The 44,821-nt window shown below is 68.2% G+C and carries 44 protein-coding genes, 1 pseudogene and 1 riboswitch; of the genes and pseudogenes, 23 read left to right on the forward strand and 22 right to left on the reverse strand.

The window, feature by feature from the left end:
- Window positions 1-54: 54 nt before the first annotated feature.
- Window positions 55-111: pseudogene (locus ACFVWG_RS17795) on the forward strand (hypothetical protein); the annotation flags it as partial.
- A 156-nt stretch (window positions 112-267) separates the two neighbouring features.
- Here ACFVWG_RS17795 and ACFVWG_RS17800 read toward each other — a convergent pair.
- The 4 genes from ACFVWG_RS17800 to ACFVWG_RS17815 all read right to left on the reverse strand — a co-directional run bounded on the left by ACFVWG_RS17800 (window position 268) and on the right by ACFVWG_RS17815 (window position 3,604).
- Complete coding sequence (locus tag ACFVWG_RS17800) at window positions 268-513, reverse strand: hypothetical protein (RefSeq protein ID WP_391544792.1); 246 nt, start codon at window positions 511-513, stop codon at window positions 268-270.
- A gap of 683 nt (window positions 514-1,196) precedes the next feature.
- A complete protein-coding gene (locus tag ACFVWG_RS17805; protein ID WP_391544387.1) occupies window positions 1,197-1,745 on the reverse strand; it encodes a GNAT family N-acetyltransferase in 549 nt (182 codons plus the stop codon).
- Window positions 1,742-1,906: a hypothetical protein gene (locus ACFVWG_RS17810; protein ID WP_391544388.1), complete on the reverse strand. Its 165-nt coding sequence runs from the start codon at window positions 1,904-1,906 to the stop codon at window positions 1,742-1,744. The genes ACFVWG_RS17805 and ACFVWG_RS17810 overlap by 4 nt, the downstream gene beginning before the upstream one ends.
- 333 nt (window positions 1,907-2,239) lie before the next feature.
- Window positions 2,240-3,604 carry a PKD domain-containing protein gene (locus ACFVWG_RS17815; RefSeq protein WP_391544389.1) on the reverse strand — a complete coding sequence of 455 codons (1,365 nt, stop codon included), beginning with the start codon at window positions 3,602-3,604 and terminating at the stop codon, window positions 2,240-2,242.
- 142 nt (window positions 3,605-3,746) lie between these two features.
- On the opposite strand from ACFVWG_RS17815, the gene ACFVWG_RS17820 reads away from it, so the two are divergent.
- Complete coding sequence (locus ACFVWG_RS17820) at window positions 3,747-5,579, forward strand: S8 family serine peptidase (protein ID WP_391544390.1); 1,833 nt, start codon at window positions 3,747-3,749, stop codon at window positions 5,577-5,579.
- Here the strand turns inward: ACFVWG_RS17820 and ACFVWG_RS17825 are convergent.
- The 3 genes from ACFVWG_RS17825 to ACFVWG_RS17835 all read right to left on the reverse strand — a co-directional run bounded on the left by ACFVWG_RS17825 (window position 5,569) and on the right by ACFVWG_RS17835 (window position 10,498).
- Window positions 5,569-8,358 (reverse strand): ATP-binding protein, encoded by a 2,790-nt coding sequence (locus ACFVWG_RS17825; RefSeq protein WP_391544391.1) that lies wholly within the window; start codon window positions 8,356-8,358, stop codon window positions 5,569-5,571. The two genes, ACFVWG_RS17820 and ACFVWG_RS17825, sit on opposite strands and share 11 nt — an antisense overlap.
- An 89-nt stretch (window positions 8,359-8,447) precedes the next feature.
- Window positions 8,448-9,227, reverse strand: coding sequence for an SGNH/GDSL hydrolase family protein (locus ACFVWG_RS17830; protein ID WP_391544392.1), 780 nt, complete (start codon window positions 9,225-9,227; stop codon window positions 8,448-8,450).
- Complete coding sequence (locus ACFVWG_RS17835) at window positions 9,224-10,498, reverse strand: alpha/beta hydrolase-fold protein (protein WP_391544393.1); 1,275 nt, start codon at window positions 10,496-10,498, stop codon at window positions 9,224-9,226. Before ACFVWG_RS17835 ends, ACFVWG_RS17830 begins: the two co-directional genes overlap by 4 nt.
- Window positions 10,499-10,592: 94 nt before the next feature.
- Here ACFVWG_RS17835 and ACFVWG_RS17840 point away from each other — a divergent pair, with 94 nt between their 5' ends.
- Window positions 10,593-11,198: a VOC family protein gene (locus ACFVWG_RS17840; protein ID WP_391544394.1), complete on the forward strand. Its 606-nt coding sequence runs from the start codon at window positions 10,593-10,595 to the stop codon at window positions 11,196-11,198.
- Between the two features lie 51 nt (window positions 11,199-11,249).
- On the opposite strand, the gene ACFVWG_RS17845 is transcribed toward ACFVWG_RS17840, so the two are convergent.
- Entirely contained in the window at window positions 11,250-12,350 is a 1,101-nt protein-coding gene (locus ACFVWG_RS17845; protein WP_391544395.1) for a hypothetical protein, read from the reverse strand.
- Window positions 12,347-12,850 carry a SigE family RNA polymerase sigma factor gene (locus tag ACFVWG_RS17850; RefSeq protein ID WP_391544396.1) on the reverse strand — a complete coding sequence of 168 codons (504 nt, stop codon included), beginning with the start codon at window positions 12,848-12,850 and terminating at the stop codon, window positions 12,347-12,349. The genes ACFVWG_RS17845 and ACFVWG_RS17850 overlap by 4 nt, the downstream gene beginning before the upstream one ends.
- 244 nt (window positions 12,851-13,094) lie before the next feature.
- On the opposite strand from ACFVWG_RS17850, the gene ACFVWG_RS17855 reads away from it, so the two are divergent.
- The 5 genes from ACFVWG_RS17855 to ACFVWG_RS17875 are packed head-to-tail and all read left to right on the forward strand — an operon-like array spanning window position 13,095 to window position 18,868.
- On the forward strand, window positions 13,095-13,928 hold the full coding sequence (locus tag ACFVWG_RS17855; RefSeq protein ID WP_391544397.1) for an MIP/aquaporin family protein: 834 nt from the start codon (window positions 13,095-13,097) through the stop codon (window positions 13,926-13,928).
- A gap of 19 nt (window positions 13,929-13,947) precedes the next feature.
- A complete protein-coding gene (glpK, locus tag ACFVWG_RS17860; protein ID WP_391544398.1) occupies window positions 13,948-15,465 on the forward strand; it encodes a glycerol kinase GlpK in 1,518 nt (505 codons plus the stop codon).
- Window positions 15,466-15,511: 46 nt separating this feature from the next.
- Window positions 15,512-17,224, forward strand: a complete 1,713-nt coding sequence (locus ACFVWG_RS17865; RefSeq protein ID WP_391544399.1) for a glycerol-3-phosphate dehydrogenase/oxidase — start codon at window positions 15,512-15,514, stop codon at window positions 17,222-17,224.
- Window positions 17,224-18,024, forward strand: a complete 801-nt coding sequence (locus ACFVWG_RS17870) for a GNAT family N-acetyltransferase (RefSeq protein ID WP_391544781.1) — start codon at window positions 17,224-17,226, stop codon at window positions 18,022-18,024. The genes ACFVWG_RS17865 and ACFVWG_RS17870 overlap by 1 nt, the downstream gene beginning before the upstream one ends.
- 34 nt (window positions 18,025-18,058) lie before the next feature.
- Window positions 18,059-18,868: a GNAT family N-acetyltransferase gene (locus ACFVWG_RS17875; RefSeq protein ID WP_391544400.1), complete on the forward strand. Its 810-nt coding sequence runs from the start codon at window positions 18,059-18,061 to the stop codon at window positions 18,866-18,868.
- A 47-nt stretch (window positions 18,869-18,915) separates the two neighbouring features.
- Here the strand turns inward: ACFVWG_RS17875 and ACFVWG_RS17880 are convergent, their stop codons facing one another.
- Complete coding sequence (locus ACFVWG_RS17880; RefSeq protein WP_391544401.1) at window positions 18,916-19,287, reverse strand: hypothetical protein; 372 nt, start codon at window positions 19,285-19,287, stop codon at window positions 18,916-18,918.
- On the reverse strand, window positions 19,287-20,702 hold the full coding sequence (locus ACFVWG_RS17885) for an FAD-dependent oxidoreductase (protein WP_391544402.1): 1,416 nt from the start codon (window positions 20,700-20,702) through the stop codon (window positions 19,287-19,289). Before ACFVWG_RS17885 ends, ACFVWG_RS17880 begins: the two co-directional genes overlap by 1 nt.
- A gap of 89 nt (window positions 20,703-20,791) precedes the next feature.
- On the opposite strand from ACFVWG_RS17885, the gene ACFVWG_RS17890 reads away from it, so the two are divergent.
- From ACFVWG_RS17890 to ACFVWG_RS17900, 3 genes are all read left to right on the forward strand, one after another.
- Window positions 20,792-21,157: an ArsR/SmtB family transcription factor gene (locus ACFVWG_RS17890; protein WP_391544403.1), complete on the forward strand. Its 366-nt coding sequence runs from the start codon at window positions 20,792-20,794 to the stop codon at window positions 21,155-21,157.
- A 137-nt stretch (window positions 21,158-21,294) separates the two neighbouring features.
- Window positions 21,295-22,374: an ACR3 family arsenite efflux transporter gene (gene arsB, locus ACFVWG_RS17895; protein ID WP_391544404.1), complete on the forward strand. Its 1,080-nt coding sequence runs from the start codon at window positions 21,295-21,297 to the stop codon at window positions 22,372-22,374.
- An 11-nt stretch (window positions 22,375-22,385) separates the two neighbouring features.
- On the forward strand, window positions 22,386-22,805 hold the full coding sequence (locus ACFVWG_RS17900) for an arsenate reductase ArsC (RefSeq protein ID WP_391544405.1): 420 nt from the start codon (window positions 22,386-22,388) through the stop codon (window positions 22,803-22,805).
- Window positions 22,806-22,977: 172 nt separating this feature from the next.
- On the opposite strand, the gene ACFVWG_RS17905 is transcribed toward ACFVWG_RS17900, so the two are convergent.
- The 9 genes from ACFVWG_RS17905 to ACFVWG_RS17945 all read right to left on the reverse strand — a co-directional run bounded on the left by ACFVWG_RS17905 (window position 22,978) and on the right by ACFVWG_RS17945 (window position 32,427).
- Window positions 22,978-23,292: a hypothetical protein gene (locus tag ACFVWG_RS17905; RefSeq protein ID WP_391544406.1), complete on the reverse strand. Its 315-nt coding sequence runs from the start codon at window positions 23,290-23,292 to the stop codon at window positions 22,978-22,980.
- A 184-nt stretch (window positions 23,293-23,476) separates the two neighbouring features.
- On the reverse strand, window positions 23,477-25,150 hold the full coding sequence (locus ACFVWG_RS17910) for an alpha/beta hydrolase (RefSeq protein ID WP_391544407.1): 1,674 nt from the start codon (window positions 25,148-25,150) through the stop codon (window positions 23,477-23,479).
- A 12-nt stretch (window positions 25,151-25,162) separates the two neighbouring features.
- The gene (locus ACFVWG_RS17915) at window positions 25,163-25,489 is read right to left on the reverse strand and encodes a hypothetical protein (RefSeq protein WP_391544408.1); all 327 of its coding nucleotides are present in this window, start codon (window positions 25,487-25,489) and stop codon (window positions 25,163-25,165) included.
- Window positions 25,486-25,860 carry a YbaB/EbfC family nucleoid-associated protein gene (locus ACFVWG_RS17920; RefSeq protein WP_391544409.1) on the reverse strand — a complete coding sequence of 125 codons (375 nt, stop codon included), beginning with the start codon at window positions 25,858-25,860 and terminating at the stop codon, window positions 25,486-25,488. Before ACFVWG_RS17920 ends, ACFVWG_RS17915 begins: the two co-directional genes overlap by 4 nt.
- 76 nt (window positions 25,861-25,936) lie before the next feature.
- Window positions 25,937-27,445 (reverse strand): glycerol kinase GlpK, encoded by a 1,509-nt coding sequence (gene glpK / locus ACFVWG_RS17925; protein ID WP_391544410.1) that lies wholly within the window; start codon window positions 27,443-27,445, stop codon window positions 25,937-25,939.
- Complete coding sequence (locus ACFVWG_RS17930; protein ID WP_391544411.1) at window positions 27,446-28,204, reverse strand: IclR family transcriptional regulator; 759 nt, start codon at window positions 28,202-28,204, stop codon at window positions 27,446-27,448.
- A 35-nt stretch (window positions 28,205-28,239) separates the two neighbouring features.
- A complete protein-coding gene (locus tag ACFVWG_RS17935; RefSeq protein ID WP_391544412.1) occupies window positions 28,240-30,759 on the reverse strand; it encodes an ABC transporter permease in 2,520 nt (839 codons plus the stop codon).
- The gene (locus ACFVWG_RS17940) at window positions 30,759-31,508 is read right to left on the reverse strand and encodes an ABC transporter ATP-binding protein (protein ID WP_391544413.1); all 750 of its coding nucleotides are present in this window, start codon (window positions 31,506-31,508) and stop codon (window positions 30,759-30,761) included. The genes ACFVWG_RS17935 and ACFVWG_RS17940 overlap by 1 nt, the downstream gene beginning before the upstream one ends.
- Before the next feature lie 31 nt (window positions 31,509-31,539).
- Window positions 31,540-32,427: a RecB family exonuclease gene (locus ACFVWG_RS17945; RefSeq protein WP_391544414.1), complete on the reverse strand. Its 888-nt coding sequence runs from the start codon at window positions 32,425-32,427 to the stop codon at window positions 31,540-31,542.
- Between the two features lie 327 nt (window positions 32,428-32,754).
- Here ACFVWG_RS17945 and ACFVWG_RS17950 point away from each other — a divergent pair, with 327 nt between their 5' ends.
- The 3 genes from ACFVWG_RS17950 (at window position 32,755) to arc (ending at window position 36,785) form a co-directional block, all read left to right on the forward strand.
- A complete protein-coding gene (locus ACFVWG_RS17950; protein WP_391544415.1) occupies window positions 32,755-33,912 on the forward strand; it encodes a site-2 protease family protein in 1,158 nt (385 codons plus the stop codon).
- A 92-nt stretch (window positions 33,913-34,004) separates the two neighbouring features.
- Window positions 34,005-34,973, forward strand: a complete 969-nt coding sequence (locus ACFVWG_RS17955) for a tRNA (adenine-N1)-methyltransferase (protein ID WP_391544416.1) — start codon at window positions 34,005-34,007, stop codon at window positions 34,971-34,973.
- 69 nt (window positions 34,974-35,042) lie between these two features.
- Complete coding sequence (gene arc, locus ACFVWG_RS17960; protein WP_391544417.1) at window positions 35,043-36,785, forward strand: proteasome ATPase; 1,743 nt, start codon at window positions 35,043-35,045, stop codon at window positions 36,783-36,785.
- Window positions 36,786-36,794: 9 nt separating this feature from the next.
- Here arc and ACFVWG_RS17965 read toward each other — a convergent pair whose 3' ends face one another.
- The gene (locus ACFVWG_RS17965; RefSeq protein ID WP_391544418.1) at window positions 36,795-37,091 is read right to left on the reverse strand and encodes a hypothetical protein; all 297 of its coding nucleotides are present in this window, start codon (window positions 37,089-37,091) and stop codon (window positions 36,795-36,797) included.
- A 96-nt stretch (window positions 37,092-37,187) separates the two neighbouring features.
- On the opposite strand from ACFVWG_RS17965, the gene ACFVWG_RS17970 reads away from it, so the two are divergent.
- Window positions 37,188-37,520 (forward strand): hypothetical protein, encoded by a 333-nt coding sequence (locus ACFVWG_RS17970; RefSeq protein ID WP_391544419.1) that lies wholly within the window; start codon window positions 37,188-37,190, stop codon window positions 37,518-37,520.
- 34 nt (window positions 37,521-37,554) lie between these two features.
- On the opposite strand, the gene ACFVWG_RS17975 is transcribed toward ACFVWG_RS17970, so the two are convergent.
- The gene (locus ACFVWG_RS17975; protein WP_391544782.1) at window positions 37,555-38,040 is read right to left on the reverse strand and encodes an NUDIX hydrolase; all 486 of its coding nucleotides are present in this window, start codon (window positions 38,038-38,040) and stop codon (window positions 37,555-37,557) included.
- An 82-nt stretch (window positions 38,041-38,122) separates the two neighbouring features.
- Here ACFVWG_RS17975 and dop point away from each other — a divergent pair, with 82 nt between their 5' ends.
- The 8 genes from dop (at window position 38,123) to ACFVWG_RS18015 (ending at window position 44,731) form a co-directional block, all read left to right on the forward strand.
- Window positions 38,123-39,643: a depupylase/deamidase Dop gene (dop, locus tag ACFVWG_RS17980; protein WP_391544420.1), complete on the forward strand. Its 1,521-nt coding sequence runs from the start codon at window positions 38,123-38,125 to the stop codon at window positions 39,641-39,643.
- A gap of 69 nt (window positions 39,644-39,712) precedes the next feature.
- Entirely contained in the window at window positions 39,713-39,922 is a 210-nt protein-coding gene (locus ACFVWG_RS17985; RefSeq protein ID WP_132411737.1) for a ubiquitin-like protein Pup, read from the forward strand.
- Window positions 39,923-39,930: 8 nt separating this feature from the next.
- A complete protein-coding gene (gene prcB / locus ACFVWG_RS17990; protein WP_391544421.1) occupies window positions 39,931-40,773 on the forward strand; it encodes a proteasome subunit beta in 843 nt (280 codons plus the stop codon).
- 24 nt (window positions 40,774-40,797) lie between these two features.
- On the forward strand, window positions 40,798-41,658 hold the full coding sequence (gene prcA, locus ACFVWG_RS17995) for a proteasome subunit alpha (protein WP_391544422.1): 861 nt from the start codon (window positions 40,798-40,800) through the stop codon (window positions 41,656-41,658).
- Complete coding sequence (locus ACFVWG_RS18000; protein WP_391544423.1) at window positions 41,655-42,269, forward strand: NUDIX hydrolase; 615 nt, start codon at window positions 41,655-41,657, stop codon at window positions 42,267-42,269. Before prcA ends, ACFVWG_RS18000 begins: the two co-directional genes overlap by 4 nt.
- A gap of 10 nt (window positions 42,270-42,279) precedes the next feature.
- Window positions 42,280-42,370: riboswitch (ZMP/ZTP riboswitch) on the forward strand.
- A 23-nt stretch (window positions 42,371-42,393) separates the two neighbouring features.
- Window positions 42,394-43,260 carry a bifunctional 5,10-methylenetetrahydrofolate dehydrogenase/5,10-methenyltetrahydrofolate cyclohydrolase gene (locus tag ACFVWG_RS18005; RefSeq protein WP_391544424.1) on the forward strand — a complete coding sequence of 289 codons (867 nt, stop codon included), beginning with the start codon at window positions 42,394-42,396 and terminating at the stop codon, window positions 43,258-43,260.
- Window positions 43,261-43,301: 41 nt separating this feature from the next.
- Window positions 43,302-43,670 (forward strand): chorismate mutase, encoded by a 369-nt coding sequence (gene aroH / locus ACFVWG_RS18010; protein WP_391544425.1) that lies wholly within the window; start codon window positions 43,302-43,304, stop codon window positions 43,668-43,670.
- Window positions 43,667-44,731 (forward strand): prephenate dehydrogenase, encoded by a 1,065-nt coding sequence (locus tag ACFVWG_RS18015; RefSeq protein ID WP_391544426.1) that lies wholly within the window; start codon window positions 43,667-43,669, stop codon window positions 44,729-44,731. Before aroH ends, ACFVWG_RS18015 begins: the two co-directional genes overlap by 4 nt.
- Window positions 44,732-44,821: the final 90 nt, after the last annotated feature.

Here is a 44,821-nt window from a genome sequence, read left to right on the forward strand (position 1 = left end):
CATGCCTTGAATACCCGGGATCGTGGTTGTGTCGTGTGTGGCGCTCCACCGGTCATGTGCGATGCGCACCACCTCATCTCGTGGATCGACGGCGGTATCACGGCCGTCAGCAATCTCGTCTTGCTGTGCCGCCTTCACCATGTCGATCTGCACGCCGGCAAGTGGGTCGTCACCATCACCAACGGCCAGGTCCACGTCGCTAGACCAATGTGGGCCGAGCCGCCGTCGCGCCGACGTCGACTACCCGCAGGGCCCTCACCCGAGCCGTCACTGCCCGCCGCGCGTGCGGATGCTGCGGCCTGCGCGTCTGGTACCAATGAGCTCCGCACCGGCTACTCCAGTACCGAGCAGCCCAGTACCGAGCAGCCCAGGGCGGGTCAGCCCAGTACCGAGCAGCCCAGGGCGGGTGAGCCCAGTACCGAGCAGCCCAGGGCGGGTGAGCCCAGTACCGAGCAGCCCAGGGCGGGTGAGCCCAGTACCGAGCAGCCCAGGACGGGTCAGTCCGGCGTGCATCAGTCCAGCGTGAATCAGCCTGGCGTGGATGAGCGCGGCGTGGATGAGCGTGGAGTGAATGGATTGGGTGCGGCTGGGATCGGTGGGAGCCTGTGCGGCCGGGCTGGGAGCGGTGAGAGTGGTGAGAGTGGTGATGGCGAGGGTTCGGTGCTGGCGGCAACGGATGTTCGTGCGGCCACGCGTGCCATGTGGGGAGAAGATCTGTCGCCCGAACCGCCCGAACCGCCCGAACCGCCCGAACCGCCCGAACCGCCCGAACCGCCCGAACCGCCCAGGCGTCTCACGCGGTTGAGCGAGGGGGCTGACTTCGGTCCATGGGGTGAGGCGGACCAGGGACCTGCATCGCCGCCATGCGCGCCCCGTTGATCGGACGCCGGGGGAGCGCAGTGGGCTGCGTGCTGGAGACCGGCCTGCGGCTGAACGCCCTGGGTAGGAGGGGAGCAGGCGGGGGGTGACGTGCACTCCGACGTTCAGTTGGCTGGTGGAAGGCTCGCGGCTACCGCGATCACCCGCGCGCTCGGCTACGCGTCCCCGAGCTGATCGCCGACCGGCTCCCGCAAGCGAGCGGATTCCGGTCGCGGCCGCAGTCGCCGGCGCCATGATCCCGGTGGACGGCGGCGCCCTCCGGACCCTCTAGAGACCGGCGCCTCCGGACCTTCTAGAGACCGGCGCTTCCGGACCTTCTAGAGACCTAGGGCGGGGAGGTCGGACCAGGCGTAGACCGACTCGGGGAAGGCCTGGCCCTCGTCGAGGTTCAGGCGGCTGCCGATCAGCTCGGCGCCGAGGGATTCGTAGAAGGCCCGGGCTGGTGCGTTGGCGGTGAGCACTCCCACCAGCAGGCGGCGCATCCCCTGGCCGGCCACGTGACGGGAGATGTCGCCGATCAGCAGGCGGCCGATTCCCTCCCGCTGGCGGGACGGATCGACGTACAGAGCCCAGCATTCGGCCGTCGGGACCTCGCTCCGGGCGGTGTCGTCGTCCGCCCAGGGGTGGGGCGGGCCGACCATCGCGAGCCCGACCACCTCGCCGCTGCTGGACGCGACCGAGATGTACTCGCCGGGCGAGGGCGCGGTCAAGTCCCGTCGCCACGCGGCGGCTGACGTCTCGTACGTCCTGGACTGCAGCAGGTTCTCCGGGATCTGCCCCTGGTGCCCAGCCCGGAACGAGTCGACGAACACCCGGGCCATCGCGTCGGCGTCATCCACCCGCGCCGGCCTGACGATCACAGTCATGGGCTACTCGGCGCGCCGAGAATGCCGTTGCCGGCCGCGATGAAGAAGGTCACGATGTCCAGCTTGGTCAGACCGCGGTCGGCGAAGTACGGCTTGTCGGGATTACTGACCCGTACCGTCCTGCCGGCGATCTCCAGCTCGATAGCTTGTGCAGCCGCCATGTCGCGACCGTATCGCCCGGCACCGGCCAAAACCCCGAATTCAGCGCCATCGGGCAACTTTCGCTAGCTCTGGCCTCTTTTGGCGCCAGCAGGATTCGCCTGATGGGGGAGCGGAGGGAGATGGGGCCGCTGGCGGTGAGGGAGGCGAGCGGTTGGTGTTCGTGCCGGCGGTACGGGACTTCGGTCGCGATTGAGGTCAGCTCAGCGGCGAGTATCAGCGATAGTTCTCTGCAATGGGTGTTGTACAAGAGATCTTGAGTAACCGCTGGGGATTTTGCGTTGTGAGCAAGGGAAAGCCAACCGCGGCACCCGGAGAGGGGTGCCGCGGCGGGCTCACTGGGTGAAGCAGAAGCCTTGGGTGCCAACGCTCCAGCACTGGATCTGTTTGGTGGTGGTGTTGCTCAGGCCAGAGCGGTCAGTAACTTTCAGTTCGGCGGTGTAGGTCTTTTGGGTGTTGGGGTAGGTGTTGGTCGTCGTCACACCCGACCCGGTCTTACCGTCACCGAAGTTCCACGCGTACGACGCGATGTCGTTGTCCGGATCGGATGAACCAGTGCCGTTGAAGCTGCAGACCGCCCACTGACACTGCACCGTGAAGGAAGCGCGAGGCGGCTGACCGGCCGGGGGTGCGCCGGCCTGGACTTGCTTGGTGGTCGAGCCCGTCTTGCCGGCGGTGTCGGTGACGGTGAGCTTCACCGTGTAAGAGCCGGCCGTCGCATAGGTGTGCGAGGGCGTAGCGCCGGTACCAGTCTGGCTGTCACCGAAATCCCACGCGTACGACGCGATCGACGGACTCGACGCGGAGCCGTCGAACGAACACGTCAGCGAGCTGGCGCAGTTCGCAGTGAACGAGGCAGTCGGGGCGTCCGGGTCGCTGTACTTCTTGATGGTTTCGTTGGCCCAGTCGCCCATCACGCCGGTGAGTTTGCCCCAGGCGCCGTAGCTACCGCAACCGGTCTTGACCCAGGAGGCGACGCCGACGATGACGCCGTCGACGAGCATCGGGCCGCCGCTGTCGCCTTGGCAGATGCCGTCGTGGCCGTCGGCGTAGCCGCCGCAGATCATGTAGGTGTCGTTGAAGGAACCGAACGAGCCGCAGGTGTTGCGGCCGTCGACGAGCGGGAAGTTCTCGACCTTCTTCAGGTGGCCGAACTCGTTCTCGCCGTCGCGCACGCGACCGTAGCCGAGCAGCAGCGCCTTCTTGCCCGGGTCATCCAACGTTGTGTCGGAGGAGTCGGCGACCCGCGGGTACTTGTAGCCGGCCGGGATCGGGATGTCGGTCTCGGTGACGACGATGCCGACGTCCCAGCCTTGCTGCCAGCCGTTCGGGGGCTGGTAGTTCGGGTGCTGCAGGTACTCCTTGACCGCGAGCTTGGTGCCGCCGGGCTTGGTGAGGTCGTCGGAGCCGTAGAGCATCGACTTCGCGCCGTCGCCGTTCTTGCAGTGCGCGGCGGTGACGATCACGCGCCGCGCCACGACGGCCGACGTACAGGTCTGGCCTTGGGGCCGGGTGCCGCCTTCGCGGAGCATCGCGATGACGAAGGGGTAGTCGGCGACGGAGGCCTGCTGCCCGCCGATGATCTGGGTGGTGGGCGGGTTCTGGTTGGGCGGGGTCGCCTCGTACGACGGTGGGGCGGCGTGCGCGAGTCCGGGGCTGAAGGCGATCAGTGCGGTGAGGGCTGCCAGTAGTCGTCTCATGACCGCAGGATCGCCAACGGCCGGAGCGCGAACAATCCGCGCACGGGTCCGTAGGGGTACGCATCTATTACTACCTATCCCACTACGGATTGTTCCGCGCAGGGCTCAGCTCGACAGTGGCTGCAGATCCGAAGGAGGAACCATGCGAGGAAAGTCCATTGGGCTGTTCGTCAGCACCCTGGCCTTGGTCGTGGCCGGTGCCGGCAATGTCCAGGCGGCGCCGACCGGAACCGTTCTGAATGCCGGTGCGCCCGACACCGTCCCCGGTCTGTACATCGTCGGCCTGTACGGCGGTACGTCGCTCGCCCCGGCCGCGATGCCGACCGTCAGCGCGGAGGCTGGCGTACTGGCTGATCGGTACGGCGGCAAGGTCCGCAACGTGTATTCGGCGGCCCTGCGTGGCTTTGCCGTGAAGATGTCGGACGGGCAGGCGCGCCGGCTCGCGGCCGATCCGAAGGTCGAGTTCGTCCAGCAGTCGTTGTGGGTGCACCGGGCCGATGCCAAGAGCAACGCGTACGGCGCCAGCGTGGCCACTATCGCTCGCAGTCTCGCGGCACCGACCGCCGGGGAGCAGCCGAACCCGCCGTCGTGGGGTCTCGACCGCATCGACGGGGTCAAGGACAGCGTCTACAAGTACCCGAACACTGGTACCGGTGTCACCGTCTACAACACCGACTCCGAGCTGAACACTGACCACGTCGCGTTCGAGGGCCGGGCCAAGTCCGGGTACGACTTCGTCGACGAGGACGCGAACGTCAACGAGTGCAAGAGCCCGACCGATCAGGGCCACGGCACGCATACGTCCGGTACGTCGAGCAGTGAGACGTACGGCGTGGCCAAGGACGTCACCGTGATCGGCGTGAAGGTGCTCGGCTGTGATGGGAACGCCCCTGACGCGGACTCGATCCAGGGTGTCGACTGGGTGACCCAGAACGCGGTCAAGCCCGCAGTGGCCAACGCCAGCTGGACCTCCGGCGGCGCCAACGCCGACCCCGAGGGCGTCAACCGGGCGGTCAAGGCATCGATCGCTTCCGGTGTCGTCTGGGCAGTTGCTGCTGGCAACGACAACGGCGGTAGTGCCTGTACGCCGAGCCCGGCCAAGGTGCCGGAGGCAATCACTGTCGCGTCGACCGACTCCAATGACAGCCGGTCGAGCTTCTCCAATATCGGGTCCTGCGTGGACCTCTTCGCGCCCGGCGGCAACATCACCTCGGCCAGCAACTCCAACAACAACGGCAGCAAAGGCATGTCCGGTACGTCGATGGCCACGCCGCACGTGACCGGAGCAGCCGCCCTGTACCTGTCGGCGAACCCGAGTGCGACGCCGCAGCAGGTTCGGGACGCGCTGGTGAACATGGCTCAGGAAGGCAAGGTGCAGAACCCGGGCGCCGGTTCGCCGAACAAGCTGCTCGACGTCAGCAAGATCGGTGGCGGTCAGCCGGGCGGTCCGACTGCCTCCTTCACTGCGAACTGCGCCAGCTCCCTGACGTGTTCGTTCGACGGGTCCGCGTCGAGTCCGTCGATCGCGTCGTACGCGTGGGATTTCGGTGACAGCCAGACTGGTACCGGCGCTACCCCCTCGCACACCTATGCGACGGCTGGCAGCTACGCCGTGAAGCTGACGGTGACGGACACCGCCGGGAAGACCGGCAACACCACGAAGCAGGTGCAGGCTGGTGCGCCGCCCGCGGGTCAGCCGCCGAAGGCGTCGTTCACGGTGCAGTGTCAGTGGGCGGTGTGCAGCTTCAACGGCACTGGTTCAACCGATCCGGACAACGACATCGCGTCGTATGCGTGGAACTTCGGTGACGGTAAGACCGGGTCAGGTGCGACGACGTCCAACACCTACCCCAACACGCAGAAGACCTACACGGCGGAGTTGAAGGTCACCGACCGAGCCGGTCTGAGCAACTCCACGACCAAGCAGATCCAGTGCTGGGGCGTGGGTGCGCAAGGCTTCTGCTTCACCCAGTAACGCGGCCGAGCTCGGCGCGGGAGACCGCGCCGAGCTTGCGCAGCACCTTCGCGACGTGTTGTTCGACCGTGCGAGGGGAGAGGAACAATACCTCGGCGATCTCGCGGTTGGTCAGTCCCTGCGAGACAAGCCGGGCCACATCCTGCTCCCGCGGTGACAGCTCCAGCCCGTAGCCCCGGCGGCCGCGGCGGGATGGAGCGGGTGTGCCGCGGGAGCGCAGGTCGTAGCGGCAGCGCGCCGCATCACGAGTCGCACCCAGTACGTCGTACCAGTCGGCCAGCGCGGGCAGGTCCCGCGTATCGGCTCGTTCGGAGGCGAGCGCGGCGAGGTAGACCGCGTCCAGAGCGCGGTAAGCGGCCTCGGCCTCGCGGTAATGCGACCGGCCGTCGTCGCTGAGCTCGCCACGGCACGACGACAGCGCCGCATGGGCCAGCGGCGCGTCCCGACCTGCGATCCCGGCCGCGAACTCCTTGACGAGGGCGACGGCTTCAAGAGTGCGGCCGGTGGCGAGGAAGGTGCTCACGGCAACGGGTGCGAGGTCGGCGGCCCAGACCCAGATGCCCTTGTGGCGCACGAGGTGCAGGCCGCGCTCGACGCTGGTCGAGGCGGCGACCAGGTCGTCCTGTGCGAGCCACATCCGGGCCAACCCTGCGAAGCCGCCGATGGCGATCGGCGTGATCGAGTCCTGCGGGCTGTCGACGCCGGTGCGGCTGAGGTGTTCGGCGGCGGCCGGCCATTCGCCGCGGGTGATCGCGAGGAAGCCGAGGACGAGGCAGAGTTCGCTTGCCACTGGCAACAAGTCGCGGTATTCGGCGAGCAGGCGGGTGGCGCGTTCGGCCAGGCCGGACCAGTTCCCGGTGTACCAGTCGAGCCGGACTTCCGTGGACCGCGCGGTGCTGACCACGAAGGGGCTGCCGGCCTCCGCGGCCAGCCGGACTCCGCTGGTCAGGAAGTCACGGGCCTTCTCGAAGTGGCCGATCGTCGTGCAGGAGTCGGCGAGGTTGCAGCGGGTGCGGGCGAGCTGGCGCCGTTCGGCCGGTGACTCGACGGTTGTGGGGAGGGTGGACAGCTTGGACAGTACGTCGGGTTCGCCGATCGCGAGCCGGGAGCCGAGCACGTTGGCCAGCAACGACATCCGGACCTCGAGGTTGTCGCAGCCGGCCAGGTAGTCCTCGACTCGCTCCAGCCACGGGAGCTGTTCGGCCAAGGGCGTGTCGCCGATGAACGTCGTACCGAGGAGGGCTGCGCCGCCGGCGGCGAGGTCGGGGCGCTCGGCGAGTTCGTCGACGGCCTGTCCGATCGTGACGCGGGCCTCGGCGATCCGGCCGCCGTTCTGGCGGACCATGAGTCGGCCGAGCAGCAGCCGGACCTCGCCGCGGGCCGCGGTCGACAGGCGGTGGTCGCTGAGGACGCGCTCGAGGGTGGTGACCGGATCGTGCTGGTCGAGACCGGCGTAGGCGACCGACCCGAGTTTGGTGGCGAGCCGGTCGACCTCGCTGGTCGGAAGGTCGGGTTCGGCGAGCAGCTGCTGGAGCAGTCCGGTAGCGACGGCGGGGTCGCCGACTTCGGTGGCGCGGTCGGCGGCCTCCTCGCCGTACCGGAGCCAATCGGTACGGCGGCCTGCGCGGCGACTGTGTTCGGCGAGCTGCACGAGTGGTGGCGGCTCGGTGTCGCGGAGGGCGGCGATCGCGCTCAGGTGCAGCTGGCGGCGGGCCGGTCCTTCGAGGGAGTCGTACACAGCCTGTTGCGCGAGCACATGGCGGAAGCCGTACTGATTAGGCCGGGTCTCGTGCAGTACGCCGGCGCGGGCGAGCTGGATGAGGGCCAGCTCGGCGTGCTCAGGATCGATGGCAGCGACGACCGACAACTGCTCAACCCCAGCCGGTACGCCGAGGACCGCGGCGGCGTGGACGACGCGGTGCGCGAGTTCGGGGAGGCCGGCGAGGCGGTCGGCGAACGCGTCGCGTAGGAGCACCGGGACCTCGACCTCGTCGGGGAGCCGGTCGGCCGTGCCGTGCAGCGACCGCAGCAGCTCTTCGACCACGAAGGGGATTCCGGCGGTTCGTTCGTGCAGGCGATCGGCGAACTCTTCACTGACCGGTTCGTGTTCCAGGATGGCGGCCGCCAGGACCCGTACGGCGTCGACGTCGAGTGGGCGGAGTTGGAGGAGGATCCCGGCCACGTGGTCAGGCGGTCGGTACGCCGTACCGAGGGGGAGGTGGCCGGCGAGATCTTCGCGGCGGTAGGTGATCACGACCGACAGGTTGGGTGGCGGGTCGGCCATCAGGAAGCGCAGCAGTTGGCGGGTGCCGTCGTCGGCCCATTGCAGGTCTTCGATGACCAGGACGGCGGGGCCGATCGCGGCGAGGACCTCGCGGGTTGCGCGCAGGGTGCGGTGCCGCTCGGCGTGTGGGTCGCCGATGGGTTCGGGCTGGGGCGGTAGCAGGTCGGCCAGTTCGGGCAGGAGCGGGCGCAGTGCTCCGGCGACCGGGCTGATGGTGTGGAGCTTGGTGCCGGCCAGGGACCGCAGTGCCTCGATGACTGCGCCGTACGGGAAGGGTTCGCGCAGGTGCTGGCAGTGGCCGACGAGGGCCTTGAGCCGGGCGAGCTCGGGATGGGCGAGCAGTTCGTCCACCAGGCGGGTCTTTCCGATGCCGGCTTCGCCTTCGATCATCACGACCGTCGAGCGGCGTGGCACGGTCGAGACCAGGACCTGCAGTTCTTCGCTCCGGCCGACGAGAACGGGGGAGCTCGTGCGCAGCAGATTGCGATGAGGCATGGTCACTCCCTCGGGGGCGGCGGGGGTCGTGTCGCTCAATACACCGTTCGAGGGGACCCTAGTTCGTGACCGCCCGTCGTGGAAGGACTTCAGCCAGTTAGCTTGTGGGGAGCTGGTGTGGCCTTGAGCAGCAGGTTGGCGATCAGCGCGTGCCCGGCCGCGTTCGGGTGGTCGCCGTCGTCGGCGAGCAGGTTGGTGATGTCGGGTGCGGTCTCGAAGGGCGTGTACAGATCCACGTACGTCGCGTGCGCGGCCTGCGCGACCTCGGCGATCACGTGATTGGTCGCCTGGGTCAGGGCGAGCGTCGCGTTCTGACCGTCGAGCGGGTAGAGCCTGCGGGCGACCTCGCCGTCCTTGAAGACGTTCCAGTAGCCCGTGATCAGGACCTCGGGCGTGCGATGGGTGTCCAGCTCGTCGATGCGGTCGACGATCTGTTGCAGATTGGTGCTCAGGTCGGCGAGCTCCTCGGTGACGCATTCGGTGGTGCAGCGGCCGGCGGTGACGTCGTCCTCGTGGTCGGCGAAGTCGTTGGCGCCGATGGTGAGCAGGACGTAGTCGGCGTCGGTGGCGGCCTGTGCCATCTGTGAGCTGGAGCGGTCGAGGTCGTCGAGCAGGCCGCCGGAGTCGAGTCCGCCGACGCCGAGGTTGTGCACGGTGACTCCGGTGCCGGTCTTGTTCGCCAGCAGGTCGCCGTACGCGGCTGGGAAGGCGTCGCAGTAGCACTGGTAGCCGGAGGTGACGGAGTCACCGAGTGCCAGCACGCTGAGGTTGCCGGGTGGGACCTGGAGCGGGATCGGGCGGGCATCCGCTGCGGCGGTCGTGGTGACCAGCGCGAGCGTGACGAGGAAGTAGAGGAGTCTGCGCGTCACGCCGACCTGTGGTGTGCGGAGAGCTGGCCGGCCAGCCAGGGAAAGGACTTGGCGAACGCCGGGCCGGCGAACTGCCAGACATGCGATCCGGGGGAGACCTGCACCGTGGTCGGGATGCCGACCTTGGCTGCCGCCTTCGACAGCATGTGCGCCTCCCGCTGGTGGGTCTTCTCGGCGGTGCTGGTCAGGAACATGCCGCTCACGCCCAGGTACTTGCCGTGGGCATGCATCACCTTGAGCGGCTCATTGGCCTGTTCCAACGCCACGTCGCCACCGTACAACTGGACCAAAGTGTCGTGGTCGTCGCCGCTGTTCGGCTCCAGGTCGCCGGAGATGTCGACGAAATGGGTGAACACGTCCGGGTGCTCGACGACCAGGTCGATGGCGCAGGTGCCGCCCATCGAGAAGCCGGCGACCGCCCACTGCGCGGGGTTGCGGGAGGCGCCGAAGGTGGTCTCGACGTACTGCGGGATGTCGCGTGCCAGGTGCGTCGCGGCGTTCCCACGGGGGCCGTCGACGCACTCGGTGTCGTTGTCGAACGACGCGGTCGCATCCACGAACACCAGTATGGGTGCAACCCCGTGGTGTTTGTGGGCATACGCGTCGGCCGTGTTGACGGCGTTGCCGAGCCGCACCCAGTCCGCGGGCGCGCCGCGTTCGCCGCCGATGACCTCCACCACGGGCAGTGCGGGGTGGTGCTTGGCGCTGCGGAACCAGACCGGCGGCAGGTAGACCAGTTCGGCGCGGTGGTCGAACCCGCTGTACGTCGCCGGGATGTTGACCGACACGAGTTTGCCCGTTCTCGGCAGCGTGTGACCGCCGGAATCGTGGGCGAGCCCGGTCATCGACACCTGTCCGGGCAGTGGCGTGTCGGTGAAGTCGTTCAGCGCCGAGTCGACCGTCGGGTAGTAGCCGACGAACTGGTTGATCTGGTTCGCGCAGACGAGCGTCGCCATCCCGATCGCGAGCACTGCGACCCCACGCCGCCACCACCGCGCACTACGCCAACCTGCGATCAGGACGACGAGGGCGGTCAGCCCGACCCCGAGCCACAGCCACACCCCGAACGGCAGCGGATCGGTGATCCCGGCCAGCGCTGCGCCCGGGTACGACGCCAGCAGCGCCCCGACCGCGGAGAGCCCGATCACCAGGGGCAGGATCCGCACCCGCCACCGACGGTCCCGCCACCCGATCGCCACGATCAGCAACCCCACTGCAAGTACCTCTAGCGTCGCCGGAAACCACCCGCCGAGCAGTGAGATCCCGTTCATCCCCAGCCCCCTCACGATTTGACGTCCACCTGCGAGACGCCGATCTGGCCGCGGAGGTTGGCACCGAACATTGCGAACGCTTTACGGTCTGACCATGACTGCCGCGCTGCTCGACCATCTTGTCTTCGCGACGCCCGATCTCCTCGCGACCGTCGAGCGGTTCGCCGCCGCGACCGGCGTCCGGCCGGTCGAGGGCGGTCGGCACGAGGCGTGGGGGACGCGGAACTACCTCGTCGGGCTGGGAGGTCCGGCGTACCTGGAGTTCATCGGACCGGATCCGCAGGCGTCGGAGGTGTCGATGTTCGACGTCAGCGGTGAGCGGCTTCTCACCTGGGCGATCCATCCCACGGACCTCGAGGCCGCCCTGGCCGCGGCGCGCGCGGCCGGTGCCGACCTGGGTGAGATCTTCCCGGGGTCGCGGACGACGCCGGCCGGTGACGTGCTCAGCTGGCGGGTCACGGGGACCGAGCCTTCCCCGTACGACGGTGTCGTCCCGTTCCTGATCGATTGGGAGGACACCACGCACCCGGCCACGAACCTGCCGGTCGTGGAGCTGCTCGACTTCCGCGCCACGCACCCGCAGGCCGACGAGGTCCGCTCGGTCCTGCGGGCGCTGTCAGCCGACCTGCCCGTCACCGAAGGGCCCGCCGGCCTGACCGCGACGGTGCGCGGGCCGGCGGGCGCCTTCCTACTTAGCTAAATGGCGCGCCTGCTTAGCTAAATGGCGCGCCTGCTTAGCTAAATGGCGCGCTCAGTTAGCGGACAGGGTCAACCGCTCGCCGTGCGGGGCGATGTCGCGGGCGATGACGGTGCAGGTCGTGTACGTCCCGTCCAAGAAGCATGTGGACAGATCGTTCCCGGCGACGGCGACGAACGTGTCGTCCGACAACCACTGCCCGAACATCCGGAACTCCTGCCCAATCTGGATCCGGTGACCCGTCACGTCGTACAGGTGCGGTGAGGCGCCGTCCGCTGTGAGGGAGACGTAGGAGCCCTTGGGAGAGATGCTGGCGGACAGCTGTTCGGGCGAGCCGTTGAACGCCTCGAGCGCCTGGGGAGCCGGGGGTGTCGTGTCGGTGCGGAGGTAGACGTATCTGCCGGTGTTCTCCGGGCCGGGTGCCAGGAACACATAGCGACCGGCGCCGGCCGCGACGGTCGAAACCGCGCCCTTCGGCAGTTCCACAACACTGGTGCTGGGCTTGGCGGGTAGGGCGAACCCGAAGACTTCTGATGCTCTGCCGATATAGGCCGCCCGGTCGTCGACTCCGATCAGCCCGGACCCTACGACCTGGGACCACTCGAAGCGCTTGCTGTCTTTCGGCGGAGGCTCCGTGTCGTACTCGGCCTTGTCCGTCCGGAGGTTCGTGAGGACGGGTATGGTGCCCTTCACCCCCGACGTGACCCAGGCGGCATAGTCGCCGGCGGCGTAGAACTTGCTGCCTGGCTCGATCGTGGCGACTGTGCGGGTGGTGCGGCCGTCGGCGAGGTGGAGGGTGTTGCTGCCGGCCTCGGTGTAGAGGAAGCCGAGGTTGGTCCGTACGAGGCGGTCGAGTTGTTTGGCGCCGGTGTCGATCTTCGCGTCGCCGAAGTGGATCACGCCGTTGACCGCGTACGTCGGACGGGCCTCGCTGAACGGCAGTCCCGCGACCGGTGGCTCGTTGACGGTACTGCGGACCACGACGAGGCTGGTGGCGACCACGGCCGCGACGGCGAACGCCGTACCGAGGACTGCTCCGACGCGGCGCCGGCGGATGCGGCGGCTGCCGGTGGCGATGAGGGCGTCGAGGTCGAGTGGTGGCGGCTCGGAGCCTGCGGCCTGGGTGGTGAATGTGTCTTTGAGCAGGTCGGTCACTGCAGGGCTCCTGTCATGTCCAGGGAAAGGACTTGGTCGCCGAGCCGGTCGCGGAGTTTGCGCAGCGCGACCGACACCTGGCTCTTCACGGTGCCGACCGAGCAGTCGAGGACCTCGGCGGTCTGCACCTCGGTCAGGTCCTCGTAGTAGCGCAGCACGAGGGCGGCACGCTGGCGCGGCGGCAGTTTGAGCAGTTCGTGCCAGAGCCACAGCCGGGTGCCGGTGTCGTCGGCGGGGGCGATCACGTCGGGCAGGATGTCGTGTGGGCGCTCGTGCCACGACTTGCGCCGCCACCAGTCGATCGCGGTGGTGGTGATCACTTTGCGTGTGTACGCCTCGGCCGCGGCGGGGTCGCGCATCCGGCGCCAGGCGACGTACGTCTTGATCAGGCCTTCCTGCACCAGGTCGTCGGCCAGGCCGCGCTCACCGGCGAGCAGGTACGCGTACCGGTAGAGGGCTCCGTGCCGCCCGCGAGCGAACTCGGCGAACTCCTCGCCCATCGGGCTCCTTCCATCGGGCGTGCTGTGTCGTTCGCCCTGACGGGTTCACTGTCCCAAAGGGTTGGATCAGGCGGAAACCGTCGCTCCAGGTTGCCGTTGGGTTACCGTGTGTCGCAGACCAGTGGCGAGGTGGTCCCGTTCGACAATGTCGAACGGCGGCCGTTGTGGTGGCCGCCGCATGCTCCTAGATTCCAGCCAGCCGTGGTCGTCACGGTTGTCTTGCAAGGAAGGGAGGCTAGCCGGTATGGCTACGACCGAAGCGGTCAAAGCGAAAACCCTTCTGGGGGAGTGTTCCGCCGAGCTCGCGGGCACGTTCATCCTGATCCTGTTCGGCTGCGGAGTGGTGGCGCAGGTGGTGGCCGGCGGGATCGGCGACCACGACTCGATCGCGTGGGCGTGGGGACTCGGTGTGACGCTGGGTATTTACGTGGCGGGCCGGATGACCGGCGCGCACCTGAATCCGGCGGTGACGATCGCCCTGGCGGCGTTCCGCGGGTTCAGCTGGAAGAAGGTGCTGCCGTACTCGGTGGCACAGTTCCTCGGCGCGTTCCTGGCGGCGCTGGTCGTTCGGTGGAACTACACCGAGGCACTCAACAAGGTCGACCCCGGACTGACGATCAAGACCCAGGGGGTGTTCTCCACCCTGCCGGGCAACGGCAGCATGGATCTCGGCGTTCACCTGTGGGGCGGCTTCCGGGACCAGATCATCGGTACGGCGATCCTGATGATGGTGATCCTGGCCATCACCGACCTGCGCAACACCGCGCCGGCCGCCAACCTCGCACCGTTCATCGTGGGCCTCCTGGTGGTGGCCATCGGGATGGCGTGGGGAACCAACGCCGGGTACGCGATCAACCCGGCCCGTGACTTCGGACCGCGGCTGGCGTCGTTCTTCACCGGGTACGGAGGGGCGTTCAAGGATCAGTTCGGGGACGTCTATTTCTGGGTGCCGATCGTGGCACCGATCATCGGCGCGCTGGTCGGCGCGTTCCTCTACGACCTGCTGGTCGGGCGTAACCTGCCGATCGCGGACGAGGACGAAGAGCCGGGCCGCATTCCTGAGGAGAAGACCGCATGACGATTTGTGAGGAGTTCTAATGGCTGACTTCGTCGGTGCCGTCGATCAGGGCACCACGAGCACCCGCTTCATGATCTTCGACCACTCCGGCAACGAGGTGGGCAAGCATCAGCTCGAGCACGAACAGATCCTGCCGCAGGCCGGCTGGGTGGAGCACAACCCGACCGAGATCTGGGAGCGGACCAGCTCGGTCATCCAGACGGCGCTGAACGCGAACGGTCTGCATGCCAGCGACCTGGCGGCGCTCGGCATCACCAACCAGCGCGAGACGGCCGTGGTCTGGAACCGCAAGACCGGCCGGCCGTACTACAACGCGATTGTCTGGCAGGACACCCGGACCGACCGGATCGCCTCGGCGCTCGAGCGGGAGGGCAAGGGCGACGTGATCCGGCAGAAGGCCGGGCTGCCGCCGGCGACGTACTTCTCGGCCGGCAAGGTGCAGTGGATCCTGGAGAACGTCGACGGTGTTCGCGCCGCCGCCGAGGCCGGGGACGCGGTCTTCGGCAACACCGATACCTGGCTGCTGTGGAACCTGACCGGCGGTGTCAACGGTGGTGTGCACATCACCGACGTCACCAACGCCAGCCGGACCATGCTGATGAACCTCGAGACCCTGGACTGGGACGACGAGCTGATCAGCTTCTTCGACATCCCGCGGCAGATGCTGCCCGAGATCCGGCCGTCGTCGGACCCGAACAAGTACGGCGAGACGCTCGTCAACGGCCCGCTCGGTGGCGTGGTCGCGTTGACGGGTGACCTTGGTGACCAGCAGGCCGCGACCGTCGGCCAGGTCTGCTTCAACCCGGGCGAGGCCAAGAACACCTACGGCACCGGCAACTTCATGCTGCTGAACACCGGCACCGAGCTGGTCCGGTCGAAGGCCGGTCTGCTCAGCACGATGTGCTACAAGTTCGGCGACGAGGCACCGGTCTACGCGCTGGAGGGTTCGATCGCGGTGACCGGGTCGGCCGTGCAGTGGCTGCGCGACCAGCTCGGCATCATCTCCGGTGCGAGCGAGATCGAGAACCTGGCCCGGACGGTCCCGGACAACGGTGGCGTGTACTTCGTGCCCGCGTTCTCCGGCCTGTTCGCGCCGTACTGGCGCTCCGACGCCCGCGGCGCGATCGTCGGGCTGTCGCGGTTCAACACCAACGCTCACCTGGCGCGCGCAACACTGGAAGCGATCTGCTACCAGAGCAAGGACGTGACAGATGCGATGGAGAAGGACTCCGGCGTGACGCTGGACGTGCTGAAGGTCGACGGCGGTGTCACGGCCAACGAGCTGGCCATGCAGATGCAGGCCGACATCCTCGGCGTACCGGTGAGCAAGCCGGTCGTGGCCGAGACCACGGCCCTGGGTGCGGCGTACGCGGCCGGCCTGGCGGTCGGGTTCTGGAAGAACAAGGAAGAGCTCGTCCAGAACTGGAACGAGGACAAGCGGTGGGAGCCGCAGTGGAACGACGAGCAGCGCGCGAAGGGGTACGCCGGATGGCAGAAGGCCGTCTCGCGCACTCTTGACTGGGTCGACGTCGACTAGATCACCAGTACTCAGCTAGCTAAGTAATCGGAAGGAAGGCAGCACAGTGGCGGTAGTGGCTCTGTCACCGCAAGCAAGGGCCGACGCGATCGACGCGATGGCCGACGGACGAGAGCTGGACGTCCTGGTGATCGGTGGCGGGGTGGTCGGCACCGGGTCGGCACTCGACGCCGCGACCCGGGGCCTGACCACCGGACTGCTGGAGGCCCGCGACTTCGCGAGCGGTACTTCCAGCCGTTCCAGCAAGCTGATCCACGGTGGTCTGCGCTACCTGGAGATGCTCGACTTCCGACTGGTGCACGAGGCGTTGCAGGAGCGCGGCCTGCTCCTGCAACGCCTGGCACCGCACCTGGTCAAGCCGGTGCCGTTCCTCTACCCGCTCCAGCACCGCTGGTGGGAGCGGTTCTACGCCGGCGCCGGCGTCGCCCTGTACGACGGCATGGCCGTCAGCTCGGGTCTCGGCGCGGGCCTGCCGATCCACAAGCACCTGACGCGGCGCGGCGCGATGCGACTGGTTCCGTCGCTGAAGAAGTCGGCGCTGGTCGGTGCACTCCTGTACTACGACGCGCAGGTGGACGACGCCCGCCACACGATGGAGCTCGCGCGGACGGCAGCAACGTACGGCGCTCATGTCGCGAACCGGGTCAAGGTCACCGGTTTCCTGCGTCAGGGCGAGCGCGTCACCGGCGTACAGGCCAAGGACCTGGAGAGCGGGCGCGAGTTCGAGGTCCGCGCCAAGCAGGTCGTGAACGCGACCGGTGTCTGGACCGACGACACGCAGGCGATGGTGGGGGAGCGCGGTCAGTACCACGTGCGCGCCTCGAAGGGCATCCACCTCGTCGTGCCCAAGGACCGGATCCAGTCCAGCACCGGGATGATCCTGCGCACCGAGAAGTCGGTGCTGTTCATCATCCCGTGGGGCCGGCACTGGCTGATCGGCACCACCGACACCGACTGGAACCTGGACAAGGCGCACCCGGCCGCGACCAGCAAGGACATCGAGTACCTGCTCGACCACGTGAACTCCGTGCTCGTCACCCCGCTGACCCGCGAGGACGTCGAGGGCGTGTACGCCGGACTCCGGCCGCTGCTGGCCGGCGAGTCGGAGAGCACGTCGAAGCTGTCGCGTGAACACGTCGTCGCGCACGCCGCACCTGGTCTCGTGGTTGTTGCCGGTGGCAAGTACACGACGTACCGGGTGATGGCCAAGGACGCGATCGACGCGGCCGCGGCGGCACTGGACGGACGAGTGCCGAAGTCGGTCACCAAGACCACGCCCCTGGTCGGCGCGGACGGCTACCAGGCGCTGTGGAACCAGCGGCACCTGATCGCGCAACGCTCCGGTCTGCATGTTGCCCGGATCGAGCACCTGCTCAACCGGTACGGCGCTTTGATCGACGAGGTGCTCGCGCTGGTCGAGGAGGACCCGTCGCTGGGTGAGCAGTTGCCCGGCACGCAGGACTACCTGAAGGCCGAGGTCGTCTACGGGGCGAAGGCCGAAGGGGCCCGGCACCTGGACGACGTACTGGCTCGGCGGACCCGGATCTCGATCGAGGCCTGGGACCGTGGGGTCGCTGCCGCCGAGGCCGCGGCCCGGCTGATGGCGCCGGTCCTTGGCTGGGACGACAAGGCGATCGAGCGCGAGGTGTCGTTCTACCTGCGCAGGGTCGAGTCCGAGCGGGCGTCGCAGGATCAGCCCGATGACGAGTCCGCGGACAAGGTCCGCCTGGAAGCGCCGGATATCGTCTCTCCGGCGTGATGGATCTACTGGAACGAGCCGAGGCGGAGTTCGTCTGGCAGCTTGGTGGGGACTCTGGGCCGGGCCCGGAGTCCCTCGGGCTCACCAGGTGCCGGTTCGGACAGGTCGCCGTACTGGCTGCGCCTGGAGACACCTCGTTGTTCTGGTCCCGGGCGGCCGGCTTCGGTCTTGACCGGCCGGTCGACTCAGGCGTGATCGGCGAGGTGCTCGACTATCTGCGGTCGGCCGGGTGCACGACGGCGAACCTGAGCATCGCGCCGGAGGCGTTGCCGGCCGACTGGGATGCGATCAGTGCTGAGCATTCATTGACTGCTGGTGGCACGACGGTTCGGCTCGTTCGTGAGGCTGGGCCGGTTGCACCGGTGCCGACCACCGGGCTGCGGATCGAGCCGGTTGGGCCTTCGGATGCGACGGCTTGGGCGGAGTTGCAGCTGGCGGTGTTCGGGATGGAGTCCGCCAGTTTCGGGGCGATGCTGGAGGCTTACACGGACTGGCCCGGAGTGACGGCGTACGGGGCTTGGGACGGGGAGACGCTCATCGGGACCGGGTCGCTGCATGTGACGGGCGCGGTCGGGCGGTTTCTCAACGGCGCCACGGTGCCGGCGTACCGGGGACGTGGTGTGCAGACGGCGTTGATCGCGCGGCGGATCGCGGATGCGTTCGCGCAGGGCTGCGCATGGGTCACCTCGGACACGGCCAAGCCGCCGCCGGATGGTCACAATCCTTCGCTGGCGAACCTGGAGCGGGCCGGGTTCAAAGCACTGCCCGACCGTGCACACCAGGTCTGGCGAACTGAGTGATCCTCGCCTTCCTTTACTGGCTAGAGTAAGTGGTATGGAGCTGACTGAGCGGCTGGAACGGGCCGAGGGCGAGATGATCTGGGCACTCACGCAGAGCACGCCGCAGGTGCTGGCCGCGCTCGGCATCAGCGGGCAGCGGATCGGCAAGGGCGTGGTCGTTGTGATGAGCAACGATTCGATCGACTACTGGTCGCGGGCCTCCGGGTTCGGCTTCGACCGGCCGATCGACAGTGCGCTGGTCGGCGAGATCCTCGATACCGCCCGCGCCGCCGACGCCCGCGCGCTGAACTTCCACCTCGCCCCCGAGGTGCTCCCGGCGAACTGGTCCGAGATCTGCGCCGAGCACGGCATCGTTGCCGGCGGCACCTGGGTGAAGGCCGTCCGCGAGGCCGGCCCCGTCGACCCGGTCCCGACCGACCTGCGGATCGGCGTGATCGAGCCCGGCGAGGCTGCGACCTGGTCGGCCCTGCAGATCGAGGTCTTCGGCATCCCGAAGGATCAGACCGACCTGCTCACCGCCTTCGCCTCCGCGCCCAACGTCACCGCGTACGGCGCCTGGGACGGCGACACCCTGGTCGCGACCGGCGGCCTGGTCATCGCCGGCGAGGTCGGTGAATGCGTCAGCGGTACGACGCTGCCGCCGTACCGGGGGCGTGGCGCACAGTCCGCGATCCTGGCCCGCCGGGCCGAAGACGCCTTCGCGGCCGGCTGCCGCTGGGTCGCCTCCGAGACCGGCAAGCCCGGACCGGGCGAGCACAACTCCTCCCTGGCCAACATGGAGCGCGTCGGCTTCAAGGTCGCCTACGACCGCCCCATCTACCGCTGGAAGGCTTTGACTGTGTAGAGCGCGACTACAGGTTCGGGTTTCATGTCTCGCCGGTGAACCTGTACCTAGGTGTCAGAGGCAAGTCCTTGTCGCTCCGAAGGTGATGGAAGGTGGTGAGCAGCGACGAACGCCAAGCTGGCAAGGAGGCACCCACCGGCCGCAGTGAGGATCAGCGGGGTGTACCCGACGGCAGAGATCAGGGCTGCAGCTGCAAGTGGCGCGGTGGCGCCGGCGGAGGTGAGGGCCGAGGTGGTCAGTGCGCCGGTTGCTGTGGTGGTGGAGATGTGCAGATCGGTGCGCATCGGTTCGAGCAGGGCACTGAAGGCGTAGTACAGGACGCCGTAGCCGACGGTCGTCGTGATCGCGAGTGCCGCGACGACCTCGCGCCGGATGCCTCCGCGGCCGGTCCGGCCGGCTGCGGAGACAGGCGCGGTCATCAGCTGCAGCAGCCTGACTGCTTGGTTGCGTTGCTGTCGATCACGGTCAGGAGCCCGCCGCTGATACCGGTGGCCAGGCCTCGACCGGCCGATGTAGTGGGGGTCTCTTCAGCCTGGGGCGCTGGGCCGCAGCCTCCGCGGGAGGACTCGTCCTCGGGGAAGGCGAGGTTCGAGGAACACACCCCGCTTTCGGGCAGATCGAGCTGTACGTCGCGGGCAGCCTCCCAATCACCGGCCAGCGCCGCAACGATCGAGCGGGCCTGCTCGTAACCAGTGGCCAGCAGGAACGTCGGAGCTCGGCCGTAGGACTTCGCACCGACAGCGTAGTAGCCGGGCTCAGGATGGGTGAGTTCATCGACGCCATGCGGTGGCACGGTGCCGCACGAGTGCTGGTTCGGGTCGATGAGCGGCGCGAGCGCGCGGGTCGAACCCATGATCGGGTCGAGGTCGAGGCGCAGTTCGGCGACGATGTCGTGGTCGGGGCGGAAGCCGGTCGAGTTCACGACCGTGTCCACGACGACGCGCTGGTCACCGGCGACGAGCTCCACGCGGCCGTCGACGGTCGGGACCAGTTCTTCGGTTCGGAAGCCGCTCACCAAGCTCACATGGCCCGACTGCACGAGCTGCTTGAGTCGCGTGCCGAGTGCGCCTCGCGCGGGAAGTTCGTCGGCCTCGCCACCGCCGTACGTGCGCGCCTGGTCAGTGCCACGAACAACCCACAAAACCTCGGTTCCGGGTACCTCGCCGGCCAACTCACCCAGCTCTAGCAGGGTGGTCGACGCCGAGTGCCCGGCACCGAGAACCGCCGTACGACGACCTGCAAAGCGCTCACGGTCCCGGCCCAGCACGTCGGGCAGGGCGTGCGCGACGTGGTCGGCGGCGGCCGCTTCTCCTCGGGCGGGGATTCCGGAGCCGCCGAGGACATTCGGGCGACGCCATGTACCGGCTGCGTCGATCACAGCAGAGGCGTGCAGCTCGGTACCATCGGCAAGACGGATCAGGAACGGCGCCTTCTCGCGGCCGTCGGTGCGGATCCGGTCGAATCCGGACCGGGTCACCGCCGTGACCTCGGCGCCGTACCGGATGCGGTCGGTCAACTGAGGGGTCTTGGTCAGCGGTTCGAGGTAAGAATCGATCAGATCGCCACCGGTCGGCAGCGCGCCGAGGTCGGGTTCGCTCCAACCGCCGGCCTGCTCCAGCAGCCGCTTCGCTGCGGAGTCGATGTCATAGCGCCACGGGCTGAACAGCTTCACGTGCCGCCACTCCTCGATCGCGGCCGCGACTCCCGGCCCCGACTCCAGGACCAGGAAATCAACCCCGCGCTCAGCCAGGTGCGCTGCGGCGGCAAGACCAACCGGACCCGCACCGATGACGACCACAGGCCCCGCCGGAGCCGTCACGTTCTGCTCACTCACGATCGCTCTCCCAACACCACTATGTAGAAGTTCATCTAATCAACGATGCCCACCTTGCATCCTGGTTAGACGGAAGTCAAGATAGACGCATGTCGAAACAACGGGCCGAGACGGCCAACCGTGGAGGCGGGTGCTGCACCCCGATCTCGGTGGCCCCGCTGAACGAGTCAGCAGCCACTGAAGGCGCGGCGGCCTTCAAGGCGCTGGCCGATCCGATCCGGTTGCGACTGATGTCGATCATCGCTTCAGCCGGTGAAGAAGTCTGCGTCTGCGACATCACGCCACACTTCAATGTCTCCGGCCCGACGATCTCCCACCACCTGCGGGTGCTGCGCGAATCCGGTCTCGTGGACTGCGAGCGGCGCGGTACCTGGGTCTATTACTGGCCGATCCCTGCGCGGCTTGAATGGATCTCGCGATTGCTGTCCGTCCCGGAAGCATCCCTGAGCGTCTAGCGCCGGCCGTCACCCGAGAACCCGCTTGCCCTGCCCACGGGAGATTTCGTCATGCCTCCATCCGCTGAAGAACTGGCCCTGCTCGACACCGACGCCCGCGTCCGGGACCTGCTCGACGAACTGACCGGAGACACTGCATGACCGACACCGTCAACCGCACCGCGACATTGCCGGTCACCAAGCAACTCTCGTTCCTGGACCGGTACCTCGCGCTCTGGATTCTCGTTGCCATGGGCATCGGTCTGCTGCTCGGCCGGGTCGTGCCGGGCCTCGACGACGCACTCGACGCGGTCAAGGCCGGATCGGTCAGCCTGCCGATCGCCATCGGCCTGCTGCTGATGATGTACCCGGTCCTGGCCAAGGTCCGCTACACCGAAACCGGCCGCGTCACCGGCGACCGCAGACTCCTCGTCTCGTCACTGGCCCTGAACTGGATCATCGGCCCGGCGCTGATGTTTGCGCTCGCCTGGCTCCTGCTGCCCGACCTGCCCGAGTACCGAACCGGACTGATCATCGTCGGGCTCGCCCGGTGCATCGCGATGGTGCTGATCTGGAACGACCTGTCCTGCGGTGACCGCGAAGCGGCCGCCGTACTGGTCGCGATCAACTCCGTCTTCCAGATCGTCGCCTTCGCCGCCCTCGGCTGGTTCTATCTGCAGATCCTGCCCGGCTGGCTCGGCCTGGCCACCACCAGCGCCGAGTTCTCGATCGGTGCCATCGCCATCAGCGTGCTGGTTTTCCTCGGCATCCCACTGGCAGCCGGATACCTCACCCGCACGATCGGCGAGAAGACCCGGGGGCGGGACTGGTACGAGAACTCGTTCCTGCCCAGGATCGGACCAGTCGCGCTCTACGGACTGCTGTTCACCATCGTCATGCTCTTCGCACTCCAAGGCGATGCCATCACGGGCCAGCCACTCGACGTCGTCCGCATCGCCCTGCCACTGCTGGCCTACTTCATCCTGATGTTCGGCGGCTCGTTCTTGCTCGGCCGTCGGCTCGGACTCGGCTACGAGAAGACCGCCACGCTCGCTTTCACGGCGGCCGGCAACAACTTCGAACTGGCCATCGCGGTGGCCATCGGCACCTTCGGAGTCACCTCCGGCCAAGCGCTGGCCGGGGTCGTTGGCCCCTTGATCGAAGTCCCCGTCCTGGTCGCGCTCGTGTCTGTGTCCCTGTGGGCAAAGAGCCGCTACTACCCTGCAACCACTCGCTAGGAGCCCTTGTCGTGTCCGATATCCCTGAGGTCTTGTTCGTCTGCGTCCACAATGCCGGTCGTTCGCAGATGGCCGCAGCACTCCTCGACCACCACGGCGCCGGCCGCGTCGTCGTACGTTCGGCCGGCTCTCAGCCCGCCAACCAGCTCAACCCGGCCGTCGTCGAAGCCATGGCGGAGCTCGGCCTCGACATCTCCAAGGAATTCCCCAAGCCCTTGACCGAGGACGTCGTCAAGGCATCCGATGTCGTCATCACCATGGGCTGCGGTGACGAGTGCCCGTACTTCCCCGGCAAGCGTTACCTGGACTGGAAACTCGACGACCCCGCTGGTCAAGGCGTTGACGCCGTCCGCCCGATTCGCGACGAGATCGACACCCGAGTCCAAGCACTCCTCGCCGAACTCGTTGCTCCAGTCGAACCGAGCCTCTAAGAGCGAACGGCGGTGCTCGTTCCGGGTCTGTGTCTCCGTAGTGCGCCCATAGAGACCCGACCGTTCAGGGCGCCGCCGGGAGTTGCCAGGTGCGGCCGGCGGCCTGTAGCCAAAGGGGCAGAAGCCCAGCCGTCGCGACGGCTGGGCTTCGTGTCGTGCCTGGACGGCGGGCTCAGCCGATGCTGACGGTGTAGTGGGCGCCGTCGTCGGTGAACTCGTAGTCGCCGGGGCCGTTGATGCGTTTGGCGCCGAGGTTGTCGTCGTCGTCGGGGAAGTCGCCTTCCATCACCGTCAGCACCTTGCCCTGCTCGATCGGGATATCGGCGATGTCCTTGTCGTCGCCGTTGGTGAACTGAATCGAATTCATGATCACGGTGCCGTCGACGGTCAGATAAATGTCGTCCGCGCCGGTGTTGTCCTCCTGTGCGTGACATTTGATCCGGGTGATCTTCAACGCCTGCGTGCTGTCGGTGGAAGCCTGCGCCACCACCGGTCCCACGCCCACTGAAGCCACCCCGAGTGCTACCGCCGCCAAGACCCTCATGGTCGAAGACATTTCATTTCCTCCCGAGTTCGTTGTATTTCCCCGGGACATTAGGCGCGCTCTGTATCAAGCGTTTGAAACTGACATCACAATCCACGCTCTTCGATCCTGGCGAAAAGGGTTGCACTCAGTTGGGAGGAGTCCGGCCGGCGATGATGTCGCCCATCCGGTCGAGGCCGGCCTGGGAGCCGCTGCCTTCGCGCATGTAGTTGTCGTGGGTGCTCTGGTCGATCTCGGTGGGGAGCACGACGTCGCCGTTCTCGGTGTGCACCGTCACGGTGCCGGTCGGCCTCGGTGCGCCGTCCTCGGCGTTGTAGACCCGCGCGCCGAAGCCGTCCTCGGAGGGATCTGCCTGGCCGGGCAGCACCTTGCCGGTGTCGGCGACCATGTCCTTGGGATGTTCGATCACCCAGGTGTGCTGGCGGCCGGTGGTCAGGTCCGTCGCATGCTGCACGCCCATCCCGGGACTGCCCGCGGCGATCATCTCGTCCACCTGCGGATTGTTGCCGTTGGCTGCCGACAGCCCGGCGACGGTCGAGCCGTAGCTGTGGGCGACCAGGCTGTTGTGGGAGACCGGGCCCAGGTGCGTCGCCCGCAGTCCCTGCTGGAACTCCGCCAGCCGGGGTGCGGCTTCGTTGGCCTTGTCCAGGAAGATCGCGTTCGGGATCGAGTCAGGCGAGTTGTAGTCCATCCAGGTGATGACCGAGGTGCTGGGTGAGCCGGCCCTGATCGCAGCCCGGTGCAGTGCGTCGCCCTGGCCCATCAGGGTGCCGGACTGGGACAGATCGGTCAGCGAGCCCGGGACGAACGTGGCGACGTTGACGGCCGTGTCCGGGTTGCCCCGGGCAACGATGAAGCGGCCCTCGTCGGTGGTGTCCAGGCCGAGCAGGAAGAACCCGTCCTTGTCGGGATCGCGCAGCCCGGTCGCCGGATCCTGCGTGGGCTGGGAGTTGAGGGCGTCCTGGATCTTCTGGATGCCGTCGATCTTGCCGACCAGCTCCTTGCGTTTGTTGGACCAGTCGACGTAGCCGCTGTCGTCCAGCGGCGGACCGGCGGCGTCCATCTCCCGCAGTTGGGCCTCCAGGCCGGCGCGCTGCTGGCCGAGTTGGGCCCGGTTCGCGCGGTCGCGGACCGTGGCCGGAATGCCGTTCAGTCCACCGATGAGCTCCGGGTGCTCGAGCACATAACGAGTCTGCTCCTCGTCGGACAGCGAGTTCCACCAGGCGTTCACCTGGAACGGCGTACTGCCGTCCGGTGGAAGCCCCGGCAGCGCAGGCAGCTCGCCGTTCGGTCCGCCGGGTGCGCTCGGCGCCGCGGCTACCTTGACCGCGCCGTACGTCGCGGCTTGGGCAGCCGCGGTCGTCATCAGCGTCTTCACGTGATTGGCCAGCACGGTCACGAAGGTCTGTTCGGCCGCGGCGTACAGAGCCGGCGGCAGCATCAGCATGGCGCCGTACGCGGTCACGTTCGCGTCGATCGTCGCGGTGATGTTCAGCTTCAGGTCCGTGACGAGTTGAGCGAAGGATGCCGCGGCCCGGCCCAGCTGAGCGGTGTCGCTCTTCGTCACCGACGCCTTGACGACCGCCGTGTTCGTCTTGCTGGAGAACTCACGGCCGGCCGAGTCCGGCCAGGCCGCGTCACCGGGTCCGGTACTGAACGTGGCCGCCCGGTCGAACGCCGTACCGGCCTGGGTCCAGGCATCGGCCAGTGCCACGGCCTTCTCCTCATCGGTCTGCGGCCAGCCGGACAGGGCCTTCACCTTCGGCCACAACCCGTACGCCGAGGTCGGTTCGGGGAGCATCGTGATCTTCTTTCAGCCGATCGGGGAGCCGAGCAGTTTGCGCAACGCGGGCGGACTCTGCAGGAACTGGTAGCGCTGAAAGGCCTGGAGGCCGGCCTCGTGCAGATTGCCGAAGGACACCGGCACGCGGTCACCGGCCAGCCGGACCGCCTCACTGGCCGGAGTGAACGCGGCCGTGAACGCCGCACCGATCGCGTCCCCGCCGAGTCCGGCCGCGCCGGCGTCGATCGCAGCCTTCGCGTTCTCCCAGCCGGTGTTCACTTCTGGACCGACCGTGCCGAGCTGCGTCAGATACTGCTCGGCCGGCTCGAGGAACATGTGCAGTACGTCGTCGCTCATCGCCAACCACCTCGGATCGTCGGTCCGCTGCCACCCAGGATTCGGCGCGGCAGATCGAACGCGGGGTCGGCTTCGGGGCGGCCGTCGTCGGGTAACCCGAGCACGCGCCGGCTGACCCGGGTGGTCTGGGCGGCAGCCTCAGTACCGGCCTGGTCGATCGCGGCGAGGATCTGGCTCGCGAGTTCGCCGGTGTTGGTACGGCGGTAGATCCGGGCGTCGAGGTCGAGTGCCGTGACTCGGCCGCGGCCGTCGACCGTCGCGGTGATCAGGCCGTCGGGCGAACTCGCGCTCGCTCGCACCTCGTCGAGTTGCTGCTGGATCGTGGCCAGGTCGTCGGCCAGTGCGGTCTGCTCGGCCCGCAACGCTTCCATCAAGGTCTCCTCCCGTGCTCTGGGACAAGAGGATGACGCGTCGGGCGGGCAGCGGCCGGGTGGTGGCCGCAAGAGGTCACTGGTCTGGGCGGATCCAGTTGAAGGTTCGTTCGACGGCGGCTTTCCAGTTGGCGTACTCGGTGGCTCGGCGGGTGGGGTCCATGTGGGGGAGCCATTGGCCGGCGCGGTGCCAGTTGGAGCGCAGGCCCTCGAGGTCTGGCCAGTAGCCGACGGCGAGGCCGGCGGCGTAGGCGGCACCGAGGGAGACGGTTTCGGTGACCATGGGGCGGACGACGCGGACGTCGAGCAGGTCGGCGAGGAACTGCATGAGCAGGTTGTTGGCGGTCATGCCGCCGTCGACCTTGAGGGCGGTCAGGGCGATGCCGGAGTCGGCGTTCATCGCGTCGACGACCTCGAGGGTCTGGAAGCCGGTGGCTTCGAGGACGGCGCGGGCCAGGTGGCCTTTGGTGATGTAGCCGGTCAGGCCGGCGATGACGCCGCGGGCCTCGCTGCGCCAGTGCGGGGCGAAGAGACCGGAGAAGGCCGGGACGATGTAGGCGCCGCCGTTGTCGTCGACGGTACGGGCGAGTGTCTCGATCTCGGCGGCGGTGTGGATCAGGCCGAGGCCGTCGCGGAACCACTGCACGAGCGAACCGGTCACGGCCATAGAGCCTTCGAGCGCGTACGACGCGGGCTCGTCGCCGATCTGGTAGGCGACCGTCGTCAGCATGCCGTGCTTGGAGCGGACGATCTCCTGGCCGGTGTGCAGCAGCAAGAACGAGCCGGTGCCATAGGTGCACTTCGCCTCGCCCGCGCTGAAGCAGGTCTGCCCGAAGAGCGCGGCCTGCTGGTCACCGAGCGCGGCGCCGATCCGGACACCGGGCAGCACCTCGGTCGCCGTTGCGAAGACGCCGGACGACGGCCGGATCTCCGGCAGCACAGCGCGCGGTACGTCGAAGGCTGCGAGCAGCTCGTCGTCCCATTCCAGGGTCGCGATGTTCATCAGCATGGTCCGGCTGGCGTTCGTGACGTCGGTCGCGTGCAGACCGCCGTTCGCGCCGCCGGTGAAGTTCCAGATCAGCCAGGACTCCATCGTGCCGAACAGCACCTCGCCGCGTTCGGCGCGGGTCCGCAGGCCGGGGGTGTGGTCGAGCATCCACTTGAGTCGGGGTGCGGAGAAGTAGGTGTTCAATGGCAGACCGCACAGATCGGCGAACCGGTCCGGGCCCTCGTCACCGGCGAGTTCGGCGACCAGGCGGTCGGTGCGGGTGTCCTGCCAGACGACGGCGTTGCCGATCGGCTGGCCGGTGGCGCGGTCCCAGAGCAGGCTGGTCTCGCGCTGATTGGTGATGCCGATGGCAACGATCTGGCTCTTGTCGGCGCCGATCTGACGCAACGCGGCCGGTACGACGCGGGTGACGTTTCGCCAGATCTCGGCGGCGTCGTGCTCGACCCAGCCCGGTTTGGGGAACAGTTGGCGATGCTCGCGCTGCGCCACCGACACGAGGCGTCCGCGCCGGTCGAACAGGATGCAGCGAGTCGAGTTGGTGCCCTGGTCGACAGCGGCGACGTACTGCTCGGCCATTCAGGAGTCTCCCCGCAGATCGCGCGCGATCGCCTCGGCCGTGGCTCGGACCATGGTCACGAGGTCGCCGCGATGGCGCATGCGGCTGTCGCAGATCCGCTCGATCCGGCCGGTCAGGCCGACCGCGCCGACGACCAGTCCGCCGAGTCCGCGGATCGGTGCCGCGATGCCGGCGGTCTCCACGGTGTGCTCCTCGAACTCACTCGCCCAGCCGCGGGCCCGGACCGCGGCGAGCTCCTCGGCCAGCTTGGCGCCGTCGACGATGGTTCGGGTCGTGAAGGCCTCAAGGCGCTTCGGCCGGGCGGCGCCACTCGCATCGTAGGCCAGCACGGCCTTGCCCAATGCGGTCGCGTGCGGAGGCAACGTCGTACCGACGTCGAGGTCCTGGTCGCTGTCGTCGGGCCGGAAGACGTGGTGGACGACGACGACCTTGCTCTCGACGAGCCGGCCGACGCGGACGACCTCGCCGCTGCGGGCGGCCAGTGAGTCGGCCCAGTTGATCGCTCGGCTGCGCAGCTCGTTCGGGTCCAGGTAGCTCTCGCCGAGCCGGCCGAACGCGTCGCTCAGGTGATAGTGCGCGCCGCTGCGATCCTGCTCGACGAACCCGACCTGATGCAGGGTCCGGAGGATTCCGTGCACGGTCGTCTTGGCCAGACCGAGCGCGTTGCCGACATCCGCGACGCCCAGCCCGTTGGGGGCGGCCGCGAGCAACCGGAGCACGGCCGCAGCCCGCTCGATCGACTGCACGCTGCCCGGCACACCCGCAGGCTACCGGTGAAACCCCCGCCTGGCTGCTACTCGGTGGCGATGGCTTGGAGGACATTGAGGCGCGCTGCACGGCGTGACGGCCAGACAGCAGCGAGTACGCCGATCAGCGCGGAAACGAGTACGGCGCCGATGAGCTGGAGCAGCGGGATGTCGAGTTTGCTGAGGCCGTCGTCGACGAGCACGTTCTGGATCGCGGCCGCAGTCAGTACGCCGACGGCCAGGCCGAGCAGCGCGCCGAGCAGAGTCACCGCGATCGACTCGACGCGCAGCATCCGGCGCAGCTGGGGCCGGTCCATGCCGATCGCGCGGAGCAGACCGATCTCGCGGGTCCGCTCGACGACGCCGAGAGCGAGGGTGTTCACGATGCCGAGGATCGCGATCAGGATCGCGAGGGCCAGCAGCATGCCGATCACAGTGGTCGCGGCATCGACCGGTCCGCGGGCCTCGGCGGCATAAGCCTGCTGGTCGCGGACCTGGATCGACGGGTAGTCCGTCAGCGCGTCCAGGATCGCCGGCGCGGCCTGCGCCGTACTGGTGCCGTCGGCAACATCGACGTACAGGAGCGAGTCGGCCGGGGCACCGCCGATCGCCTCGTACGTCGGTAGTGAGATGACGATCGCGTTGAGCTGCCGGTTCGGGCTGAGGATGCCGGCGACGGTCAGGCGGTGTTTGCCGGTCGTGGTGATCAGCGTGAACGGCTTGCCGGGGGAGACGCCGAGCGTCTTGGCCAGGGTTCTCGGTACGACGGCTTGGCCGTCCTGCAGGCCGTTGAGCGAACCGGAGTCGAGGCCGACCGTGATCGGCCCGTCGAGAGTGCCGTCGTCGACACCGGTCACCTTGACCGGGACGTCGTCGACCTTGCCCTCCTGCTGACGGACCTGGTGCACGGCCGCGATCCCGCCGACCTTGCGGATCCGGTCGGCGATCTGCGGGCTGAAGGTGTTCGGGTCCGACGAGCTCACGACCAGGTCCGACGTACCGATCGCGGCTGCCACGTTCGCGTCGATAGAGGCCTTGGCCGACGCGCCGATCACCACGAGGCCGCTGATCAGGGCGACCGAGATCATCAGCGCGGACGCGGTCGCCGACGTACGGCGGGGGTTGCGTTCGGCGTTGCGGCGGCCGAGGGTGACCGGGGCCTTGCGGCCGAAGGGCGACATCAGCCCGCGCACGACGTACCGGCTGACCAGGGGACTGGTGAGGACGATGCCGAGCAGAGCCATCGCCGAGGCCAGGCCGATCAGGACCGCGCCCGGCATGCCGCCTGCGTGATTGGCGATCAGGTAGAGCACGACCGCCATCAGCAGCAGGAACGCGCCGGCCAACAGACGGACCAGCAGTGAGCGTTCGGGGATGGTGGCGCCGTCGCGCAGCGCGGCCATCGGCGGCAGCCGGCCGGCGCGGCGCGCGGCGGGGTAGGCGGCGGCAAGGGTGAGGAGGGTGCCGATCACGTAGCAGGCGATGATCGTGGCCGGGGTGATCTGCAGGCCGGCGCTCGGGATCGCGGCCCCGAGCTGGCTGTAGGCGAAGTGGATCCCGGCCGCGACGGCGATGCCGAGCAACAGACCGAGTGTCGAACCGATGAGGCCGATCACGACAGCCTCGGCCAGTACCGTCCCGGTGACCTGGCCGCGGCTCGCGCCGATCGCGCGCAGCATCGCGAGTTCACGGGAGCGCTGGGCGACCTGCATCGCGAACGTGTTCACGATCAGGAACGCGCCGACGAACAACGCGAGCCCGGCGAACATCAGCAGGATCGAACTGAACCCGCCGAACGCCGTGTCGAGCGCGTTCTCCCCGTCGGCCTCGACCTGTGCCGCCGTACGGACCTTGAAGTCTTTCCCGACGGCCGTGGCGATCGCAGCCTGGACCTGATTCGCGTCGGCGCCGGGCTTCAGCGCCACGGCGATCGACGTCCAGCCGGGCTTGCCGAGCAGCACGAGCTGAGCGGTCGCCGAGTCGAACGTGACCAGCGGCGCGCCCGCGGCCGGGCCGGCCTGGGCGGGTGTGGTGATCGCGGTCAGAGTGGCGGTGATGGCTCGGGTCGCGGTGACGATCCTGACCTGGTCACCGATGTCGTAGCCGGCCTTCGAAGCGGTGGACTCGTCCAGCCCGAGCTGCTGGGTGCCGAAGGGCTGTTTGCCATCCAGCAGCCGGAACGGCGACGTACTGATGGCATGCGGCCAGGCCGCGCCGTACGTGGCCAGCCCGTAGGTATCGATCGGTTTCCCGTCGGGTTTGCGGATCTGTACGTCGCTGACCAGCAACTGCGCGTCGGCCTCGGCCACCCCCGGTACGGCGGCCACTTTGTCGGCGACTCCGATCGCGAGCGTCGCCGGCGGCCCGGAGCCGGCCTCGACCGGATCCACGGGCGTGACGGTGATGTCCGCCGTACTGCCGGCGTACTGCTTCTTCAACGCGGTCGACAAGGTGTCGGTGAAGACCATCGCGCCACCGACGAATGCGATCCCGAGCACGACCGCGACCGTGCACAGCACGAACCGCAGCCGATGGGCGAGAACCGAACGCAGACCGATCTTGAGCATCAGCCGGTCACGGCCGGATCGAGACTCTTCATGGTGTCGAGGACGGTCTCGGCAGTCGGGTCGAGCAGCTCCGACCGCAGCCGACCGTCAGCCAGGAACAACACCCGATCCGCGTACGACGCCGCGCTCGGATCGTGGGTGACCATCACCACTGTCTGCCCGAACTCGCGCACCGACCGGTGCAGGAAGCCGAGCACATCGGCCGACGACTGCGAGTCGAGGTTGCCGGTCGGCTCATCGGCGAAGACCACATCGGGCCGCGAAGCCAACGCCCGCGCACAGGCGACTCGCTGCTGCTGGCCACCGGACAGCTCCGAAGGCTTGTGCTTGAGCCGATCGGACAGCCCGATCGTGTCGACGACTGTGGTCAACCACTCCTGGTCGGCCGAACGCCCGGCCAGGTCGAGCGGCAGCGTGATGTTCTCCAGCGCGGTCAGCGTCGGCACCAGGTTGAACGCCTGGAAGACGAACCCGATCCGGTCGCGCCGCAGATGGGTCAACTGCTTCTCCGGCAACCGGCTCAGCTCGACGTCACCGATAAAAACCTGCCCGGCCGTCGGCTGATCCAGACCGGCCAGGCAGTGCAGCAGCGTCGACTTGCCCGACCCCGACGGCCCCATGATCGCGGTGAACCGGCCCTTGCCGAAGTCCGCGGTGAGCTCCACCAGGGCATCGACCTGCGTCTGCCCGACGCCGTACCTCTTGGTCACACCAACAGCCCGGACAGCAGGTGAGTCATCCACGGTCATGCGACGAACGGTATCTACCCGGGGTTCCTCGTCAGCCGTCGACGCTGATCAGGTCGACGCCGGCGGACTCGACCACGACCTCCTCGACAGTTCGTTGGGGCAGGGGCGGCGGGGTGCCGCCCCAGGCGGGGCAGAGCGACTTGTAGTCGCACCAGTCGCAGAGCGGGCCCTTGCTCGGACGCCAGTCACCGGACTCCAGCGCGTGGCTGATCGCCGCCCACAGCGCGGTGACCTTGCGCTCGCAGGCACGCAGGTCGGCCTCGTCGGGGACGTAGCGGACGATCTCGCCGTTGCCCAGGTAGACCAGCTGCAACATCGCCGGTACGACGCCGCGCAGCCGCCACAGCACGAGTGCGTAGAACTTCATCTGGAACAGGGCCTTGGCCTCGAAGAACTCCGACGGCGACCGGCCGGTCTTGTAGTCGACCACCCGGATCTCACCGGTCGGGGCGACGTCGAGACGGTCGACGTAGCCGCGTAGTACCAGGCCGGACTCGAGCGCGGTCTCGACATACAGCTCGCGCTCGGCCGGCTCCAGGGCATTCGGGTCCTCGAGCGTGAAGTACTTGCCGAGGAGTTTGTGGGCCTCGGCCAGCCAGCTCGCGAGCTCCTCGCCGCTGGCGTCCTCGGCGAACAGACTGGCGACCTCGGGCTCAGCGGCGAGTACCTCCTGCCATTGCGGCTCGAGCATCTCGGCCGCATGCTCCAGCGTGCGCTGGCCGCGGGGGAGGTCGAAGAGTCTCTCCAGTACGCCGTGCACGACCGTGCCGCGGACGGCGGCCGACGACGGTTTCTCCGGTAGCCGGTCGACGACGCGGAAGCGGTACTTCAGCGGGCAGCTCATGAAATCGGCCGCCCGCGACGGCGACAACGCCCCGCGCGGATGCCCGTTGACTGGTACCTCGACCGCAACACTCATACCGAAACCCTAGGCGAGGCCATCGACACTTTCTGCCAAAGGGGCGGAAAGGCTCCCAGGTAATTCCGCAGGTCCAGTCGGTCAGCGGGTCGCGGCTGCCGTCGGCCACCTCGTTAACGTCCGAAGGTCCGGAGACGGGCCCTCCGGTCGTTCGGACGTTAGCGCGGGGACCTTGTTAACGTCCGAAATCCCGGAGACGGGCCCTCCGAACGTTCGGACGTTAGCGCGGGAGGGGATGCGGTCAGGGGATACGTGGCGCGCCCGGATGCCGGCGTGTGACCTGGGCTGATAGCAGCTTGTTACCTCTGGACCAGTAGCGTTGGAGTGATGGCTGAGTCGCGTGATCCCCAGAGCCCCGCCCAGCCGGCCGGCCCACCGCCGCCCGGTACCTGGGTCCTCGGTCGTGTCCGTGGCATCCGGCTCACGATGCGGTTCAGCTGGCTGCCGGTCGCGATGCTGCTCGCGTTCGGCTTCTCCGCGGTGATCGGCCAGCAGTTCCCCGAGATCGGTGTCTGGCGTTATGCCGCGGCGTTCGCGTTCGTGGTCGCGTTCACGCTGTCGATCCTGATCCACGAACTCGCACACGCGCTGATGGCCCTGCGGTTCGGCATCGGCGTGTCGGAGATCAACCTCGGCTTCTTCGCCGCCGGGACACATATCGAGGGTGAGCGGAAGACGCCGTTCGAGGAGTTCGCCGTCTCCGTGGTCGGCCCGATCGCGTCCCTGATCGTCGGAGGGCTGGCCTACTTCGGCGCGCAGGCCGTCGACGGCGGCGGCGTCCTGTACATCGCGCTGTGGCAGCTCGCCGTCTCGAACCTGATCGTCGGCGTCACCAACCTGCTGCCCGGCCTGCCGCTGGACGGCGGCTGGGTGCTGCGCGCGATCGTCTGGAAGTTCACCGGCAACATGCACACCGGCACCATCGTGGCCGCCTGGGGCGGCCGCATCATGGCCATCCTGGTGCTCGCGCTGCCGGTCATGCTCCAGGAGATCTGGGGCCGCCAGCCGACGCTGATCGACTTCCTGATCGCGCTCGCGGTCGGGTTCTTCCTGTACATGGGGTCGACCGCCCAGCTGATGAACGCCCGGCTGCGCCACAAGCTGCCCACGCTCCAGGTGCGCACGATGGCTCGCCGCGCGATCGCCGTACATTCCGGGACGCCGCTGGCCGAGGCGGTCCGGATGGCCGGGGTCGCGCAGGCCGGCGCGGTCGTGGTGATCGACGGCGAAGGCAAGCCGCATGCGCTGGTCTCGGAGAACGCGGTCGCCGCGGTTGCGGAGAACCAGCGGCCGTGGACCACGGTGAGCGAGGTCTCCACGCGGATCGCGGCGGGCCACATCATCGGGGTCAACGACACCGGCGAGGAGATCCTGAAGACGCTGCGTGAGCACCCCGCCTCGGAGTACCTGGTCCTCGACGCGGCCGGCAGCGTGTACGGCGTACTGGCGACGGCCGACATCGAACGGGCCTTCCGGGGACGCTGAGCCGGGTCGCCGGTACGGCGGACGCCGGCGACCGTCGTACCGGCGACCTGGGTGACGGCCGGGCGGTGACCGAAAGTTAAGGTGATCGCCTTATGGCTGACTTGCGCGACTTTCCCGACCAGGCGTTCTCCGGGGTCCATCACGGCCCGCTGCAGGCGGGGGAGTGGATCACCCTGCAGGACTCCAAGGGCCGCCGGCACTCCGTCAACCTGGAGCGCGGGAAGGTCTTCCACACCACCAAGGGCGGGATCGAGCACGACGAGCTGATCGACGGCCCGGACGCCGTCGTGATCCGCTCCAAGGGTGGCGTCGAGTACCTCGCGCTGCGGCCGTTGATGGCCGACTACTCGGTCTCGATGCCGCGCGGTGCCGCGGTGATCTACCCCAAGGACACCGCGCAGATCGTCACGATGGCCGACGTCTTCCCGGGCGCGAAGGTGGTCGAGGCGGGTGCCGGGTCCGGCGCGCTGACCACCGCGCTGTTGCGGGCCGTCGGCATCCATGGCCAGGTGATCTCGTTCGAGCGCCGCGAGGACTTCGCCGAGGTCGCGCGCAAGAACGTGACCGGCTTCTTCGGTGCCGAGCACCCGGCGTGGCGGCTCGAGGTCGGTGACCTGGTCGAGAACCTGAACGAGACCGATGTCGACCGGATCATCCTCGACATGCTCGCGCCGTGGGAGTGTATCGACGCCGCGGCGGGTGCGTTGAGCCCCGGCGGCGTGTTCTGCGCGTACGTCGCCACCACGACCCAGCTGAGCCGGGTGGTGGAGACACTGCGGGCACACGGCGAATTCACTGAGCCGCGCGCGTGGGAGTCGCTCGTGCGAGACTGGCATGTGGAGGGTCTGGCGGTTCGTCCGGGACACCGGATGCAAGGTCACACCGCCTTCTTGGTCACTGCCCGACGGATGGCGCACGGGGTTCAGGCACCCCGCAAGAAGCGCCGGCCGGCACCGGGCGCGTACGGCGACGACTACACGGGCCCCCGTCGCGGTGACCCCATTCATGACGCTGTTGAAGATGTGCCGAAGACAACAGGTTCATCCGCAACCGACACGTGATGGGATTCAGCTTGCCCAGTGAGGTTTTCTGGGTAAGGTCCATAGGGTCGAGCCCCACATGGTGAGGTGATGATCGTGGCTGGAGACGAGAGTCCTACCGCGGCAGAGCTGCGTAACCAGGTCCGGTACCTGGAGGCCGAGGTCGCAGCGTTGCGGCGTCGGTTGTTGGAGCACCCGGCTGACAGCCGGTCGCTCGAAAGCAGGCTGTCCGAAACACAGGCCTCCTTGGCGAGTGTCACCGCTCAGAACGAGCGGCTGGCCGACACGCTGCGGGAGGCGCGAGAGAAGATCATCGCCCTGAAGGAGGAGGTCGACCGGCTGGCGCAACCGCCGTCCGGATTCGGCACCTTCCTCGGCCGCAACGACGACGACACGCTGGACGTGTTCACCGGGGGCCGCAAGCTCCGGGTGGCGGCCAGCCCGTCGATCGACCTGGACGAGCTCAAGCTCGGCCAGGAGCTGATGCTGAACGAGGCGCTGAACGTGGTCGAGGTCTGCGACTTCGAGGTCGTGGGCGACGTGGTGATGCTGAAGGAACTGCTGGCCGACGGCGAGCGGGCACTGGTGATCGCGCAGGCCGACGAGGAACGGGTCGTCCGGCTCGCCTCGCCGCTGCTCGACATCGCGCTGCGCACCGGCGACTCGCTGCTGCTGGAGCCGCGCTCCGGCTATGTGTACGAGAAGATCCCGAAGTCCGAGGTCGAGGAGCTGGTCCTCGAAGAGGTGCCGGACATCGACTACACCCAGATCGGCGGCCTGGCGGGCCAGATCGAGCAGATCCGGGACGCGGTCGAGATGCCGTACCTGCACAAGGACCTGTTCCTGGAGCACGAGCTCAAGCCGCCGAAGGGTGTCCTGCTGTACGGGCCTCCGGGCTGCGGCAAGACGCTGATCGCGAAGGCGGTCGCGAACTCGCTGGCCAAGAAGGTGGCCGAGCGGACGGGTGTCGAGGGCAGGTCGTTCTTCCTCAACATCAAGGGTCCCGAGCTGCTGAACAAGTACGTCGGCGAGACCGAGCGGCACATCCGCCTGGTCTTCCAGCGGGCCCGTGAGAAGGCGTCCGAGGGGATGCCGGTGATCGTGTTCTTCGACGAGATGGACTCGCTGTTCCGCACCCGCGGCTCCGGTGTCTCCTCCGACGTCGAGAACACCATCGTCCCGCAGCTGCTCAGCGAGATCGACGGTGTCGAGGGCCTGGAGAACGTGCTGGTCATCGGCGCCTCGAACCGTGAGGACATGATCGACCCGGCGATCCTGCGGCCGGGCCGGCTGGACGTGAAGATCAAGATCGAGCGTCCGGACGCCGAGGCGGCCCGGGACATCTTCTCGAAGTACCTGACCACCACGCTGCCGCTGCACGCCGACGACCTCGGCGAGTTCGGTGGCGACCGGCGGTCGTGCGTGAACGGGATGATCCAGCGCACCGTCGAGCGGATGTACACCGAGGCCGACGAGAACCGGTTCCTCGAGGTCACCTACGCCAACGGTGACAAGGAGGTCCTGTACTTCAAGGACTTCAACTCGGGCGCGATGATCCAGAACATCGTCGACCGGGCCAAGAAGATGGCGATCAAGGCCTTCCTGGACGAGAACCAGAAGGGTCTGCGGGTGCAGCACCTGCTGCAGGCGTGTGTCGACGAGTTCAAGGAGAACGAAGACCTCCCGAACACGACCAACCCCGACGACTGGGCCCGCATCTCCGGCAAGAAGGGCGAGCGGATCGTCTACATCCGCACGCTCATCTCCGGCAAGCAGGGCACCGAGCCGGGCCGGTCGATCGACACAGCGACCAACACCGGTCAGTACCTGTAAGGCGTTACCTCAGCTGCCCCGAAGCCCCTCTGGCTTCGGGGCAGTTGCCGTTCGGGCCTGCCAGCGGTTGACCGCCAGCGGAGCCGCGGCGGCGACGCCGGCCTTGGCGAAGACGATGAGCCACAGGCCGGCCAGCACGAACAGCTCATGCGGCCGCATCCAGCGGTCCAGGCTCGTGCCGAAGGTGTTCAGTAGCCAGCCGCCACCGACCAGCCAGTAGGCGCTCAGGACGGCGTACAAGGCTCCGAGGGCACCGATCGTCCACGCGGCGGTGCTGGCAGCAGTTCTGGTGAGTTCGCGACGCACGCGGAGGAGTCTCTCAGGGGCACTGTCCGGAGGCTGGGGAAGGGTAGGGGTTTCCCCCGATAGCTGTGGCAGGCGGCCGGTCCTACCGTGAACGGTATGGCGACGGACGAGGTGCGCAAGGACCTGCGAGCGGCAGTAGCCGCCCGCCAGGAGCTGGGGGCGGAATACGAAGCAGAGATCATCGAAGGCTTCCTGGAACGCCTCGACGCCCAGCGCCGCGCCACCGTCGTACCGGCGCAGCCGCAGCCCCCGGCCAACCCGAGCCGCGAACGCGACCCGGGCGGCCTGGCACTCGCGATCGTCTCGATGGGCGTCGCCATCCCGATCACCGCGATCTCGGCCAACATGGTCGGCTTCACCGGCGTCGTGGTCAGCTGGGCCGGCCTGGTCGGCATCAACCTCGCCCGCGCCTGGGGCCGCCGCCGCTAGCGCACGCAGGCGATGCCACCTGCCGATGGTTGCATCAGAGCAGGTCGCGGATGTACGCGCCGAGGAGTGCGGTGGTGTCCGGGACGAAGGACCACTCGCCCAGACGTCGTACAAGCTCTGATGGGGTCATCCAGGCGCCCCAGGCGACCTCTTCGGGCTGGTGGGTGACCGGGCCGTCCCAGACGCAGGTGTAGAGATAGGCGTGGTAGTTGGTGAAGTCGTCGGCGTAGTCGCCTTCGGGCAGCTTGGTGAGCTCCACGCCGCTGATGCCCAGCTCCTCGGCGAGCTCGCGCACCACCGCGTCGTACGGGTCCTCACCGGCGTCGATGACGCCGCCGGCCATGAAGTCGTAGCAGGCCGGGTAGACGTCCTTGGTGTCGGTACGGCGATGCACGTAGATGTCGCCGGCCGCATTCCGGACGAGTACGCCGGTCGCGGAGTGGCGCAGGTTGTCGCGGCGCATCACCGATCGCGGCTGTGCATCGATGACCACGTTGTCGTCGCTGAGAATCGCCACCATTTCGTCCACGCGGGCAGTCTCACACGAGCGCCTGTGGACAAAGCACCCCGGTTTGGGGGCGGAACCGCGTAGGCTCGTGAGCATGAGTGTGCGGCGCATTATGGGGACCGAGACCGAGTTCGGCATCTCGGTGCCCGGCCAGCCCGGGGCCAACCCGATGCTGACCTCGAGCCAGGTGGTGAACGGCTACGCCCAGACGCAGCCACTGGCGCGCAAGACCCGGTGGGACTTCGACGAGGAGCACCCGCTGCGGGATGCGCGGGGCTTCGACCTGAGCCGGGAGGTGGCCGACACCAGCCAGCTCACCGACGAGGAGACCGGCCTGGCCAACGTCATCCTCACCAACGGCGCCCGGCTGTACGTCGACCATGCCCACCCGGAGTACTCCGCCCCCGAATGCACCAACCCGCGCGACGTGGTGGTCTGGGACAAGGCCGGTGAGCTCGTGATCATGGAGGGCGCGCGGCAGGCCCGGCAGATCCCCGGTGCGCCGCAGCTGAACCTCTACAAGAACAACACCGACAACAAGGGCGCGTCGTACGGGTCGCACGAGAACTACCTGATGCGCCGGTCGACGCCGTTCGCGTCGATCGTGCGGCACCTGACGCCGTTCTTCGTCAGCCGCCAGGTCGTCACCGGCGCGGGCCGGGTCGGGATCGGCCAGGACGGCGGCACGAACGGGTTCCAGATCAGCCAGCGCGCGGACTACTTCGAGGTCGAGGTCGGCCTGGAGACGACGCTGAAGCGGCCGATCATCAACACCCGCGACGAGCCGCACGCGAACCCGGACCGCTACCGCCGGCTGCACGTGATCATCGGTGACGCGAACCTGTCGGAGATCTCGACGTACCTGAAGGTCGGTACGACGTCGCTGGTGCTCGCGATGATCGAGGACGGCTGGCTGACCGACGACCTGGGTGTCGACCGCCCGGTGCAGGCGCTGCACGAGATCAGCCATGACCCGACCTGCCTGCATCTGATGACGCTGAAGGACGGCCGCAAGCTGACCGCGGTCCAGTTGCAGACGGAGTATCTGGAGCAGGCGCGTAAGTACGTCGAGGACAAGTACGGCGACGACGCGGACCGCCAGACCAAGGACGTGCTGTACCGCTGGGAGCAGGTGCTCGACCAGTTGGCGATCGATCCGATGAAGCTGGCCGACCAGCTCGACTGGGTCGCGAAGTACAAGCTGCTGCAGTCCTACCGCGACCGCGACGGCCTCGAGTGGGACGACCCGAAGCTGCACCTGGTCGACCTGCAGTACGCGGACCTGCGCCCCGACAAGGGCTTGTACTACAAACTCGTCAGCTCCGGCCGGATGAAGCGTGTCGTGACCGACGAGGAGATCCGGATGGCGGTCTCGCACCCGCCGACCGACACCCGCGCCTACTTCCGCGGCCGCTGCATGCAGCAGTACGCGCCGCAGGTCGCGGCCGCTTCCTGGGACTCGGTGATCTTCGATCTGCCGGGCAAGGAGTCGCTGCAGCGGATCCCGACCCTGGACCCGCTGCGGGGCACAAAAGCCCATGTCGGTGCCCTTCTGGACCAGTGCGACACCGCGAGTGACCTGGTTCGCACCATCACTGGGGGTGCCGCCGGGTAGGGTCGCTCTTAGAAGCAACGGGAGAGCGGTTGGGCGTCTCTTCCACTGCGGTTCTAGGAGGTGTGAGCGATGGCGAAGGACGGCGGGCAGCAGCACAAGCAGCCGAAGCGTTCGACGACCGAGGAAGAGGTCGAGCAGTCGACCACGTCGGAAGACGTGGCCGAGCGCAAGGAACGGCTCGACGAGGATGTCGACTCGATCCTCGACGAGATCGACGAGGTGCTCGAGGAGAACGCCGAGGAGTTCGTCCGCGGGTTCGTGCAAAAGGGTGGGGAGTGAACCGCTCGATGACATTTGATGCCTCCGGCAGGTTGCCGGAAGCCTTCCTGACCCCAGGTGGCACGTCGTTCATGGACTTCCTGGCCGGGCACGCGCCCGACCTGTTGCCCGGACGGCGCAGCCTGGGGCAGGCCGACTTCTCCGACCACGTCCCGCACGGTACGACGATCGTCGCGCTCACCTTCGCGGGTGGCGTGGTGATGGCCGGCGACCGGCGGGCCACGATGGGCAACATCATCGCCTCGCACGACATCGAGAAGGTGTTCCCCGCCGACGAGTACTCGGCGGTCGCCTTCGCGGGCTCGGCCGGGTTCGGGATCGAGATGGTCCGGCTGTTCCAGGTCGAGCTCGAGCACTACGAGAAGCTCGAGGGCACCACGCTCAGCCTGGACGGCAAGTCCAACCGGCTGAGCGCGCTGATCCGGGGCAACCTGGCGATGGCGATGCAGGGGCTGGCCGTGGTGCCGCTGTTCGCGGGCTACGACCCTGACCGCAAGGGCGGGCGGATCTTCTCCTACGACGCCACCGGCGGCCGCTACGAGGAGACCCACTTCCACAGTGTCGGCTCGGGCTCGCTGTTCGCCCGGGGCTCACTGAAGAAGCTCTACCGCGAGGATCTGTCGGCGACCGACTGCGCGATGGTGGCGATCCAGTCGCTGATCGACGCTGCCGACGACGACTCGGCGACCGGCGGCCCGGACATGCTGCGGCGGATCTTCCCGGTGGTCGGCGTGGTCACCGCCGACGGCTACCAGCGGCTGCCCGAGGACGAGGTCGCCACGCTGGTCGACGCGGCCTGGGCGCAGCGCCACGTGCGCCCCGACGGCCCCGCTTCGGCGTCCCTGACCTGATCCCCATCGACTGATAGAGGACGAATGAGCACGCCGTTCTACGTATCCCCAGAACAGCTGATGCGCGACCGGGCGGACTTCGCCCGCAAGGGCATCGCCAAGGGCCGCAGCGCGATCGCGCTGCAGTATGCCGACGGCATCCTGTTCGTCGCGGAGAATCGTTCGCCCGCGCTGCACAAGGTGGCCGAGATCTACGACCGGATGGCGTTCGCCGCGGTCGGCCGCTACAACGAGTTCGAGAACCTGCGGATCGCCGGCGTGCGCCTGGCCGACATGCGCGGGTACTCCTACGACCGGCGCGACGTCACCGGCCGGGCGCTGGCCAACGCGTACGCGCAGACCCTCGGCGCGATCTTCTCCTCCGGTGGCGAGAAGCCGCTCGAGGTCGAGATCCTGGTCGCCGAGATCGGCGCCTCCACGGCCGACGACCAGATCTACCGGCTCACCTACGACGGCTCGATCGCCGACGTCCGTGGCTATGCGGTGATGGGTGGCCAGGCCGAGCAGGTCGCGGAGTATGTCGGCGAGCACTACTCCGAGGGCATCTCGCTGGCCGGGGCACTGCGCCTGGCCGTCGACGCCCTCGGTCACGACAGCTCCGAGCCGCGTGAACTGACCTCGGACCAGCTCGAGGTCGCCGTACTGGACCGGACCCGGACCCAGGTGCGGAAGTTCAAGCGGATCTCGGAGGAGACGCTCGCCCGGATCCTGTCCGAGTCCCAGCCGGCCGCCGACATCGAGGAGGCCACCGCGGAAGCCGCTGCGTCGGCCGACGCCGAGCCGGCCACCTCGGCTGGAACGTCGTCAGCTTCGTCTTCGTCTTCGGATGATGACGACGCGCCGATCGCTCCGCCGGAGGACCCCGACGACAGTCGTCCGCTGTGACGGACCGAACCACCGACTCAGCCGCCACGTCCGACGTGGCGGCTGAGTTGTCTCGGGCCGCCGACCCGCAGCCGTGGGAGCTGCTGGGGGAGAAGGTCGCCTACCAGCGGTTTCTGACGGTGAAGGTTCGCCGCTACCGGATGCCGAACGGTCACGAGGTCGATTGGGACGTCACCGGCCCGGAGTCCGCGGCGGCCGTCGCGGCCGGTGTCACCGTGCTGCCGCTGACCCCGGACGGCCGGATCGTGACGGTCCGGATGTTCCGTCCCGGTCCGGACAGCGTCGTCACCAACCTGCCCGGCGGCCTGATCGAGCCGGGGGAGGAGCCCGAGGTCGGCGGCGCCCGCGAGCTCGAAGAAGAGACCGGCTACACCTGCGAAAGCATCGAGATCGTCGGCTGGCTCTGGGCCGGTACGTCGTCGACCTTCCGCAAGTACGTCGCCATCGCCCGCGGCTGCCGTCCCGACGGCAAGCAGCAACTCGATGACGCCGAGGACTGCGTCCCGGTCGAGCTGAGCGTCGACGAGTTCCGCGCCGAACTCCGCGCGCCCGGCGGCATGACCGGCACCGACACCGCCTACCTGGCCCTGGATCACGCAGGTCTGCTCTGACGTAAAATAACGCTGGGTCCGCGACTGGCGTTGAGGTGGAGTACCACCGGGGAGCGGCCTGCCGGAGGATCCGGCTGTCGCCGCGCGCCTGGGCACTCGACCTGTTGCCCGAAGGAGTGCGCCCATGACCGCCGAACTGATGATCGGGACCGACCTCGCCGCCGAGATGGTGACGAACGCCGCCGCCCGTGCCGAGAAGCTGCGGGAATCGACCGGGGTGCAGCCGTGCCTCGCGACCGTGCTCGTCGGTGACGACCCGGCCTCCGCGACCTACGTGCGGATGAAGCAGAACCGCAGCAAGAAGGCCGGCATCGGCTCACGCAGCGTCGTACTGCCGGCCGAGACCACCACCGCCGAGCTGATCGCGACCCTCACCGAACTGTCGAACGACCCCGAGGTGCACGGGATCCTGCTGCAGCACCCGGTGCCGAGCCACATCGACGAGCGCGCGGCCTTCGAGGCGATCGACCCGCGCAAGGACGTCGACGGGGTGACCATGCACTCGTTCGCGGCGATGGCGTTCGGGGAGCCCGGGTTCCGGTCGTGTACGCCGGGCGGGATCATGCGGCTGCTCGAGGCGTACGACGTACCGCTGTCCGGAGCGCACGCGGTCGTGATCGGCCGCAGCCCGATCCTCGGCAAGCCGGCCGGGATGTTGCTGCTGGCATCGGATGCGACCGTGACCTACACCCACTCACGCACCGTCGGCCTGCCCGACATCGTCCGTACGGCGGACATCGTGGTCGCCGCGGTCGGCAAGGCGAACTTCGTCCGCGGCGACTGGCTGAAGCCGGGCGCGGTCGTGATCGATGCCGGATACAACGAAGGCAACGGCGACGTGCATTTCGGTGAGGCCTCCGAGGTGGCTCGGTTGATCACCCCGGTTCCGGGTGGGGTCGGGCCGATGACGATCGCGCTGCTGCTGGAGCAGACCGTAGCCGCGGCCGAGGTTTCCGAGACGGCTGTCCAGTCCGTGGAGACTCTGGCCTAGGCTGTAGAGGTTGTCGGAACAGTTTGACGAGGAGGCGTGACGTGGCGGTGCGGGCGATCCGGGGAGCCACCCAACTGGACGCGGACGAGCGCGAGCACCTGCTCGAGCGGACCGCCGAGTTGGTGAAAGCTGTCCTGGAGGCGAACGATCTGGACAGCGCGGATCTGATCAGCATCCTGTTCACCGTCACGCCGGACCTGAGCTCGGAGTTCCCGGCGGTCGCCGGCCGTCAGATCGGACTGACCGACGTACCGCTGATGTGCATGCAGGAGATCGCCGTACCGCATGCTCTCCCGCGGGTGGTGCGGTTGATGGTGCACACCGAGTCGGATCGTTCCCGCGACAAGATTCAGCACGTCTACCTGCACGGCGCGACCGCGCTCCGTCCCGACCTGACAGGCGCCCAGTGACCGAATTACGTGGCCCGGTTCGCATCGTCGGTGCCGGACTCATCGGTACGTCGATCGGCCTCGCCCTGGCCCGGTTGGGTGTCGTCGTGGAGCTGGTCGACGCGAACCCCGACAACGCGCTGATGGCCGAGCGCATCGGTGCCGGATCACGGCTGGTGCAGATCGAACCGCAGCTCGTCGTGGTCGCCGTACCGCCGGACCACGTCGGCTCGGTGATCGCCGAGCAGCTCGCGCAGACCGACGCGATCGTCACCGACGCCGCGAGCGTGAAGTCGAAGCCGCTGACCGATGCCCGGCTGCTGTCGGCGGACCTGACCCGGTACGTCGGCAGTCACCCGATGGCAGGTTCGGAGCGCAACGGCCCACTGGCCGCGCGCGCCGACCTGTTTGACGGCGCCACCTGGGCAATCACCCCGCACGAGACGAGCTCACCCGAGGCCGTTGAGCTCGTCCGCTGCCTCGCCGAGGCGTGCGGTGCGCGGACAGTCGAGCTGTCGGTCGAGGACCACGACATGGCCGTCGCCCGCGTCTCCCACCTGCCGCAGCTGATGTCGTCCCTCGCCGCCGGCACCCTCGTCGACGCCCCGAACTCACACCTGCAACTGTCCGGCCAAGGCGTCCGCGACGTCACCCGCATCGCCGCCGGCGACCCCGGCCTGTGGACCCAGATCGTCTCCGCGAACTCAGCCGCCCTCACCGGCCTGCTCGAGCAGATCCGCGACGAGCTCGACCGCGTACTAGTTGCCCTCGGCAAAGAAGAAGCCGGCGACGAACTCACCTCCATGCTCGCCCGCGGCGTCTCCGGCGCCATCCGCGTCCCCGGCAAGCACGGCGCCCCACACATCGACCTGGTCAGCGTCCTCGTCACCATCCCCGACCGCCCCGGCCAACTCGCCCGCCTCTTCAACGACGCCGCCGCCTCCGGCGCCAACGTCGAAGACCTCCGCATCGACCACAGCCCCGGCCGCCCGGTCGGTGAAGTCGAACTCCTCGTCAAACCCGGCTCCGACGACCAACTGGTCGCCACGCTCACCGACCGAGGCTGGGTCGTCCACCGCTAATCCGCAGTTCGCCCCTTTGTGGAGCCCCGGCGCCAAGGGGCGGCCCGGAGTCTCCACAAACCTGCGCTTCCCGGCCTGCGGCCCGTCCGG

It is taken from the genome of Kribbella sp. NPDC058245 (assembly GCF_042882005.1).
GTDB lineage: Bacteria > Actinomycetota > Actinomycetes > Propionibacteriales > Kribbellaceae > Kribbella.

What these genes read in the sequence shown, in the direction of transcription:
- glpK (WP_391544410.1), bottom strand. Translation starts at nt 27,445, where the DNA reads ATGGCCGAGCAGTACGTCGCCGCTGTCGACCAGGGCACCAACTCGACT.
- ACFVWG_RS17880 (WP_391544401.1), bottom strand. Translation starts at nt 19,287, where the DNA reads ATGACCGCGCCTGTCTCCGCAGCCGGCCGGACCGGCCGCGGAGGCATC.
- ACFVWG_RS17970 (WP_391544419.1), top strand. Translation starts at nt 37,188, where the DNA reads ATGGCGACGGACGAGGTGCGCAAGGACCTGCGAGCGGCAGTAGCCGCC.
- ACFVWG_RS17840 (WP_391544394.1), top strand. Translation starts at nt 10,593, where the DNA reads ATGACTGCCGCGCTGCTCGACCATCTTGTCTTCGCGACGCCCGATCTC.
- ACFVWG_RS17915 (WP_391544408.1), bottom strand. Translation starts at nt 25,489, where the DNA reads ATGAGCGACGACGTACTGCACATGTTCCTCGAGCCGGCCGAGCAGTAT.
- ACFVWG_RS17850 (WP_391544396.1), bottom strand. Translation starts at nt 12,850, where the DNA reads ATGGGCGAGGAGTTCGCCGAGTTCGCTCGCGGGCGGCACGGAGCCCTC.
- glpK (WP_391544398.1), top strand. Translation starts at nt 13,948, where the DNA reads ATGGCTGACTTCGTCGGTGCCGTCGATCAGGGCACCACGAGCACCCGC.
- ACFVWG_RS17815 (WP_391544389.1), bottom strand. Translation starts at nt 3,604, where the DNA reads ATGAGACGACTACTGGCAGCCCTCACCGCACTGATCGCCTTCAGCCCC.
- ACFVWG_RS17835 (WP_391544393.1), bottom strand. Translation starts at nt 10,498, where the DNA reads ATGAACGGGATCTCACTGCTCGGCGGGTGGTTTCCGGCGACGCTAGAG.
- ACFVWG_RS17870 (WP_391544781.1), top strand. Translation starts at nt 17,224, where the DNA reads ATGGATCTACTGGAACGAGCCGAGGCGGAGTTCGTCTGGCAGCTTGGT.
- ACFVWG_RS17820 (WP_391544390.1), top strand. Translation starts at nt 3,747, where the DNA reads ATGCGAGGAAAGTCCATTGGGCTGTTCGTCAGCACCCTGGCCTTGGTC.
- arc (WP_391544417.1), top strand. Translation starts at nt 35,043, where the DNA reads ATGATCGTGGCTGGAGACGAGAGTCCTACCGCGGCAGAGCTGCGTAAC.
- ACFVWG_RS17825 (WP_391544391.1), bottom strand. Translation starts at nt 8,358, where the DNA reads ATGCCTCATCGCAATCTGCTGCGCACGAGCTCCCCCGTTCTCGTCGGC.
- ACFVWG_RS17890 (WP_391544403.1), top strand. Translation starts at nt 20,792, where the DNA reads ATGTCGAAACAACGGGCCGAGACGGCCAACCGTGGAGGCGGGTGCTGC.
- ACFVWG_RS17855 (WP_391544397.1), top strand. Translation starts at nt 13,095, where the DNA reads ATGGCTACGACCGAAGCGGTCAAAGCGAAAACCCTTCTGGGGGAGTGT.
- ACFVWG_RS17975 (WP_391544782.1), bottom strand. Translation starts at nt 38,040, where the DNA reads ATGGTGGCGATTCTCAGCGACGACAACGTGGTCATCGATGCACAGCCG.
- ACFVWG_RS17955 (WP_391544416.1), top strand. Translation starts at nt 34,005, where the DNA reads ATGGCTGACTTGCGCGACTTTCCCGACCAGGCGTTCTCCGGGGTCCAT.
- prcB (WP_391544421.1), top strand. Translation starts at nt 39,931, where the DNA reads ATGACATTTGATGCCTCCGGCAGGTTGCCGGAAGCCTTCCTGACCCCA.
- ACFVWG_RS17810 (WP_391544388.1), bottom strand. Translation starts at nt 1,906, where the DNA reads ATGGCGGCTGCACAAGCTATCGAGCTGGAGATCGCCGGCAGGACGGTA.
- ACFVWG_RS17920 (WP_391544409.1), bottom strand. Translation starts at nt 25,860, where the DNA reads ATGGAAGCGTTGCGGGCCGAGCAGACCGCACTGGCCGACGACCTGGCC.
- arsB (WP_391544404.1), top strand. Translation starts at nt 21,295, where the DNA reads ATGACCGACACCGTCAACCGCACCGCGACATTGCCGGTCACCAAGCAA.
- ACFVWG_RS18005 (WP_391544424.1), top strand. Translation starts at nt 42,394, where the DNA reads ATGACCGCCGAACTGATGATCGGGACCGACCTCGCCGCCGAGATGGTG.
- ACFVWG_RS17935 (WP_391544412.1), bottom strand. Translation starts at nt 30,759, where the DNA reads ATGCTCAAGATCGGTCTGCGTTCGGTTCTCGCCCATCGGCTGCGGTTC.
- ACFVWG_RS17985 (WP_132411737.1), top strand. Translation starts at nt 39,713, where the DNA reads ATGGCGAAGGACGGCGGGCAGCAGCACAAGCAGCCGAAGCGTTCGACG.
- prcA (WP_391544422.1), top strand. Translation starts at nt 40,798, where the DNA reads ATGAGCACGCCGTTCTACGTATCCCCAGAACAGCTGATGCGCGACCGG.
- ACFVWG_RS17940 (WP_391544413.1), bottom strand. Translation starts at nt 31,508, where the DNA reads ATGACCGTGGATGACTCACCTGCTGTCCGGGCTGTTGGTGTGACCAAG.
- dop (WP_391544420.1), top strand. Translation starts at nt 38,123, where the DNA reads ATGAGTGTGCGGCGCATTATGGGGACCGAGACCGAGTTCGGCATCTCG.
- ACFVWG_RS17950 (WP_391544415.1), top strand. Translation starts at nt 32,755, where the DNA reads ATGGCTGAGTCGCGTGATCCCCAGAGCCCCGCCCAGCCGGCCGGCCCA.
- ACFVWG_RS17800 (WP_391544792.1), bottom strand. Translation starts at nt 513, where the DNA reads ATGCACGCCGGACTGACCCGTCCTGGGCTGCTCGGTACTGGGCTCACC.
- ACFVWG_RS17805 (WP_391544387.1), bottom strand. Translation starts at nt 1,745, where the DNA reads ATGACTGTGATCGTCAGGCCGGCGCGGGTGGATGACGCCGACGCGATG.
- ACFVWG_RS17910 (WP_391544407.1), bottom strand. Translation starts at nt 25,150, where the DNA reads ATGCTCCCCGAACCGACCTCGGCGTACGGGTTGTGGCCGAAGGTGAAG.
- ACFVWG_RS17875 (WP_391544400.1), top strand. Translation starts at nt 18,059, where the DNA reads ATGGAGCTGACTGAGCGGCTGGAACGGGCCGAGGGCGAGATGATCTGG.
- ACFVWG_RS17945 (WP_391544414.1), bottom strand. Translation starts at nt 32,427, where the DNA reads ATGAGTGTTGCGGTCGAGGTACCAGTCAACGGGCATCCGCGCGGGGCG.